Annotated in this window: 44 protein-coding genes, 1 tRNA gene and 1 pseudogene; 40 read left to right on the top strand and 6 right to left on the bottom strand. The window is 54.3% G+C overall.

Going from position 1 to position 51,075, the window contains the following annotated elements; genetic code table 11:
- From HYT79_10185 to glgC, 3 genes are all read left to right on the top strand, one after another.
- Nucleotides 1-212, top strand: a 212-nt coding sequence (locus tag HYT79_10185) for a hypothetical protein (protein ID MBI2070952.1), incomplete at its 5' end; no start/stop codon positions are given.
- A 42-nt stretch (nucleotides 213-254) separates the two neighbouring features.
- Nucleotides 255-328: transfer RNA gene (locus HYT79_10180), tRNA-Met, on the top strand.
- A gap of 77 nt (nucleotides 329-405) precedes the next feature.
- Nucleotides 406-1,620 carry a glucose-1-phosphate adenylyltransferase gene (gene glgC, locus HYT79_10175; GenBank protein MBI2070951.1) on the top strand — a complete coding sequence of 405 codons (1,215 nt, stop codon included), beginning with the start codon at nucleotides 406-408 and terminating at the stop codon, nucleotides 1,618-1,620.
- Between the two features lie 16 nt (nucleotides 1,621-1,636).
- Here glgC and HYT79_10170 read toward each other — a convergent pair whose 3' ends face one another.
- Together HYT79_10170 and galT are read right to left on the bottom strand one after the other, a co-directional pair.
- Nucleotides 1,637-3,148 (bottom strand): glycogen synthase, encoded by a 1,512-nt coding sequence (locus tag HYT79_10170; protein ID MBI2070950.1) that lies wholly within the window; start codon nucleotides 3,146-3,148, stop codon nucleotides 1,637-1,639.
- Nucleotides 3,084-4,115, bottom strand: coding sequence for a galactose-1-phosphate uridylyltransferase (gene galT, locus HYT79_10165; GenBank protein ID MBI2070949.1), 1,032 nt, complete (start codon nucleotides 4,113-4,115; stop codon nucleotides 3,084-3,086). The genes HYT79_10170 and galT overlap by 65 nt, the downstream gene beginning before the upstream one ends.
- Nucleotides 4,116-4,173: 58 nt before the next feature.
- Between galT and HYT79_10160 the strand changes: the two genes are divergently transcribed.
- Genes HYT79_10160 through HYT79_10130 form a run of 7 tightly spaced genes read left to right on the top strand, consistent with a single transcriptional unit; the run spans nucleotide 4,174 to nucleotide 10,524 of the window.
- Nucleotides 4,174-4,725 carry a sigma-70 family RNA polymerase sigma factor gene (locus tag HYT79_10160; GenBank protein MBI2070948.1) on the top strand — a complete coding sequence of 184 codons (552 nt, stop codon included), beginning with the start codon at nucleotides 4,174-4,176 and terminating at the stop codon, nucleotides 4,723-4,725.
- 33 nt (nucleotides 4,726-4,758) lie between these two features.
- Nucleotides 4,759-5,235: a zf-HC2 domain-containing protein gene (locus HYT79_10155; GenBank protein MBI2070947.1), complete on the top strand. Its 477-nt coding sequence runs from the start codon at nucleotides 4,759-4,761 to the stop codon at nucleotides 5,233-5,235.
- Between the two features lie 21 nt (nucleotides 5,236-5,256).
- A complete protein-coding gene (locus HYT79_10150; protein MBI2070946.1) occupies nucleotides 5,257-5,751 on the top strand; it encodes a periplasmic heavy metal sensor in 495 nt (164 codons plus the stop codon).
- An 11-nt stretch (nucleotides 5,752-5,762) separates the two neighbouring features.
- The gene (locus HYT79_10145) at nucleotides 5,763-7,007 is read left to right on the top strand and encodes a TolC family protein (protein MBI2070945.1); all 1,245 of its coding nucleotides are present in this window, start codon (nucleotides 5,763-5,765) and stop codon (nucleotides 7,005-7,007) included.
- 1 nt (nucleotide 7,008) lies between these two features.
- Nucleotides 7,009-8,013 (top strand): HlyD family efflux transporter periplasmic adaptor subunit, encoded by a 1,005-nt coding sequence (locus tag HYT79_10140; GenBank protein MBI2070944.1) that lies wholly within the window; start codon nucleotides 7,009-7,011, stop codon nucleotides 8,011-8,013.
- The gene (locus tag HYT79_10135; protein MBI2070943.1) at nucleotides 8,010-9,965 is read left to right on the top strand and encodes an ABC transporter permease; all 1,956 of its coding nucleotides are present in this window, start codon (nucleotides 8,010-8,012) and stop codon (nucleotides 9,963-9,965) included. The genes HYT79_10140 and HYT79_10135 overlap by 4 nt, the downstream gene beginning before the upstream one ends.
- Before the next feature lie 22 nt (nucleotides 9,966-9,987).
- Nucleotides 9,988-10,524, top strand: a complete 537-nt coding sequence (locus HYT79_10130; protein MBI2070942.1) for a rhodanese-like domain-containing protein — start codon at nucleotides 9,988-9,990, stop codon at nucleotides 10,522-10,524.
- 10 nt (nucleotides 10,525-10,534) lie between these two features.
- On the opposite strand, the gene HYT79_10125 is transcribed toward HYT79_10130, so the two are convergent.
- Nucleotides 10,535-11,797: an alanine racemase gene (locus HYT79_10125; protein MBI2070941.1), complete on the bottom strand. Its 1,263-nt coding sequence runs from the start codon at nucleotides 11,795-11,797 to the stop codon at nucleotides 10,535-10,537.
- Entirely contained in the window at nucleotides 11,730-11,921 is a 192-nt protein-coding gene (locus HYT79_10120) for a hypothetical protein (GenBank protein ID MBI2070940.1), read from the bottom strand. The genes HYT79_10125 and HYT79_10120 overlap by 68 nt, the downstream gene beginning before the upstream one ends.
- A gap of 29 nt (nucleotides 11,922-11,950) precedes the next feature.
- Between HYT79_10120 and HYT79_10115 the strand changes: the two genes are divergently transcribed.
- The 17 genes and pseudogenes from HYT79_10115 to HYT79_10035 all read left to right on the top strand — a co-directional run bounded on the left by HYT79_10115 (nucleotide 11,951) and on the right by HYT79_10035 (nucleotide 32,236).
- The gene (locus HYT79_10115) at nucleotides 11,951-13,267 is read left to right on the top strand and encodes a cation:proton antiporter (protein ID MBI2070939.1); all 1,317 of its coding nucleotides are present in this window, start codon (nucleotides 11,951-11,953) and stop codon (nucleotides 13,265-13,267) included.
- Complete coding sequence (locus HYT79_10110) at nucleotides 13,264-14,334, top strand: DUF1646 family protein (GenBank protein ID MBI2070938.1); 1,071 nt, start codon at nucleotides 13,264-13,266, stop codon at nucleotides 14,332-14,334. Before HYT79_10115 ends, HYT79_10110 begins: the two co-directional genes overlap by 4 nt.
- Nucleotides 14,335-14,419: 85 nt before the next feature.
- The gene (locus HYT79_10105; GenBank protein ID MBI2070937.1) at nucleotides 14,420-14,968 is read left to right on the top strand and encodes a peptidylprolyl isomerase; all 549 of its coding nucleotides are present in this window, start codon (nucleotides 14,420-14,422) and stop codon (nucleotides 14,966-14,968) included.
- Nucleotides 14,969-14,982: 14 nt separating this feature from the next.
- Nucleotides 14,983-15,408, top strand: a pseudogene (locus HYT79_10100) (putative molybdenum carrier protein).
- A gap of 1,151 nt (nucleotides 15,409-16,559) precedes the next feature.
- Complete coding sequence (tilS, locus tag HYT79_10095) at nucleotides 16,560-17,351, top strand: tRNA lysidine(34) synthetase TilS (protein MBI2070936.1); 792 nt, start codon at nucleotides 16,560-16,562, stop codon at nucleotides 17,349-17,351.
- A gap of 50 nt (nucleotides 17,352-17,401) precedes the next feature.
- Nucleotides 17,402-17,944, top strand: coding sequence for a hypoxanthine phosphoribosyltransferase (gene hpt, locus HYT79_10090; GenBank protein MBI2070935.1), 543 nt, complete (start codon nucleotides 17,402-17,404; stop codon nucleotides 17,942-17,944).
- A gap of 9 nt (nucleotides 17,945-17,953) precedes the next feature.
- A complete protein-coding gene (locus HYT79_10085; GenBank protein ID MBI2070934.1) occupies nucleotides 17,954-19,783 on the top strand; it encodes an ATP-dependent metallopeptidase FtsH/Yme1/Tma family protein in 1,830 nt (609 codons plus the stop codon).
- 6 nt (nucleotides 19,784-19,789) lie between these two features.
- Nucleotides 19,790-20,668, top strand: coding sequence for a dihydropteroate synthase (gene folP / locus HYT79_10080; protein MBI2070933.1), 879 nt, complete (start codon nucleotides 19,790-19,792; stop codon nucleotides 20,666-20,668).
- Complete coding sequence (locus HYT79_10075; GenBank protein MBI2070932.1) at nucleotides 20,668-21,483, top strand: TIGR00159 family protein; 816 nt, start codon at nucleotides 20,668-20,670, stop codon at nucleotides 21,481-21,483. Before folP ends, HYT79_10075 begins: the two co-directional genes overlap by 1 nt.
- Before the next feature lie 3 nt (nucleotides 21,484-21,486).
- Complete coding sequence (gene glmM, locus HYT79_10070; protein MBI2070931.1) at nucleotides 21,487-22,896, top strand: phosphoglucosamine mutase; 1,410 nt, start codon at nucleotides 21,487-21,489, stop codon at nucleotides 22,894-22,896.
- A gap of 46 nt (nucleotides 22,897-22,942) precedes the next feature.
- Complete coding sequence (locus tag HYT79_10065) at nucleotides 22,943-23,695, top strand: pyridoxine 5'-phosphate synthase (protein MBI2070930.1); 753 nt, start codon at nucleotides 22,943-22,945, stop codon at nucleotides 23,693-23,695.
- 7 nt (nucleotides 23,696-23,702) lie between these two features.
- A complete protein-coding gene (gene glmS / locus HYT79_10060; protein MBI2070929.1) occupies nucleotides 23,703-27,089 on the top strand; it encodes a glutamine--fructose-6-phosphate transaminase (isomerizing) in 3,387 nt (1,128 codons plus the stop codon).
- Nucleotides 27,086-27,442, top strand: coding sequence for a holo-ACP synthase (gene acpS, locus HYT79_10055; GenBank protein ID MBI2070928.1), 357 nt, complete (start codon nucleotides 27,086-27,088; stop codon nucleotides 27,440-27,442). Before glmS ends, acpS begins: the two co-directional genes overlap by 4 nt.
- Nucleotides 27,439-28,326 carry an NAD(P)H-hydrate dehydratase gene (locus HYT79_10050; GenBank protein MBI2070927.1) on the top strand — a complete coding sequence of 296 codons (888 nt, stop codon included), beginning with the start codon at nucleotides 27,439-27,441 and terminating at the stop codon, nucleotides 28,324-28,326. The genes acpS and HYT79_10050 overlap by 4 nt, the downstream gene beginning before the upstream one ends.
- Nucleotides 28,326-29,336 (top strand): thiamine-phosphate kinase, encoded by a 1,011-nt coding sequence (gene thiL, locus HYT79_10045; protein MBI2070926.1) that lies wholly within the window; start codon nucleotides 28,326-28,328, stop codon nucleotides 29,334-29,336. The genes HYT79_10050 and thiL overlap by 1 nt, the downstream gene beginning before the upstream one ends.
- Nucleotides 29,337-30,212 (top strand): alpha/beta fold hydrolase, encoded by an 876-nt coding sequence (locus tag HYT79_10040; GenBank protein MBI2070925.1) that lies wholly within the window; start codon nucleotides 29,337-29,339, stop codon nucleotides 30,210-30,212.
- Nucleotides 30,209-32,236, top strand: a complete 2,028-nt coding sequence (locus HYT79_10035; GenBank protein MBI2070924.1) for an SDR family oxidoreductase — start codon at nucleotides 30,209-30,211, stop codon at nucleotides 32,234-32,236. The genes HYT79_10040 and HYT79_10035 overlap by 4 nt, the downstream gene beginning before the upstream one ends.
- Here the strand turns inward: HYT79_10035 and HYT79_10030 are convergent, their stop codons facing one another.
- Together HYT79_10030 and HYT79_10025 are read right to left on the bottom strand one after the other, a co-directional pair.
- Nucleotides 32,237-32,566, bottom strand: coding sequence for a hypothetical protein (locus tag HYT79_10030; protein ID MBI2070923.1), 330 nt, complete (start codon nucleotides 32,564-32,566; stop codon nucleotides 32,237-32,239). It lies immediately after the preceding gene.
- Nucleotides 32,563-32,907, bottom strand: a complete 345-nt coding sequence (locus tag HYT79_10025; protein ID MBI2070922.1) for a hypothetical protein — start codon at nucleotides 32,905-32,907, stop codon at nucleotides 32,563-32,565. Before HYT79_10025 ends, HYT79_10030 begins: the two co-directional genes overlap by 4 nt.
- Before the next feature lie 184 nt (nucleotides 32,908-33,091).
- Between HYT79_10025 and metH the strand changes: the two genes are divergently transcribed.
- From metH to HYT79_09960, 13 genes are all read left to right on the top strand, one after another.
- On the top strand, nucleotides 33,092-36,613 hold the full coding sequence (metH, locus tag HYT79_10020) for a methionine synthase (protein ID MBI2070921.1): 3,522 nt from the start codon (nucleotides 33,092-33,094) through the stop codon (nucleotides 36,611-36,613).
- Nucleotides 36,614-36,694: 81 nt separating this feature from the next.
- A complete protein-coding gene (locus HYT79_10015; protein MBI2070920.1) occupies nucleotides 36,695-37,861 on the top strand; it encodes an ATP-binding protein in 1,167 nt (388 codons plus the stop codon).
- Nucleotides 37,862-37,955: 94 nt separating this feature from the next.
- A complete protein-coding gene (gene carA / locus HYT79_10010; protein ID MBI2070919.1) occupies nucleotides 37,956-39,086 on the top strand; it encodes a glutamine-hydrolyzing carbamoyl-phosphate synthase small subunit in 1,131 nt (376 codons plus the stop codon).
- A 4-nt stretch (nucleotides 39,087-39,090) separates the two neighbouring features.
- A complete protein-coding gene (carB, locus tag HYT79_10005; GenBank protein MBI2070918.1) occupies nucleotides 39,091-42,327 on the top strand; it encodes a carbamoyl-phosphate synthase (glutamine-hydrolyzing) large subunit in 3,237 nt (1,078 codons plus the stop codon).
- Between the two features lie 198 nt (nucleotides 42,328-42,525).
- Nucleotides 42,526-43,863, top strand: a complete 1,338-nt coding sequence (locus tag HYT79_10000) for a nucleotide sugar dehydrogenase (GenBank protein ID MBI2070917.1) — start codon at nucleotides 42,526-42,528, stop codon at nucleotides 43,861-43,863.
- A 228-nt stretch (nucleotides 43,864-44,091) separates the two neighbouring features.
- Nucleotides 44,092-44,601: a methyltransferase gene (locus HYT79_09995; protein ID MBI2070916.1), complete on the top strand. Its 510-nt coding sequence runs from the start codon at nucleotides 44,092-44,094 to the stop codon at nucleotides 44,599-44,601.
- Between the two features lie 10 nt (nucleotides 44,602-44,611).
- Nucleotides 44,612-45,448 carry a DUF3473 domain-containing protein gene (locus HYT79_09990; GenBank protein MBI2070915.1) on the top strand — a complete coding sequence of 279 codons (837 nt, stop codon included), beginning with the start codon at nucleotides 44,612-44,614 and terminating at the stop codon, nucleotides 45,446-45,448.
- Between the two features lie 41 nt (nucleotides 45,449-45,489).
- Nucleotides 45,490-47,274: a carbamoyltransferase gene (locus HYT79_09985; protein ID MBI2070914.1), complete on the top strand. Its 1,785-nt coding sequence runs from the start codon at nucleotides 45,490-45,492 to the stop codon at nucleotides 47,272-47,274.
- On the top strand, nucleotides 47,271-48,167 hold the full coding sequence (locus tag HYT79_09980) for an NAD-dependent epimerase/dehydratase family protein (protein ID MBI2070913.1): 897 nt from the start codon (nucleotides 47,271-47,273) through the stop codon (nucleotides 48,165-48,167). The genes HYT79_09985 and HYT79_09980 overlap by 4 nt, the downstream gene beginning before the upstream one ends.
- Nucleotides 48,164-48,853 carry a YfcE family phosphodiesterase gene (locus tag HYT79_09975; GenBank protein ID MBI2070912.1) on the top strand — a complete coding sequence of 230 codons (690 nt, stop codon included), beginning with the start codon at nucleotides 48,164-48,166 and terminating at the stop codon, nucleotides 48,851-48,853. Before HYT79_09980 ends, HYT79_09975 begins: the two co-directional genes overlap by 4 nt.
- Nucleotides 48,854-48,960: 107 nt before the next feature.
- A complete protein-coding gene (locus HYT79_09970; protein ID MBI2070911.1) occupies nucleotides 48,961-49,884 on the top strand; it encodes an ATP-grasp domain-containing protein in 924 nt (307 codons plus the stop codon).
- Nucleotides 49,885-49,905: 21 nt separating this feature from the next.
- The gene (gene pseG, locus HYT79_09965) at nucleotides 49,906-50,937 is read left to right on the top strand and encodes a UDP-2,4-diacetamido-2,4,6-trideoxy-beta-L-altropyranose hydrolase (protein MBI2070910.1); all 1,032 of its coding nucleotides are present in this window, start codon (nucleotides 49,906-49,908) and stop codon (nucleotides 50,935-50,937) included.
- Nucleotides 50,934-51,075, top strand: a 142-nt coding sequence (locus HYT79_09960; GenBank protein ID MBI2070909.1) for an N-acetylneuraminate synthase, incomplete at its 3' end; no start/stop codon positions are given. The genes pseG and HYT79_09960, both read left to right, overlap by 4 nt.

The raw sequence follows: 51,075 nt of genomic DNA, 5'->3' as shown, positions 1-51,075 counted from the left end.
GCCGCTTGGCGGCCAGGGCCGTGCTGAGCTTGGCGCTGATCGCCATCGGTCTCGCCATTTGTTTGATCGGCGGCCTATTGACCATTTCCATCATCGGCGCGGCCGTCGGCATCCCGCTGATTATTTTCGGCGCGGCCGTCGTGCTTCTGGCCGTCTATCTATTGTTCGGCGGCGGAAAAATAAAAATCATCGATCTCCGCCGGTTCTATTGAGGATTGGACCGGTTCTCCGAGAGGGATTTGCTAAAATAACTTCGCGGGGTAGAGCAGCCTGGTAGCTCGCGAGGCTCATAACCTCGAGGTCGTTGGTTCAAATCCAACCCCCGCAATTTTTTTGAATGACCGGCATTTCCGCCGGTCATTTTTTTTCGGGCCTCCCTTAAGCTAACATGATTTAGGTGCTTCAATGATTTCTCTTCAACCTTCCGTATTGGCGATTGTGATGGCCGGGGGCAAGGGCGAGCGGCTGTATCCTCTGACCAAGGAGCGCTCCAAGCCCGCGGTGCCTTTTGCCGGCAAATACCGCATCGTTGATTTTGCCCTGAGCAATCTGATGAATTCCAAAATCACGGCGTGTTATGTGTTGGTTCAATACCGCTCTCAATCGTTGATCGAACATTTGAGGGTAGGCTGGCCGACGCGGGGATTGACCAGCCGGGAATTTTTGACGGTGGTGCCGCCTCAAATGATGGAAGGGGAAACCTGGTACCGGGGCACGGCCGATGCCGTGGCCCAAAACATCAATTTGGTCAAGGACTTTCGCTGCGACTTGGTGGCCGTGTTCAGCGCGGATCATGTGTACCGGATGGACGTGCGCCAGATGATCGCCTTCCATATGGAGAAAGCGGCTGATGTGACCATCGCCGGGATCCCCGTGACGTTGGAGCAGGCTAAACGTTTGGGCGTCATGGAGGTGGATGGGCAAGGCCGGGCCGTCGGTTTTGAGGAAAAATCCAGTGAACCCAAGGCCATGCCGGGCCAGCCGGATCAGGCCCTGGCTTCCATGGGCAATTATCTTTTCAACCGGGATGTCTTGATTTCCATTTTGGAAGAGGGCCAGCGCCGCCAGGGCGGCCATGATTTCGGCAAAACGATTTTTCCGGAGCTGATCGCCGACCGAAAAGTCTATGTTTATGATTTTAAAATCAACAGAATCCCCGGCGCTCAGGCGCATGAGGCGCCTTGGTACTGGCGCGACGTGGGCGCGCTCGAGGATTATTGGCAGGCGCATATGGATATTTTGGGACGCAAACCGGTTCTTGATCTCGCCAATCCTCAGTGGCCGATTTTAGGTTCCCATTTCGAAGGCCCGGCCAGTCATTTTTTTAGCGGAAGCGTGGAGGATACGTTGATGGCCGACGGCTGCCAAATCGATGGAGCCCGCATTGTCCGCAGCGTGTTGGGCCGCGGCGTGCGCGTGAGGGCCGGGGCCCAAATCGAGGAATCCGTGATCATGGATCATGTCACCATCGGAAAAAATGTCCGCCTCAGAAAAGCGATCGTGGACCGTTTTAACGTGGTGCCCGACGGATCGGAAATCGGGTTCGATCCCAAAAAAGACGGAGAACGCTATTTTATCGGCGCCAACGGCCTGGTGGTTTTGCCTCGGGCGCGGCGTTAGGGTCTGTCGCAGACCCTTAGCTTGCCGCGACCTTTGTTTGCGCCAGCCGGTAAAGCTCAAGATAGCGCTTGATGGACGCGGCCCAGCTGAAATCAGTTTGCGCGGCCTGTTTGACCATTATTTTCCATCGGCTCGGGTCCTTTTGATAACAATCGAGCGCTTGAACGATGGCGCGGCTTAAGCCCGCGGCCGTTGAATCATCCATGAGAAAACCTTTATCCGGGGTTACCGTGTCCGCCAAGCCTCCGGTTTGAGCGACAATGGGCAGAGCGCCGTAGCGCATGGCGATCATTTGACCCAGGCCGCAGGGTTCAAAGCGCGACGGCATCAAAAAGCCGTCGCTCGCCGCATAAATTTGATGGGCCAGGGGATCGTTGAATTCGAAAACCGCCTTGAAGCTTTTGCCGTGACGCCGGGATAATTCCTTCGCGGCTTTTTCATAGGCGGGATCGCCCGTGCCTAAAATGACGGCTTGAACCGCGCCCTCGCCTAAGAAGCGGGGCAAAACTTCAATCGCCCAATCAATGCCTTTCTGGGGGTCCAGGCGGCTGACCATGCCCAAGAAAAAAACCTTGGGGTCAGGTTTAAGGCCCAAGGTTTTTTGAAGCTTGGTTTTATTCTGCGTTTTTATCGTTAAGCCGCCGCCGATATTCTTAACAGGATCGTAATTGGCGGACAAATAGGGATCGGTTTGTGGGTTCCAGATATTGGTGTCGATGCCGTTTAAAATGCCGGTTAAAACATCACGGCGCGCCAGAAGGACGCCTTCCAACCCGGCTCCCTTATCTTTTGAGTTTTTAATTTCGCGGGCATAGTTCTGACTGACGGTTGAAATGTAATCCGCATAAACCAAGCCCGCTTTAAGAAAGTTCATTTGGCCGTAAAATTCCAGTTTATGCATATGAAAATCCTCGGGCGGAAGGCCCGTGTCGCGCAGCGTTTCTTGGGGAAAAACGCCTTGATAGGCGATATTGTGAATGGTGATCAGGCTGCCGGTGCGGTGAAAAAAAGCGTCCTGGGCGTAGAGCGTTTTCAAATAAGCCGGAATAAGCCCGGTTTGCCAGTCATGGCCGTGGATGATATCGGGTTTGAATCCGATCGATTTGGCCCCTTCCAGGACCGCGCGGGAAAACAAGGTGAAGCGGCGCGCATTGTCGGGATGATCGCGCCCGCCGATTCCATAGAGCCCTTCACGGTCAAACAGGGGATGATCGACTAAAAAGACGGAAGCATTTTTAAAAAGCCTGACCCGTTCTTTTTGTCCGGCGAGAGGAACGACGAAATCGTCGTCAAGCGCGGCGAATGTGTCGTTTTGCCGCAAGGCTTTGTACCTGGGCAGAAACACGGCTAAATCGACATGAGGCGGCAGGTACGCGGCCAGAGCGCCGACCACGTCGGCCAGCCCTCCGGTCTTGCAATAGGGGACCATCTCACTGGCCGCGAGAAGGACTTTCAAGCGCGTTTTAACGGGAGCCATGTCCGGTCGACGCGCCGGAGTCCACGGCCCGGCGCAGGTAATCGGCGGCATTCTCCGGCGGTGTGGGGTTGATATAGCAGCCCGTGCCCCATTCAAAGCCGGCCACTTGGGTGAGTTTGGGGATGATTTCGATATGCCAGTGGAACGAGGCCATGGATTCTTCCCGGAGCGGAGCCGAATGAATGATGTAGTTAAACGGCGCGTTTTTTAAGACCACGTCCATTCTTTTAAGGGTGGATCGCAGGATGCCCGAGCATTGGACGAGGATATTTTTTGGGCTGTTCTCATAGTGGCTTTCGTGGCGCTTGGGAACAATCCAGCATTCGAAGGGGAAGCGGCCGGCGAACGGCGCAAAGGACACGAAGCCCTCGTTTTCTTCGATCAGGCGCGTTTTGACGTTGATCTCCTGGCTGATGAGATCGCAAAAAAGGCAGCGTTTGCAGAATTCATAATACTGACGGCCGCCGCTGAGTTCCTGTTTGACCAGAACCGGAACCATGGGCAGCGCGATCAATTGCGCATGAGGATGACTTAGGCTCGCGCCCGCAGCTTTGCCGTGGTTTTTGAAAATCAAAATGTACTGCATCCGCGGGTCTTTTTTTAAATCCAGTATGCGTTCGCGGTAGGACCACAGCACATCCTCGGCCTTGGCGGCTTCGAGTTCATGAAATTGATGGGTGTGCGCCGGGCCTTCGATGATGACTTCGTGGGCGCCGACGCCGTCCATCCAGTCATAAACCCCTTCGCCCCGGTGGTTTAAGTCGCCTTCGGTTTGAAGCGCCGGAAATTTATTGGGCACCACGCGGACCCACCAGCCGGGTCCGTCCTTGGCGCCGCCCGATGGACGATAGGCCATGATTTCCGGCGGCGTTTTGCCTTCATGGCCTTCGCAGAACGGGCAATCGGACTCATTGGCCGGGGGATCGTCTTCGCGCGGGAATTCCATGGGCCGCTTGGCGCGTTCCGTGGCGATAATCACCCATCGCCCGTAAATAGGGTCGCGTCTGAGCTCGGGCATGATTTGATCTTGCCTAAAATTCAAGGTTTATAGAATAGAGGGCTTGCTGGGGGAGGGAATGATCGAAGATTTCGAGATTATCCGGCGCGTCCGTTCGGGGCAACAAGAGCTGTTTGCCCTGCTGATCAAAAAGCATCAGGGGGATGTGTTCGGCCTGTGTTGTTCCTTATTGTCCGATCAAACCGAAGCCCAGGACGCGGCTCAAGAAATTTTTCTTAAAGCCTATCGCGCGTTTGGGTCTTTTCGCGAGGATTCTTCCTTTGCCACATGGCTGTATCGCATCGGCGTTAATCATTGCCGGGATTTGCTCAGAGCCAAGAGCCGGAGAAAAACCGAGTCCTTGGATCATTTGATGGAGCGCCATGCGCAAAAAATAGAACGGCTGTTGTCCGATTCGGTGGCCAACGCCCGTTCGGCCGAGGATGCCGAGTTGATCGAGCGTCTGTTATCAGCGTTGCCGGAAGATTATCGGATTATCCTAACGCTCAGGGAGGCTCAGGGGTTAAGTTATCAAGAAATCGCCGAAACTTTGGATTGTTCGCTTGACGCGGTGAAAGCGCGCCTGCGCCGCGCCCGCCAAGCGCTGCTGAAAGCCCGCGACACTTTTTGACCGTTCCCGGCGTCTAAAGAATTGGAGGCGCAAATGAGCCGTTCGGATCACGATACCTTAAACAAGCTTCTTTACGACTATTACGACGGGGAAATCGATCCTTCCCAAAAAATCGCCGTGGAGGCTCATTTGACCGTTTGCCGTGAATGCGCCCGGGAGCTCGATTCATGGCGTCGAACGGCCGGAGTTTTATTCGCCAAGCGCAACATCGAAGCGCCGGGTGATTTTGCCGAAGGCGTGATGCGCCGCATCGAAAAAAAACAGGAGGACGGTTGGTGGGCGCGTCTTTGTCGGCGGCCGCGACTGGCGCTGGCCGGGGCCGCGGCTTTGGCGTTTGCGTTTTATTTTGCGCAACCTGAGCCTAAACCGCCTGTTTCCGAGGAAACCCTGGCCGGCGCCGAGATTGAGCCGGGAGCGGATTTGGATTTTGAGGAATGGGTGGCGGGCGAAGCATCTGGGGAGGATGACGATCGTTCGATCGGCACCGCCATCGAAGAGTATTTTTTATAGGGAGCCTGAGAAGGAGGAACCATGAGCAAAAGAATCGTTTCCATCGCGTTCGCGGGGTTGTGCGCCGCGCTTCTATCAGGGCCGTTGTCGGCTGAGGACGGCCATGGCGGGCGTAACAACAAAGAACATTGGAGAGGCAGATTTGATCGCATGAAAAAAGAATTGAATCTGACCGATGAGCAGGATAAAAAACTAAAGGAGCATCGGAAAACGCATCGGAAAAAAGCCGAAGCGCTTCATGAAGAGCGTCGCATGAAAAAGGAAGCCTTGAGGGGGGAGCTTGAAAAATCCGAGATGGATAAGGGCAAAATCCAATCCATTCACGGCGAGCTAAAAAGCATCGACGGCAAACTGGCGGATCATCGTTTGGAGGGAATTTTAGCGGTGAGCGAGATTTTAACCCCGGAGCAGCGCAAAAAATTTCACGAAAAAATGCGCGCCAAAAAAGGCAAAAAACGCGGGCACGATAAAGAAGGCCGTGAAAAAAAGAGGGAGCGTCCGAAGGACGCGGATTAGCCGCGGCAGCGATGCACCGTTTTTTGATCTTTTTCACATTGGCGCTGGCTGCGCCTGCCGCCGGAGAGCCTTTAAGCTGGGACGCTTGCCTTGCCGAGGCCGCGGCCGGCAACCCTGATCTTGAGGCGGCGCGGGCGGCGTTGGCTAAGGCGCGCATCGATCGCCAGGCGGCCTTGAGTCCTTTTCTGCCGCAGCTTTCCGGGGGGGCCGATACATCCGAGAACCGCACTTTGGGACTGGGCGTTTCAAGCCGGGAATATGGATGGAGTTTATCCGCCAGGCAGAATTTATTTTCAGGATTCCGTGATTACGCCGGTCGATCCCGTACGTCGGCTGCCCTGGATTCGGCGCAAGCCGGCTATGAAGACGCCGCGGCCCGGGTGACTCTGGAATTACGTCGAGCCTTCACCGCTCTTTTATACGCTCAGGAACAGACGGTGTTGACTTTGGAGATCGCGGCGCGCCGCCGGGAGAACGCGCGCCTGGTGGAACTTCGCTACGAGGCCGGGCGCGAGCACCGGGGCTCTTATCTGCGCAGCAATGCCTCGTGGAAACAGGCGGAATTTGAAGTGGCCCAAGCCAAACGCGCCCTGCGCGTGGCGCAGCGCGAGCTTTTAAGCGTGTTGGGCCGCGGTCCCTTCGAGGTCGTGGCCGCAACCGGCAGCTTGTGGGCCGTGGAGGCGCCTCAAGGCAATCCTGATTTTATGGAGCTTGTGCGGCGCACGCCGGTTTACCGCATCGCCGAGGCCCAGGTCCGTTCGGCGCAAGCGGGCGTGACCGCGGCGGACGGCCGGTTTTATCCTGATTTGGATGCGTCGGTTTCCCTGTCGCGCTCCGGGGAACAATGGCCGCCGGAGCAACCCAGGCGATTGTCCGCCGGACTTTCGTTGAGCTTTCCGTTTTTTCCGGGCGGCGGCAATTTTTTCGGGGCCGCTTCATCCCGGGCCGAGCGCCGCCGCGCCCAAGCCGATTTTTTAAGCGCGCAATACAGCTCGGCCCTTGATCTGGAAAACGCGTTCGCTTTTTATCAGGATGCGGCCGAGCGCACCGCGGTGCAGGAACAGTTTTTGGAGGCGGCGCGCGTGCGCGCCCAAATCGCGCGCAGCCAATACACCAGCGGCTTGATTTCTTTTCAAGAATGGGACTTGATCGAAAATGATTTGATTGCGAGCCAGAAGTCCTGGTTGTCCGCTCTAAGGGACGCGGCCAACGCCCAAGCCGCCTGGGACCGGGTTCAGGGCAAAGGGAGTCTGTAATATGCTGAAAAATAAAAAATTGTGGATGGCGGCCGCCGCGCTTGCGGTTTTTGGGGCCGTCGCCGGTTTAAGATGGAAAAAAGCCGCCGATGATAAACCGCGTTTCCGCGAAGTGGCGGTTGAGCGCGGGGATTTACGCGTGACGATTCTGGCCACGGGCGTGGCCCAGCCGCAAAATCGCGTGGAGATCAAGCCGCCGATCGCTGGGCGGGCCGAGGAAATCCGCGTCCGCGAAGGGGAAGCGGTCAGGAAAGGCCAGGTGTTGGCTTTGATGAGTTCCACAGAGCGCGCCGCGCTGTTGGACGCGGCGCGCGCCAAAGGCGATGAAGAGTTGGCTCATTGGGAAAATTTGTACAAACCCACCCCGCTGGTTGCGCCGTTATCCGGCATCGTCATTGCCCGCGCCGTGGAACCGGGTCAAACCGTGACCAGCCAAGACGCGGTGCTGGTCATGTCCAATCGTTTGATCATCAAGGCCCAGGTGGATGAAACGGATATCGGGTCCATTCGCGTCGGCCAGGAGGCCAAGGTGCAGCTGGACGCTTACCCGCAGCAGGAAATTCCCGCGCGCGTGGATCATATCGCCTATGAAGCGAAAACCGTCAATAACGTGACCGTTTATGAGGTTGAAGTGGCGCCGGCGCGGGTGCCGGATTTCATGAGAAGCGGCATGACCGCCAACGTCACGTTCATCATCGCCGTTAAAGAGAATATTTTGCTGTTGCCCGCGGAAGCGCTGCAAAACGAAAAAGGTCACACCCGGGTGTTTTTGCCTTCAGCTTCAAAAAAGCGGCTCGACACCCGGGACATTAAAACGGGGGTTTCCGACGGCAAGCGCGTGGAGGTGGTTTCCGGCATGAACGAAGGCGAGAAAGTGCTGGTGCGCCAAGTCGCGTTTCCGCGCGCCGGCGCCGCTAAAGGCGGGAATAATCCGTTTTCTCCGTTCGGCGGCCGCCGAGGCGGCGGCTCAGGCGGTCAAAAAAGAGGAGGTAAAAACGGTTCGTGATTAAGATTTCCGGCGTCAAGAAAATTTACCGGATGGGCGACGTGGACGTGGCCGCGCTGCGCGGCGTTTCTCTGACCGTCGACGCCGGGGATTTTGTGGCCATTATGGGGCCTTCGGGATCGGGCAAATCCACGCTCATGCATATTTTAGGTTTGCTCGATGTTCCCGATTCCGGCTCTTATCAGTTGGTGGGCCGTGAGATTTCCAAGCTCAACGAAGAAGAACTCGCGTCCCTGCGGGGGAAAACCATCGGGTTCGTATTCCAGCAGTTCAATCTGTTGGCCCGCACCACGGCCTTGGACAATGTCCGGCTTCCTTTGCTGTACACCCCAAACGGCAAGGATCCGATGCTGGCGGCGCGGCTTTTGGAAAAAGTGGGGCTGGGCGCCAGGACTTTTCATAAGCCCAACGAGCTTTCCGGCGGCCAGCAGCAGCGGGTGGCCATTGCGCGGGCTTTGGTCAATGAGCCCGCCATTATTTTGGCGGATGAGCCCACCGGCAATCTCGACTCGCAAAGCGAGAAAGAAATCATGGGCATCCTTCAAGGCTTAAACGATGCCGGCATCACCGTGATTTTGGTGACTCATGAAGAGGACATCGCCCGCCACGCTAAACGCGTCATCCGCATGAGGGACGGTATGATTCAATCCGATGAACGCATCGCCAAAACCTCGGTCAAAGTCCCGGCGCCCAAACCCTTGCGCATCGAGCACACCAACGGGCATATCCGGCCCACGGAAGTCCTCGAGCATTTTCGCCAAGCCCTGCGCGCGCTTCAAGCCAACAAGGTGCGCACTGCTCTTTCCATGTTGGGCATTTTGATCGGCGTGGCTGCGGTGATCGCCATGTTGGCTTTGGGCCAGGGCGCTCAAAAATCCATCGAGCAGCGCTTGGCGTCCATGGGCTCGAATTTGTTGTCCCTGCGCGCCGGGTCGCGCCGTTCCGGCGGCGTGTCCATGGAAGCGGGATCCGTGACCCGCTTCACCCTTCAAGACGCTCAGGAAATCAGGGAGAGCATCGCTGACGTGCGCAAGGTTTCGCCGTCGATATCCGGCCGGGCCCAACTGGTTTACGGCAATAAAAATTGGAATACGCAGATTCAAGGCACCACCCCGGATTACGCGCCCATGCGCGCTTCGATTCCGCAAATCGGCCGGTTTTTCACCGAAGAAGAGAATCAAAAAAGAGCCCGGGTCGTGGTGTTGGGTTTGACGCCCGCGCGCGAGCTCTTCGGCGAAGGCGTCAACCCGATCGGCGAGTTCATGAAAATCAACCGCATCAATTTTCAGGTCATCGGCATCCTTCCTGAAAAAGGGGCCACCTCCTGGCGCGATCAAGACGATACCGCAATCATTCCCGTCCTCACCGCCATGCGCCGCGTGCTCGGCAAAAATTTTGTGGATACCATCGATATCGAAGCCGCCTCCGCCGAAAGTCTGGAAAGCGTCCAGGATAACGTCAAGAGCCTGGTGATATCGCGCCATCGTCTCGGCGAATCCCAGGAGGAATCGTTTGAAATCCGCAATATGGCGGAAATCCAGGAAGCGCTTTCGGAAACCAGCCGCACCATGTCGCTGCTGCTCGCTTCCATCGCCGCGATTTCGCTGCTGGTTGGGGGCATCGGCATCATGAACATCATGCTGGTTTCGGTCACGGAGAGGACCAGGGAAATCGGTTTAAGAAAGGCGGTGGGCGCTAGAAGAAGCGATATTTTGGCCCAATTTTTGATTGAGGCCGTGGTGGTCAGCGCGGCCGGGGGGACGATCGGGATTTGTTTGGGCTGGCTGATCACCTTGGCCATGGCTTATTTTGCCGGCTGGACGGTGATGGTGTCGGTTTCCGCCGTGCTGCTGGCGTTTTTGTTTTCCGCAGGGGTGGGCATTGTGTTCGGACTGTGGCCCGCGCGTCAAGCCTCAAGACTCAACCCTATCGAAGCCTTGCGCTACGAATAGCGCCGGGTGGTATAATTTACCAATGAAAATAACCCTTGCCGTTGCTTCGGTTTCCGTGGGCGCCGTGCGCGAGGCCCTGGGCGGGCCCGATACCCAAGTCATCGATGTGCGCGAAAGTCCTGAATACGCATACGAGTTCATCGAAGGAACGGCCAATGTCCCTAGCAGCCTTTTAAATCAAGCGATAGGGACTTTGCCGAAAAACAAACAGGTTTTCGTTCTTTGCCAGGCCGGGATTTCTTCGGTGGACGCAGCCCGGACGCTTAAGGAAGCCGGCTTTGAGCGCGTGTCCCATGTTGAGGGCGGCCTTGAGGCTTGGAAGCGCGCGGGTTTCCCCGTCCGCCGCGGACGCGGAACCATCCCCATTATGCGTCAAGTTCAAATCGTGGCCGGTGGTCTGGCTTTGCTGGGTGGACTTATTCCCGGTTTGTGGTGGGTGGCTGCCGTTGCCGGCGCTGGGCTGCTGTTCGCTGGTTTATCCGGCACCTGCATGATGGCCGGGCTCTTGGCCAGGATGCCCTGGAATAAAAGTTCGGACGCCCCCCGGTCTTGTTGTTAAGCCGGTTGGTTTAGAAAAAACACCAACCCAGGCCGCGATAAGTTTTAGCCCGGCCTGAAATCACGCCGCCGGATACAAGAATATATTCCTGGAACCGTTCAGCCAATTCACCGGCTTTAGCATGGCGGAAAATAACGGGATCACCCAAGGCGATGTTTTCTCCGGGGCCGAGTTTGACCGGGGTTTGCACCTCGCCCGCGCCTTCGAGGGCGGTGAGCGTTGATCCTGAAGGCAGATAAGGCTGAGGCCATCGATCGCGGCCGCCTGCACCTGAAGCGATATAACCCCCTCCCTGGCAAGTGACCATGCCTGGTTTAGGCGACCGGCAAGCCTGCAGCGCGAAAAAACAGGCCGGCTCAGGACGGATATTCGAATAGAAATCGTTGAGTCTAGGCCCCATCAGCCCCGATCCTGCGCTTAATTCCGTCAACCACGGTTCATGAGCGGCAAAGGATAAACTTCCTGTGCCGCCTCCGTTGAATAATTCCATGGAGCGGGCAAGCCGTTGGTAAGCTTCGGCTAATTCGCGCCGCTTGCGGGCGACTTGGCGCGCGGTCCAGGTTTTAGCCCGGCGCAAAGCAAACCGTGGAAGATATCCATCCGGGCTGTTGTCCATCATGGCCGCGATATGGGATTCATAGGCCATCAAGCCGATTAATTGCAAGCCGGGACGGCGCGCGATTATTTCATCGAAGGCCATCAGGTCCTCCGGGGTTCGAACCGGGCTTCGCCGCGCTCCCAAGTGAACATCGCCGGGAAAACGCGCGGACACGTCGACTTCAATGACGATGCGCAGCAGCCCCGCTCCTTGGGCCGCCGCTTGCGCGAGGGCCTCGATGCCCTGCGCGCTGTCGACAACCAGGCTCACGTGTTTGTTCAGGCGTTTGAGTTCGACCAGGCAAGCCAAGTCGCGGTGGCGAAGCGTGGGATAAGCGATCAGCAGATCGTCGAAGCCGAAATTCCCCAGGCAAAGGGCTTCTTCCGCCGAGTAGCACATGAAGCCCTGATAAGCGGATTTCAGCGAAAGCGCCCGGGCTAAAAGCTGGGGAACGCGGATGGATTTTGTGGCCAGGCGAAGGCGTTTTCCGGCGGCGAGCCGGGCGAGCAGAAGCGCGTTTCGATCAAAGGCGTCGAGATCGACGACGGCCGCAGGCAGTCGCTCCTCCCGCAGGAGGCGGCGCCACTCGTCGTAGGTCAAATGTTGATTAAGCCAGAAAATCGTGGCGGCGGACGGTTTTGCGGCCGTTGGCTTTGGCGCGTTTGGCCGCCGCATCCACCAGCCAGTAAACCCATCCGTTTAATCCCTCGAGCGCGTCGCCCGCGGTATTGCATTTCGCTTTTTTGAGCAGCGCCTTGACTTTGCTGCCGACGATCAACATTTCTTTGCCTTTGGCCATAGAAGAGAACCTCCTTTCATGCTATGCGGATGGAACAAATTATCATTTTGTGCGTTCTTTATTACTTTGACATAATCCGCTCCATGGCTATCGTCATCATCTCGATCGGCCTTTTGGTTTTCCTGGCGCATTTATTCACAGCCTTGTTCGATCGCACCCGGATTCCAGATGTTCTGCCCCTGGTGTTTTTAGGTCTTTTAATCGGACCGGTGTTCGGCTTGGTGACGCCCGAGGCGTTCGGCCGCGTGGGCGGCGTTTTCACCATGATCGCGTTGGTGATTATTCTTTTTCAAAGCGGCTTGGAATTAAACGCGGCCACGCTCAAGGAATCCATGGGCGCCGGGGTTCGCTTGATGGTGGTCAATTTTACAGTCACGGTGATCATCGTCGCCCCGGCGGTCTATCTGCTGCTGGGCCTCGCCTCGCTGGATTCGCTCATGTTGGGAGCCATTTTGGGCGGCACCTCCTCGGCCATCGTGATTCCTATGGTCGGCCGTTTATCCCTGGCTGAACGCTCGAAAACGGCGCTGGTTTTGGAATCCACGTTCAGCGACGTGTTGTGCATCGTGGTCACCTTGGGCCTGTTGCAGGCGGTCAAGTTTAACGAGGTCCGCCCGGGATTGATGCTGGGGCAGATCATCGCGTCTTTTTTATTGTCTACGGTCATCGGGGGCATCGGTGCCATTTTCTGGTCGGTGATCTTGGAGCGAGTCCGCCAATTGGAAAACAATATTTTCACCACCGCCGCCTTTATTTTCGTTCTCTTCGGGATCGCCGAGATTTTGGGCTACAGCGGGGCCATCACGGCCTTGGCCTTCGGCGTGATTTTGGGCAACGCCAAAAATATCCGCCTGCCCTTGACCGGGCGATTCGCCAATTTGAAGACCATGCACCTCAACGACATTGAAAAAGCCGTTTTCGCGGAGGCGGTATTTTTGATCAAGACTTTCTTTTTCGTTTACATCGGCCTTTCCATTCGTCTCAATGATTTCGTCCTGGTCCTGGCCGGCCTGGTTTTCACCGTGATCATTTTCGCCTTGAGAATCCCGGTTGTGCGCCTGTCGTTGGGAAAAGCGATCAGCCGCTTCGATGTGTCCATTGCCGCGGTCATGGCGCCCAAGGGTTTGGCCGCGGCCGTGCTGGCTTCCTTGCCGTTGCAAGAAGGTCTCGAATCGGGCGTCATCATCCAGGACGTGGTTTATGCCGTGATTTTGTTCAGCATTATCGCGGCCGCGAGCCTGAGTTTTGCCGTCGAGAAGGATCATTTGCCGGGTTTTTTTCGCAAGGTATTCGCCCGTTATCCCGACAACGGGCCGGCTGATCGCGAAGCGCAACCTGCGCCATGATCGGACAAATCAATGAGCTTTTAACCATCGTCGGCCTGGGTACGATTTTGGGCCTGGTGCTGCTGCTGCCTTTTTCGGTGCGCTGGGTCGAAGAAGAGCTGGAGGCGTTTCTGTTGGTCATGGGCTCGCTCGCGGTGACCGTGAGCGGCTTATGGAGCCGGCATTTGATCGCCGAGGCTCTTCTTGAGCCGGTCAAGATTTCGTTCGCGGTTTTGGTCTTCGGTTTCGTCTTTCGCGCGATTCGGGACGCGATCCGCAAAAATGTCGCCAGGTTCGCTGAAAAAATCGGGCTTAAGACCTTTCTTTTTTTGCTGGTGGCGGGCCTGGGTTTTTTTTCGAGCGTCATCACCGCCATTATCGCGGCTCTGGTTTTAGCCGAGGTCATCACCGGATTGAGCATCGATCGCGATAATGAGCGCAAGGTGGTGATCATCGCCTGCTACGCCATCGGCTTAGGCGCGGTGCTGACGCCCATCGGCGAGCCGTTGGCCACCATTGCCACGGCTAAATTGGCGGGTCCCCCTTACCACGCCGATTTTTTGTTCCTGGCGCGCCTTCTTTGGCCGTGGGTGGCGGCCGGCGTTTTAGGGTTGGGGCTGTTAGCCGGCGTCTATATCGGGCGCAAGGTCAGCCCCGCGCAAAGTTTGGTTGAGGATAAGCCGGAAAACATCAAAGATATCATCGTGCGCGCGGGCAAAGTTTACGCGTTCGTCGCGGCCCTGGTTTTGTTGGGCCAGGGGTTTGGCCCCTTGGTGGACCGCTATTTGATTCATTGGCCGGCCGCGGCTCTTTATTGGGTTAATATCTTATCCGCGGTTTTGGATAACGCCACCTTGGCCGCGGCCGAGATTTCGCCGAAAATGGACTTGGCGAAAATCGAGTTTCTTTTGCTGGGGTTGTTGATTTCAGGAGGCATGTTGATTCCCGGCAATATCCCCAATATCATTGCCGCGAGCAAATTGGGCATTAAAAGCCGCGACTGGGCCAAATTCGCCGTTCCGTTGGGATTTGCGCTTCTTTTTGTTTATTTTGGCATTCTTCAAACCGTCGCCGGCTCAGCTGAATAGCCCCGTCATTCGGCGGCTTGACGCTTGGGCGTAAATATGGGATTGTTGGGTGGCATCATCCTTAATAAAAAGGAGTTCCAATTTGATGATTCGATGGGCAGGGTTTAACCGTTTCCTTCCATGGCGAGCGTCTCGTTGGCCGGCGATTCTTTGCTGTTCGGCGGTCTTAGCCGCTGCCGGCTGCCAAAAATTTAATCTGGGAGGTTCCGCCGTAATTAAAAAAGGTTCCAACGTTAAAATGCACTATACCCTGACCGTCGACGGCCAGGTTATGGATTCTTCCACGGGGCGCGAACCGTTGGCCTTTGTTCAGGGTTCGGGTCAAATCATCCCGGGTCTGGAAGCGGCCTTGGAAGGCTTGAAAACCGGCGAGAAAAAGCAAGTGACCGTCGCTCCCGAACAAGGATACGGCGTGCGCGATGACCGCGCCATTCAAAAGGTGCCAAAAACGGCGTTTGATAACGCCGCCGGCCTTAAAGTCGGCTCTGTCGTTTCCGGCCAAGCCGGAAACCGGCCGTTTCAGGCCGTGGTCACGGCCATCAGCGCCAAGGAAATTACGCTTGATTTGAATCATCCGTTGGCCGGCAAAACCTTGAATTTCGCCATCGAAATCGTGGAGGTCAAAGGAAGCTGACGCTTCCGGCGCGCCTGATCAAGATTATTTCCGGAGGCCAATCCGGCGTGGATCGGGCCGCTCTGGATGCGGCCATTGAGATGAGCTTGCCACACGGTGGGTATGTACCGAGGGGGCGATTGGCTGAAGACGGACCCCTGCCCAGGAAATATCAAATGACGGAAACCGCTTCGCCGGAGTATGCGGTGCGCACCGAGATGAACGTGTTGGCCGCGGACGCGACCCTGATTCTTCATCGCGGGCCGTTGACCGGCGGAACAAAATACACGGCGGCTCTTTGCCATCGTCATAAAAAACCCAATTGCGTCATTAATTTGGAATATGCGCTCGCGCAAGCCGCCGTCGCCGAAGCAGGAGGTTTTATCGCGCTTGTTAAGCCCAAAGTGCTTAATGTGGCCGGGCCCAGGGAATCCGTGTGCCGCGGCATCTATCAGGAGGCCAAAATGATTTTGATGCGGGTTTTTGAATTGATCAAAAAAAATAGCTTGAAGGCCGCCGTGACGCTTGTTCTGCTGTCCGCGTTCATGCCCTCCGTAGTTGAGGCCGGCTCATCTTGTTTCGATTCTCCGGCGAATGATGCCGGGGCTTTTTTAGATTTGCCTCCGGGCTATCGTTACTCAGTTTTGCTGGAATCCGGGCAACGCATGGCGGACGGCCGCTCCTTCCCTTTCCGCCCGGATTTAAACGTCTATGTGCCTTTGCCAGGAAACCGCGGGTTGTTGATCGTCAGCCACGAACTGGCCGCTGATTTTAGGAAAGAATGGGGCCCCGGCGCGTTGACCAAGCATTATTTGATCGACGGCAACATTAAGGAGTCCCGTCTGCTGGCTGAGGGAATGAGAAACAATTGCAGCGGCTCGCTGACGCCGTGGGGCACAGTGTTGACCAATGAGGAATTTCCGCGCGAGCCTTATGAAAATTATCCGGATGAAGGCTATGTCTGGGAAGTTGATTATGTGACCGGTGAAAAATGGCGCCGGGACGGCTTGGGCCGGTTTTCTCACGAGAGCTCCGTGGTGGCGCCGGATGGTTTCGTTTATATGACCGAGGATTTTTCCGAAGGGTTGCTTTATCGCTTCGTCCCCAAGAACAAGGGCGATCTCAGCGCCGGGCGGCTGGAGGTTTACCGGCGGGATCAAAAGAATTGGGTTGCGGTGGACGATGTTTATCATGCCAGGGCCGAGGGCGCGGTGCGCGGGGGGACGCCGTTTAACCGCCTGGAGGGGCTGGCTTTATCGCCCGGCGGGCGTTTCCTCTATATTTCCGAAACCGGCGAGAAAGATCCGAAAAAAAAGGATCCTTACGGCCGCATTTACAAAATGAGCCTCAAGGATTTTTCGTTGAGCGTTTTTTTCGAAGGCAGCGGTTCGACCATGAGCAATCCCGACAATATTGTGTTCGATCAAAGGGGAAGCCTCTGGACGCTGGAAGATCAATTTTCGGCCAATATTAAAAAGCACGGCGGCAATGAAGTTTGGGTGATCCGTCCCAACGGGCAGCCGTGCTTGTTCGGGCGCTTCCGGGATGATTCCTGCGAAGCCACGGGCCCGGAGTTCACGCCGGACGGAAAATCGTTGTTTCTAAACATTCAATGCGACAATCAACCGGACAAAACAATCAAAATCACCGGATTCTAGCCGAAGCATCGCCGGCGTCAAAATTACCCCGGGAATTCTGGGGCGTTACCTGGAAAAAATTCCGCGCGGCGGCCGTGCGCCTGATCAAACCCGGCGACCGGGTCTTGGCTTTGGTTTCCGGCGGACCGGACTCAAGCGCCATGGCCTATTGGTTGTCGATGCTGGCTCAACGCCGTCGTTTTGATTTGGCGATCGCTCATTTCGATCATACCTTGCGCCCGGAACAAGCGCCCGGCGAGCGGCGTCTGGTCGAAGGCCTGGCCGGGCGCCTGGGTCTTCCTTTTTATTTCCGGCGGCTTCCCGTGGCCGGCTATGCCAAAACTCGGCGGCTGAGCTTGGAAGACGCGGCCCGGCGCCTTCGTTACCGGGCGGCCGCGTTGATTGCCCGGCGCCATGGATTTACCCGCGTGGCCGCGGCTCATACGCTTGAAGAACAGGCGGAAAGCGTGTTGATCAATATTTTGAGGGGCGGGTCTTTGGCCGGGCTTTGCGGCTGCCGCGAGCAAAGACCGTTGTCTGCATCCGGCCGTATTTTGCTGGTGCGTCCGATGCTGGCCGTTTCCAAGAGAGAAGCCCTGTCTTTCCTTGAATCCCGGGATTTCATTTATGTCCGTGACCCCATGAATCACAACCCGCGTTTTTTGCGAAGCCGGGTCCGGTCCGAGATTTTGCCCAAGCTGGTCGAACTCCATCCCCGGGCCCTTGAACATCTATCTGGTTTAGGCGAAAAATTAGGGGTAGAATAAGCATAACGGACCTAATTATGGCCACAACCACAAAAACCAGAGCCAAAAGAATGCCCGCCCCTCGGGGCGTGAGCGAGGTTTTGTTCACCCCGGAGCAAATCGCCAAGCGCGTTTCCGCATTGGCCAAAAAAATCAGCGCAGATTACCAGGGCAAAAATTTGGTTGTGATCGGCATCCTCAAAGGATGCATTGTTTTTTTGGGGGATCTCGTGCGCCAGATCAAAGTTCCTTTAGAACTCGATTTTTTAAGCGTATCGTCGTATGCCGGGGAAAGCACCACCGGCATGGTCAAACTCAATTTCGACATCAAGGCCGATGTCCGGGATTGCGACGTTTTGCTCATCGATGATATTGTGGACACCGGTTTTTCGCTCGCCTTCGCCAGAAAGCATCTTTTAAGCAGGGAACCAAGGAGCTTGGAAGTGGGCGTTTTGCTCGACAAGCCCCAGCGCCGCAAAGTTTTCGTGCCGGTGCGTTACACGGGCTTTACGGTCCCCGATCGTTTTGTGGTGGGGTACGGTCTTGATTACAACGAGCGGTTTCGCGAACTGCCCTATATCGGCGTTTTAAAAAGCGAGCGGCTGGAGCCTTAAGGAGGTTACATGGACAATAAATCCGGCCGTCAATTGGCCCTCTGGGTCTTGGCTCTGGTTTTTATTTATTTCCTGGTGCACGCGTTCCAAAAATTTTCCACGGAAGAGCCTGTGGCGTATTCGGAATTCAAGCGTCTGCTCAGCGACAAGAGAATCGAAAACGTCGTTGTTCGAAACGACTTAATCCGCGGCTATTACAAGGACAACGAAGGCAAACTCAAGGCGTTTCGCACCATTCCGTTGCCCGATCCCAAGCTGGTGGAAGCCATGCAGGAAGCCGAGGTTAAAAGCTTCGAAGGCGAACCCGAGCGCAGTTGGTTGACCGCGATTTTGATCAATTTCGGTTGGATTATTTTCTTTTTCGGCGTGTGGTGGTTTATTATGACGCGCCAAATGCAAATGGGCGGCCGCCAGGCCTTATCTTTCGGCCGCAGCAAGGCCAAGCTGGCCAACGCCAATAAAAAGCAGAAAATTACGTTTGTCGACGTGGCGGGCTGCGATGAGGCCAAGGAAGAATTGATTGAGATCGTCGAATTTTTAAAAAATCCTCAAAAATTCCAACGCCTGGGCGGAAAAATCCCGAAGGGGGTCATGCTCTATGGGGCGCCGGGCACGGGCAAGACGCTTCTGGCTAAGGCCGTGGCCGGCGAAGCAGGGGTTCCTTTCTACACGTCTTCAGGCAGCGAATTTGTGGAAATGTTCGTAGGCGTAGGCGCGGCGCGCGTGCGCGATCTTTTTGAGCAGGCCAGAAAAACCGCCCCAGCCGTCATTTTTGTCGATGAATTGGACGCCGTCGGACGCTATCGCTTCGCGGGCATCGGGGGCGGCCACGACGAACGAGAGCAGACGTTGAACCAGCTGTTGGTGGAATTGGATGGATTCGATACCAAAGAGGGTCTGGTGTTGATCGCGGCCACGAACAGGCCGGATGTGATCGATCCGGCGCTGCTTCGCCCGGGCCGATTCGACAGGCACGTCAATATCCCGGCCCCGGATTTAAAGGGCAGAGAGGATATCCTTAAGGTTCATGCTAAAACCGTGAAATTTAATGCGGACGTGGATTTTAAAGTCATTGCCCAGAGGTCCCCGGGCTTCGTGGGTTCGGATTTGGCCAATGTCATCAACGAGGCCGCCTTGTTGGCGGCCCGGCGCGATAAGCAGGCCGTGGAGATGACTGAATTGGAAGAGGCGATTGAGCGCGTGCTGGCCGGGCCTCAGCGAAAGTCCCGTTTGATCTCGGATAAAGAAAAGAAAGTCATCGCTTATCATGAGGCCGGACACACTCTGGTGGCCAAAAGTCTTCCCGGCGCCGACCCCGTGCACAAGGTCTCCATTATTCCGCGTGGTCCTGCTTTGGGGTACACGCTTCAATTGCCGTCCGAGGACCGGTATTTGACGACTAAGACGGAGCTGCTCAATCGTTTGGCCGTTCTTTTGGGCGGGCGTTGCGCCGAAGAGTTGATTTTCGGGGAGGTCACCACAGGGGCCCAGGATGATTTGATGAAAGCCACCAGCTTCGCCCAGCGCATGGTGACCGAATTCGGCATGAGCGAGAATTTGGGCCCGGTGACGTATCGCAAACAAAACGAAGAAGTTTTTTTGGGCCGTGATTTGGTTCGTTCGCATCAGTATTCCGATCAAACCGCTGAAAAAATCGACGCGGAGGTCCGCGGACTAATCGAACAAGCCCGCTCCCGTGCCAGGAAAATCCTTGAGCTCGGCCGCGTGGCTTTGGACACCCTGGCTTCAAAACTGATCGAAAAAGAGGCGTTAGACGGCCGCGAAGTCGAGGATTTGATACGTTCCGTCGCACCCCAGCTTCTGCCGCAAACCGCTTAGCCGCGGATGAAAAAAGCTGCTGACGTCCCGTCGATCGATTCGTTGCCTTCGGCCGCCGGCCATCCCCGGTCCCTGCCTAAAATCATGGGGGTTTTAAACGTTACCCCCGATTCTTTTTTCGACGGCGGCCGCTATACGGGGGAATCCGCTTGGGCGCGTTTTGAGGAGATGGTCCGGGAAGGCGCGGATTTAATCGATATCGGCGGCGAATCGTCGCGTCCGGGTTCCGGGCGCGTCGGCCAAGACGAGGAATTGCGCCGCGTGAGCGGGCTGCTCCGGCGGTTTCACGAGCGGCGTTCGACTTTGCCCGCCGGTTTGGCGGTGTCCATTGACACGATGAAAGCCGCAGTCGCTTCCTTGGCGGTGGACAGCGGCGCCGGCGTCATCAACGATATTTCCGCTTTGCGTCACGAACCCGACGGGATGCTGGACGCGCTGCACCGACGCCCCGGCGTCAACATCGTGTTGATGCACATGCGGGGCGACCCCGCGACCATGCAGGCCGATCCCCGTTATGACGATGTCGTCGGCGAGGTCGAGGCGTTTTTCGAAGAGCGCCTGCGTTTTGTTCAGGACAACGGCGTCAGCCTTGATCGCGTCATCTTGGACCCGGGCATTGGCTTCGGCAAAACGCTCGATCATAACCTGCGTTTGTTGCGTCATCTCAGTGAAATGAAGCGGCGCCTAGGCCGGCCGGTGTTAATCGGCGCTTCGCGTAAATCTTTCATCGGGCTGATTTTAAACGGCGCGGGCCCCCAGGACCGTTTGGAAGGCTCATTGGCCGCGGCTTTATGGTGTGCGGATCACAACGTGGATTACCTTCGGGTTCATGATGTGTGCGCCACGCGGCGCGCGCTCGGCGTTTGGGCCGCGATGGCCGGCTGATGAGTCCTCGTTGGGCCGAGATCATCCGCATTTTTATCGATCTTTGCTTGGCCAGTTTTCTCCTTTACCGGGTCATCGTGCTCATTCGCGGGACCAAATCAATGCAAGTGGCGATCGGTTTGCTTGTGCTCATGTTTTTGACCTATATGGTGCGTATGCTCAATCTCACCGTGACCAGCTGGCTGCTCGATCAATTTTGGCTCGCCGGCATTTTGCTGTTGGTGGTGGTTTTCCAACCGGAGATCAGAGATGCTTTGGCTGATTTGGGCAAAAGTCCGCTGGTGGCCAAGGTTTTGTTTTCGGAACAAGTCGATTTCCTGACGCAAATTAAAAAAGCGGTGGACGATTTTTCCGCAAGAAAAATCGGGACCTTGATCGTTCTGGAGCAGGAAATCGGGCTTAAAAACTATATCAATACCGGCATTTCCATCGACAGCCGCATCACCAAAGAGCTGTTGGTCGCCATTTTTCAGCCGCCTTCGCCGCTGCATGACGGCGCGATCATCGTGTCGACGGACGGACGCTTGCTGGCCGCCAAATGTATCTTGCCGGTGACCAGCAGCGCCGAGGTTTCCAAGGCCTATGGCGTCAGGCATCATGCGGCCGTGGGCTTGGCCGAGGTTTCCGATGCCATCGTGATCGTGGTTTCGGAGCAGACCGGGCAAACCGCCGTGGCCAGGAACGGCCGTCTAGATCCAGAGGTTGACGTCAATCAGCTTTTCGATGAACTGCGCATTCTTTATCAGAACAAAGCCAAAAAAAGCCTTTTGCGCGCCATCGAGTCCCAGACCGCCGGCGGCCGCAGAAACACCTAGGTCATGGCCGACACCCTGAGCATTTTCGGCACGGACGGCATCCGCGGCCGTCCCGGCCAATTTCCTTTAATCAACGATGTTTTAGTCCGTTTAGGCCCGGCCTTCAGCGGACTTCTCGACCGGCGGCCGTCGGTTCTCCCGCCGTCAAGGGAGCGCATGCTGGTGATTGCCCGGGATACGCGAGCCAGCGGCCGGGTTCTCAACGGCCTTGTGGCTCGCAGTTTTCAAGAAGCCGGGTTTATCCCCCATGATTTGGGGATTTTGCCGACTCCGGCCATCGCTTATCTTGTGGCCGGATTAAACGCGGCGCTGGGTTGCGTCATTTCCGCCAGTCACAATCCGCCTGAATACAACGGCCTTAAATTTTTCGGCCCCAGAGGCCAGAAAATCCCAGAGGATTGGGAGCGCGATATCGAAAAACAATTGCTCGGCGGCGCCCTTAAACGCCGCGCTTCGCCGGCGCGCAAACGCCGCGCGCCGCCGGGCTCCAGCCTGTTGTCCGGCGCCTTGCGTCCTGATTGGGCCCGGCGCCGCTATATGGATTTTTTAAAGTCCCGCTTGGCCGCGTATCTTGATTTTCGCGGGTTGACCGTGGTCGTGGACGCGGCTCATGGCGCGGCCGCGCAAGTTTTGCCTGATCTTCTTCGGGAATTAGGCGCCGTGGTCCATGTCTTGGGGGTTCAGCCGAACGGCCGCAATATCAATGTTGATTGCGGGGCGTTGCACCCTCAACGATTAGCGAGTATGGTGCTCAAAAAACGGGCGGATATCGGCTTCGCTTTGGACGGAGACGGCGATCGTTTGGTGGTGGTTGATGAGCGGGGCCGGGCGTTGCCCGGCGAGTGGGTGCTGGCGACCGTGGCCCTTGAGCGGCGGCGTTTGAGAGAAAAAGGCTCCGATGCGTTGGTGACGACGCAGGTGTCCAATTTTGCGTTAAGGCATTTTCTTGAAAAAAACGGCGTCGGCGTTATTGAAACAAAGGTCGGGGATCGTTGGGTGTTGGAAGCTCTGCAGGAGGCGGCGCTGGGATTCGGCGGGGAAAATTCCGGGCATTTTATTTGGCCGTTCGTGTTGCCGAGCGCGGACGGCTGTCTGGGCGCCATGATGATCGTTCAAATGCTTCTTGAGTCCGGGCGGCCGGCGTCCAAGTTATTCGCGCGGTTTCCATTGATGCCTCAAGCCGGCCTTCAAGTTCCTTCCCCTGCCGAGAAGCCGCCGCTGGAAAGTTTGCCGGTTTTCCTCAAGGAATTGGGCCTCGTGAGCAAGGCGTTGGATCATAAGGGGCGCGTTTTAGTCCGTTATTCGGGGACAGAGCCTGTCTTGCGCATTTTGTTGGAAGGAGAAATGCGTTTATCCGGCTTAAAAACAATGGCCGAATCTTTAAAGCAGGCGTACTTAAAAGCGATAGAATAGGGTTGTTTCAGTTTTAAGCGTCTAATCGGTATAAAAGGAGCGGATTATGGCTACGGCAAAACTCGGGGTCTGCCTTGATTATTTCGCCCAATTAAGGGAAGCGGGGGGAGAAGACACTCCTGAATTGTCCGACGTGGCCAATGAGCTGTCCAAGGCCGGCGTCCATGTTTTGTTGGCTCATTTGCGGCCGGAGAAAAAACCGCTGACGGAAAAAGACATCGCGGATTTAAAGCGCCAAACCAAGCTTTCTTTGCAGCTTCATTTGGCTCCTGATCCGGGTTTGGTTCCGGCCGCGGCCAGATTGTCTCCGGCTGTCGTTGTTTTTTCACCGGAAAAATCCGGCGAAGAGACCAGAGGCTTTGAGATTCAGAAAAATGAGGTGCAAAAAGAGGTGGGCAAGGCGATCGAAAGCGTCAAGAAAAAAGGCGTTAAAGTCGGCCTTCTCCTTGAGTCCAATGCCGTGGATATCCGTCTAGGCAAACGCCTGGGCGCTGATTTGATCGAACTCAACGCCCGGACCTATATCAAAGCCTCCTCCAAAGCCCGCCGCCAGTCGGCTCTTGAGGACCTGCATATCGCGGGACGTTTGGTGCGCGAATTGGAACTCGGTCTTCATGTCGGCCATGGCTTGGACTGCGATCATGTGGCTGAAGTCGCTCAGGTTTATGAGGTGCAGCAAATCAACGTAGGGTTTGCTTTGGTGGCCAGGAGCTTGTTTGTGGGCTTGCCCACGGCCGTGGAAGACATCTTGGAAGCCATCCGCACCGGCTCTGAGAATCCTCTGACATTGGAGGCCTGACGGCCGCATGTGCGGCATTGTCGGTTATTTAGGCAAACGTCAAGCCGGCCCGATTCTTCTGGAGGGTCTTAAGCGTCTTGAGTACCGGGGCTATGATTCAGCGGGCATCTGCGTTTTTTCTCCCAACGGCAAACTAGATATTGTCCGCGTCGTCGGCAAGATTTCCGGCCTTGAGCAGCGCTTGAGCGAGCGCCCGGTGGCCGGCTCATGCGCCCTGGGGCACTGTTTAAGCGCGGATACATTGATTCAATTGGCGGACGGGCGGTCCGTCAGAGCCGATTCATTGGGCGACGTTTGTACTGTTTTGGCTCTTGATCCCCAAAGCCTTAGAATCGTTCCGCATCAGGCTAAAGTTTGGTCGCATCCGGCGCCGGAAGAATTAATCGAAATTCGCATTCCTTTCGGCAAATTAGTTTGCACGCCCGAGCATCGTTTGTTTTTTACCGACAGCGAAGGAAATTTGACGGCCAAACGCGCCGAGGAGATTGAACCCGGGGACATTTTGCTCCATGCCAGGTCATGGGATTGCGAGGGAGCGCCGATTAAGTTTCAGCCGGTTCCTCTTTCCCGATATTACCGTCTCGGTCCTCTGTCGCGAGGCATCATCAAGGAGGCTTTGTTGCATCATGGAGGAGGCAGGCGGGTGGCGGAGATGGCCGGCGTCAGCACATCCATGATGGAACATATCAGGGATGAATCCAGAAATGTGGCCGAGCCTTTGTTGAACCAATTAAAGGAATCCCTCGGATTGAATTTGCCTGATGCCGAACCGGTGGATAGCCGCCACGGCAGTTTCGTTCATCTGCCTCAATCATCGGAACCGGGCGTGATGCAATTCATCGGTTACTTGATGGGCGATGGGCATATCGGCCGGCGCGGGTTGCGTTTTAAAGACCCTGACGGCGATACTTTGGAAGTTTATCGCAATCTGGCTCAAAAACATTTCAATGTGCGGGGCAGGATAGCCTCGATTCCGCAAGTCAAAGCCTATCTTTTGGAGATGAACAGTTTCGGCCTGGCCCAATGGATGCGCGTCAATGTCGCGCAGCGCCGGAGCGAACTCATGGAGAAAGCGGGCGGCCTGCCCGGCGATCACCTTGCAGGTTTGCTGCGCGGTTTATTCGATGCCGAAGGCTACGTAGCCCGGTCTGCCGGTCAAATCGGGTTGACCATGATTAATTTGGAATTGGTGCGGCAAATTCAGGGTTGGTTGTTGCGTTTCGGCATTTTGACCTCGTTAAGAGAATCTCAGCCGGACAGGTCCCATCGTCGCCCCAGCACATCAATGACTTTGTTGATTTCACGCCGGGATTCCTTTGTCGCATTTCGAGATGCGATCGGATTTTCGTCTTATCGTAAATGCCGTCAGTTGGATCATGCGCTTAAAGGAAAGCGCAACGGTTTTTATCTTTCTTCTTGGGCTGTTCCGATTAAAAAACCGATTATTAAAACCAAGATGCTGGACGCCGGAATCAAAAAATCAGCGTTGAGGCCTTTTGACGGAGAGGGACGCCTGAGCGATGGCCAGGTTGAAAAATTCATTGAAGCGTTCAAAAATGAGCCGCAGGCGCGGGAAACGATCGGCCGGATGAGGCGTTTCTTAGCGGCTGACGTGCGCCACCAAGAGGTGGTGTCCGTTCGAAGAATTTCTTCAAACGGAAAACCGGTTTACGACCTTGAAGTCGAAGAATTTGAAAATTTTTTTGCCAACGGAATCCTGTCGCACAACTCCCGCTGGGCGACGCATGGCCGCCCTTCAGAAGAAAACGCTCATCCGCACACGGATTGCTCGGGTGAAACGGTTCTGGTTCATAACGGCATCATCGAGAATTACCTGGAGCTTAAAGAAGAGTTGTTGAAACGCAAACATGCGTTTCGTTCGGAAACGGACACCGAGGTGCTGGCCCATCTTTTTGAGGAAGAGATGCCTAAAAAAGAAGGGGTCAACGTTTCCGACCGGGATGTCTTGAAAGCCGTGGGCCGGGTTTTGAAAAAATTGCGCGGCGCTTATGCGCTGGTGGTGATGTCCAAATCATGGGGGCGCCGCATCGTGGGCATCCGCAAAGATTGCCCCTTGGTCGTGGGCGTTGGCCAAGGCCGTGATGAGTCGTTCTTAGCTAGCGACATCCCCGCGCTTCTTCCGTTCACCAAAAAAGTCGTTTTTGTCGAGGACAATGAAGTCGTTTTGCTGGCGGAACATCAGCCGCCTAAGATTTTTTCCGCTTCCGGCGCGCCGGTGCGCCGCGCGCCTCAGGATGTGCCCTGGGACCCGTTGATGGCGGAAAAGGGCGGGTTCAAGCATTTCATGCTCAAGGAAATTCATGAGGGCCCGCGCTCGTTCGAGGATACGCTGCGCGCCCGCGCCTATGATGAAAATTTGGATTCCCTGCTTCAGGAGGTCAGCCTCACTAAAGCCCGGGTCCGTTCCCTGCGCCGGGTTCAGTTTTTGGCTTGCGGCACGGCCTTTCATGCGGGGTTGATCGGGGAGTATCTGTTCGAAAAATGGGCGGGCCTGCCCGCGCGTGCGGAAATCGCGAGCGAATTCCGCTATGCCTCCCGAAACGTTGAGCCCGGCACATTGGCCGTGGCCATCAGCCAATCCGGGGAAACGGCGGACACCATCGCGGCGTTGCGTTTGGCCGCGCAAACAAAGGGCGTCGCCACCACGGGCATCATCAATCAAATCGGCTCCACATTGACCCGTCAGGTCAAGGGAACGCTTTACACGCGTTGCGGACCGGAAATCGGCGTGGCTTCGACCAAAGCTTTCATGGCGCAATTAGCGTCCTTATATTTATTGGCGCTGGGGTTCGGACGGGTCAGGGGAACATTAAGCGCCAAAGCATTCCGCGCATTGACGCATGATCTTCTTGAGCTGCCCAATAAATTAAGGTCCGCGATCAGCCATCTTGATCCGGCCGTCGCCGAATTAGCCCGGGAATTCCAGGAAGCCAAGGGGTTTTTGTATTTAGGCCGGCACATGATGTACCCCATCGCCTTGGAAGGCGCTTTGAAATTAAAAGAAATCTCCTACATTCACGCCGAGGGTTACGCGGCCGGGGAAATGAAGCACGGCCCCATCGCCTTAATCGACAAGGATATGCCCGTGTTTTCTTTCTGTCCCAAGAATTCTTCGGTGTATGAAAAAACCCGTTCTAATTTAGAGGAGGCCAAGGCTCGCGGCGCCCGGATTTTAGCGGTGATCACCCAAGGCGATCATGGTCTCGATAAATTGAGCCATCGGAATTTGGCGGTGGCCGGCGCCGGGCATGAGTTTTTCGAGCCTGTGTTGGCCGTGGCCGCGGCGCAGTTGTTCGCTTATCATGTGGCGAATTTGAAGGGATTGGACGTGGATCAGCCGAGGAATTTGGCCAAAAGCGTCACGGTTGAATGACAATTATCGGCACCGGCGTTGATATCATCGAGATCGAACGCATCAAAAAAGCCGGCAAAAACCCCCGCTTCCTGAGCCGCGTTTTCAGCAAAGAGGAATTGGCTTATGCCGTGAAAAGCCGGAAAAAATGGGAGCGTTTGGCTGTGCGTTTCGCGGCCAAAGAAGCCGTATGGAAGGCTTTAAGCAGCCCCAGCGTCAATTTGAGGGATATCACGGTCCAGCGTTTGGATAACGGCAAGCCGATCCTTGATTTGAGCAAGTTAGGTTTTCCAAAAAAATGGAAAGCCTCGATCACTCTTTCTCACTCCGATCATTACGCGGTCGCCTATTGTTTGGTTTATTCAGAATCATGAAGCCTGTTACCGCCGCCATTGTCCGCAAAGCCCTGCCTAAGCGCCGGACCGAGACTCAGAAATGGGATTATGGGCATTGCCTGGTCGTGGCCGGGTCCCGCCGCCTGTTGGGCGCGGCAGTGCTGACCACTAAGGCGGCTTTGCGCGGCGGCGCGGGCCTGGTGACTTTGGCCACGCCGAGGAGTCTTCAGGCTTTGGTTTATTCCCAGATTCTCGAAGCCCTGACTCTGCCGTTGGAGGAAACCGTGGACGGCACCGTTGATTGGGGAGCTGTAGGCACGATTAAAACCTATGCCAAGGAGCGCGGGGTTACTTCGATTGTCGTGGGCCCGGGTTTGACCCGCCAGGAACAAACCACTCAATTTATCCGGACCTTGGTCAAGGAAGTGGAAATCCCCATGGTTTTAGACGCGGATGCTTTGAATGTGAAGCCTCCGTTGGACGGCCAAGCGTTTCGTTGTTTAACCCCGCATCGAAAAGAATTCAGCCGTTTGATGAGCATTCCTGAAGATGAAGTGATCAAAAAGGGCCCGGCTTTGGGCCGGGCCTTCGCCAAAAATCATCCCAACGCGGCGTTGGTTCTCAAGGGTTTTAAAAGCAAGGTTTTTTTCCGTTCCCAAGCCTGGCAAAATCCGACCGGCAATCCGGGTATGGCCAAGGGCGGATCAGGCGATGTGTTGGCCGGATTAATGGGCGCTTTTGTGGCGCAACTGGCCGCCCGTAAAGTACCCATTGGGGATTATCTGCAGGGGGTTTTGGCCGCTGTTTATCTTCACGGTTTGTCCGGTGATTTGGCTTGCCGGGCGTTAAGCGAAGTGTCCATGAACGCGGAAGACATCGTGGCCCATCTCCCAGAGGCCATGAAAAAGACATTGAACCGTTAATGGCCGCTAAACTTAGTGATATCGGTGAATTCCGTTTGATTCATCAGCGCATTTTGCCGTCCTTGGGACGCCAGGCTAAATTAGGCGATGATTGCGGCTGGTTTGATTTAGGCGACGGCAAGGTGCTGTTAGCCAGCACGGATTCTTTGGTCGAAGATTCTCATTTCCGGAAGTTGTGGATGTCGCCCGGGGAATTGGCGGTTAAATCCCTGCGCACGGCTTTAAGCGATGTGGCGGCCATGGGCGGGGGGGAGCATTGTTCGGCTCTGGTGGCCATGGGCTTGGGACGCCGGGCGCCAGCCTCGGAATTCGACGATTTTCTGGCGGCTTTGCGCCGGGAAGCCGGAAAATGGCGGGTTAAAATTTTAGGAGGGGATTTGACCGAAATTCCCCAGAACTCCAATGGGCATCAACACGGGGGCGGGTTTGTCACGGTCACTGTTTTAGCGGTGTCCGAACGGGCCCGTCTTCTTTTGCGGTCCCAGGCCAGGCCGGGGGAAACGCTGTGGATATCAGGCCCGATCGGGCTCGCCAAAGCCGGGCTGGAATACTTGGATTCAGGGCAGAAGCCCGCGTTGTTCGCGTCGTTAGCCCAGGCCCATAAGCGTCCTCCTCTTCGCTTGGTCGAGGGCGCGCGTTTATCCGTGCGCAACATCTCCCGGGCGGCCATGGATTTATCCGATTCATTAGCCTGCGCGCTATTATGGATGGCCAAGCTTTCCCGCGTTGATTTTGAGGTCAATTTGAGGCAAATCCCGATCCCAAAAATTCTTGGCCAGTGGTCGGCTATGCGCCGGAAACCGTTGGTTGATTATTTTTTATACGGGGGCGAGGATTATGAATTGTTGTTTACCTCGACTTCCTCCGCGCGCATGGTTAATCGTTTTTTGCCCGAGGCCTATCCCATAGGACGGGTGATGAAGGGTTCGGGCGCGGTGCGGGTTTCGGACTTGGACGGACGGGAAATTTTTGTCGATGAGAACACCGTCGGCTATCAGGCGTTCAAATAAATGTTGATCGAATTGACGGAAAAACTCGGACGCCGCTGGCTGAACAACCGGGGCATTCAAAGCCGCTGGGCTCAAACGTCAGGCGGCCGCATCCATTTTTTTGACGCGCCGGGCCACGGCGAATTGCCTCCCGTCGTTTTATTTCACGGGATCAGCACGACGGCCACGTCATTCGGGTTTTTAATGGAAGCCTTGCGCCGGGATTTCAGCCGCGTTTTGGCTTTTGATACGCCGGGCCATGGATTAAGCGAGGTGCCCCGCTTTGCGACGCTCGACACTCTTTATGAACATTTGACTCAGGCGCTCAAGCCGGAATTGGGGACCGGGGCGGCGGTCATTTTCGGCAATTCTTTGGGCGGAGCGTTTGCCGTTAAATGGGCTCTTGAACATCCCGGCTTAACCCGCGGCCTGATTCTTGTTTCCCCCGCCGGCGCGCCCATGAGCCCATCGGAAATGGCCAATTTTTTCAAGATTTTTCCGCGCCATTCCCCGGCCCAGGCCAGGGAATTTTTACGCCGTCTGTATCATCGAGCGCCCTGGTATACGCCTTTGATCGCGCCGGGTGTTCACCGGCTGTTCGCCCGCCCCTTAATTACGGATATTTTGGAATCAGCCAAGCCCGACCGTCATTTCACGCCCGAGGAGCTGGGGTCTTTTACCATGCCCGTCATGTTGATTTGGGGCCGCTCGGATAGGGTGATGCCGCCCAATCATGCCGGCTATTTCAAGCGGCATTTACCCGAAGGTTCTGTGATCGAAGAGCCCGAAGGTTTCGGGCATTGTCCTCATTTGGACAATCCGCTGCGGCTCGCTCGTTTGATCACCATTTTTGCCCGTGAGCGTGCGTTGAACGCAACACAGGGGAATCGTTCATGAAATTTCTGTGGAATGATCGAAAGGCCGGAACCGACCCTATCAGCCAGCTCATTCATCTCTCTCGCTTAATCGGCGCTGATTCGACGTTGACCCAACCCGGCGGCGGCAATACCTCGATCAAGGTTAAAGAAAAGGACCGTTTGGGCCGCGAGCAGGATATTCTCGTCGTCAAAGGCAGCGGTTCGGACTTGGCCTCGGTTGATAAAAAGGATTTTGCTCATCTGGCTATTCGTTCTCTTGATGATTTGAAGCATTACGATGATTGCTCCGATGAATCCATGATGGACTTGATGAGCAAGGCAGCCGTGGCTCCGGGCCCGGCTCCTTCGGTTGAAACACCGTTACATGCGTTTTTGCCGTATCGCGTGATCGCGCATACCCATGATTTTGCCACCCAGGCTTTAACCAATACGCCCAATGCCGGAATGTGGATGCAGGAAGTTTTCGGCGAGCGCCTTGTTTTTTTACCCTATCAACGCCCGGGTTTTCCCTTAGCCAAAAGCCTGGCCCGCATTACTCGTATTGATAAAGCTCAAGGCATGGTTTTGGAGCACCATGGTTTGGTGGTTTGGGCGGATACGCCAAGGGAATGTTACACGCGGCTTCATGCCTTCATTAATCGCGCTGAACGCTTTATTAAAATTCGTTCCCGCCGCGCTCAATCCCTCGGTTCCGCGCGTTTTGCTCCGGCCTCCCATCAACCCAAAGCATTAAGTTCGTTGTTTCCTTTTTTGCGCGGACTTTCAAAGGGCGCTTTATTGCATTGGGACGCGTCTGCCGAGGCTTTGCGCTTTATTCATTCGCAAAAAGCCGCGGCCTTGGCCCGCGCCGGTTACGCCACCTTGGAGCATATCCTGCGCTGCGGCCGGCAGCCGCTGTATATTCCTTTTGATTTTTCCCGGGCGCCGCTTGAAAAAGCCAAAACTGTTTTGAAAAAGGCCTTTGTTTCCTATGAAAACGAGTACCGGCGTTATTTCAACCGCCATCAAAACGGCCAGGGAATGCTTGAACCCCGGCCCAAAATTCTTCTGCTGCCTGGGGTGGGCCTTGTGGCTGCGGCTGATACCAAAGCTCGCGCGCGTTTGGCAGCCACCTGCTATCGACATAGTATGCGTGTGATCGAAGCAGCCTGCGGCCTTGACCGTTTTTCCTTTATATCCGAACAAGAGCTTTTTGATGTGGACTATTGGTCCCTTGAGTTGGCCAAGGTCAAAGGCCCAAAGCCGGAGTTTCACCGTAAAGTCGTTTTTGTTACCGGCGCCGGTTCCGGCATTGGCAGGGCTGTGGCCGGGGCTTTTGCCAAGCGCGGAGCGCATGTGATCGCTGCGGATCTCAACGCTGCCTTAGCCATTGAAACAGCTCAAGAGATCGGCCGCGACACCAAAGACGCCGACCGGGCCTCTGCCGTGGCCGTGGATGTCAGCCGGGAATCAAGCGTCGCCCGGGCTTTTGAGCAAGCCGCGCGCGTTTTCGGCGGAGTCGATATTATCGTCGCCAATGCGGGTTATTGCGAACCGGCTCCTTTGGCTGGCGTTAAAACAGATATTTGGGACCGGCATTTCGCAGTTAATGCCCGCGGCGTTTTGCTTTCGGCTCAAATCGGCAGCCGCTTGATGAAAGAACAGGGCGCCGGCGGCACGATTTTAGTCAATGTGTCCAAGGCAGCGATGGTTCCGGCCAAGGAAAACGCGGCGTATACTGCGTCCAAAGCCGCGGCTTTGATGCTCGCTAAAAATCTGGCCTTAGAATTGGGGCCTTTAGGCATTCGTGTCAACGCCGTTAATGCGGATTTCGTCAACACGCCGTTATTCATGAAATTGGCCGGCCACCGAGCCAAGAAAAATGGCGCTTCGTTGGAGCAAACGTTGGCTTCTTACCGTTCCCGCAATCTTTTGGGCGTGGGTCCTTTGGAGCCCGAAGCTGTGGCCGAGGCTTTTGTGTATTTGGCTTCGGACAAGGCCAAATACACCACCGGCGGGCTCTTGACCGTGGACGGCGGCCTCCCCGAAGCCATGCCCCGATAGCTAAGTTTTTAAGCGCGCGGCCATCGCAAACTCAAAAAAATAGCGGTTTAAATCTTCTAGCTTGGAACCATATTCCGGGCCGCCCAGCCAGGCATCGCAGAGAAATTCTCTGGCGCGAACCAGTTCTTTAAGGCGTCCATGCCAGCGAGGGTCCGCGATGGTGAGATCAAGCAGTTCCAAAGCCCGGGTCATGGCGCCGTCAAAGAGAGGAGGATCTTTTTCCTTCCAACGAATAGCGCGGCTGAGTTCGCTGCCCACGTTCCCAAGCTGGTTGAACAGCGAAAGAGCATGCCATCGTCCGGCCGCCAATTCAGGATGATTCGTGCTCATGGATTGCGGATGAGTTTTTCAGCGATTTCTTCGATTTTGGCCCGTAAACCTGCGTCATCAACGCCTCTTGAGCGGTTGCTCTGGGATGGCCGCACATTGATCATGGAATCGAATTCAATCCATTCTTTTTTAGATTTGCGCGGATAGATGTTAATGCCCCACAAATTGTTTTGTTGCGATCCATTTTCTAAAAGAATCGTTTCTTCATCGGCGTGAAGCTCGCCGCCGATCGCCATCATGGACTGTTCCACGTCCACAACCGCTTTGACAAAATCGCCGAATTGGGTTTCGGCCATTTTGGCGAGTTCTGCCATAGAAATCGGTTCACGGATAATGCGGATTGTCATGGATTAGCCCTATATTATCAGTTTCCGCCAGACACCATCCTTGCCCCCCGTTTTTTCTCCTGTTATGCTTTAATTGTCGAGCGGGACTTTAATTCCAACTTGGCCCCGGCTATAACGGGGGCCTAAAGCGGAAGAAGGGAAAAACCTGTGTCCCGCCGGGCACAGGGTTTTTAGTTTTATGAGCAATATTGGGGTAACGTATAAAAACCGGGGCCGCGAAGAGGAGTTGCGGCATTTGCTCCATGGGCGCATTTTGGTCGTTGACGGCGCCATGGGCACCATGATTCAAGCCCGGGATTTAAAAGCCGAGGATTTCGGCGGACCGGCCTTGGAAGGCTGCAATGAAAATTTAAACATCACGCGCCCGGATGTGATCCGGGAAATTCATGAAGCGTATCTTGAAGCGGGTGCGGATATTGTTGAAACGAATTCCTTCGGCTCAACCCGCACCGTGTTGGCCGAGTATGCTTTGGCTGACCGGGCTTTAGAGATCAGCCGGGCCGCGGCGCAAATTGCCCGGCAAGCCGCAGACAAATATTCCACCAAGGATAAACCCCGTTTTGCGGCCGGTTCCATGGGCCCCACTACCAAAACCATTTTAGTGACCGGCGGCGTGACGTTCCAGCAGCTGGAAGCCGCTTATGCCGAACAAGCGTTGGGGCTTTTGGAAGGCGGAGCGGACATTTTGCTTTTGGAAACCGCCCAGGATACCTTGAATTTGAAAGCCGGATTAAACGGCATCGATCAGGCTTTTCAAAAGTTTGATCGCTCGGTCCCGGTCATGATTTCCGCCACCATCGAGGTGATGGGCACCATGCTGGCCGGGCAAACCGCCGAGGCCCTGTACATATCGCTGGAACACCGCAATTTATTTTCCATCGGCTTAAACTGCGCCACCGGCCCGGATTTTATGACGGATCATATCCGCACGCTTTCCGAGTTGTCTCGTTTCGGCGTCTCGGCGATCCCCAATGCCGGTCTTCCCGATGAAAACGGCCGCTACAATGAAACCCCGGAAATTTTTGTCAAGAAGCTGGAGCGCTTCATTTCGGAAGGCTGGATTAATATCGTGGGCGGTTGCTGCGGCACTACGCCCGAGCATATCCGCCGCGTATCCCGATTGGTCCAAGGCAAAATCCCCAGGCTGTTGGTCAGAAGACATCGTTGCCATGTTTCGGGTCTTGAACCCTTCGAAATGACCGATGAAAAGCGTCCGATCTTGGTGGGGGAAAGAACCAATGTGATCGGAAGCCGCCTCTTCAAAGATTTAGTCGTGGGCGCCAAATGGGAGGAAGCGGCGGAAGTCGGCCGCCGCCAGGTCAGAAACGGCGCTCATGTCATCGACGTTTGTTTGGCCAATCCGGATCGAAACGAGCTGGAGGATATCGGGATTTTTCTCGATTATTTGGTTAAAAAAGTCAAAGCCCCCATTATGATCGATTCCACGGACGCCCAAGTCATCAACGCCGCGCTCAAGAAAATTCCGGGCAAAGCCATTATCAACTCCATCAACCTTGAAGACGGCGAGGAGCGCTTTGAGACCGTGGTTCCTCTCATTCATCAATACGGCGCCGCCGTGGTTGTGGGCACCATTGACGAGGACAAAGCCCAGGGTATGGCCGTCACCGCCGAGCGAAAATTAGCCATTGCCCGACGGAGTTTTAAGCTTTTGACGGAAAAGTACGGACTCAGGCCCGAGGATTTGATTTTTGATCCCTTGGTTTTTCCCTGCGCCACCGGGGACAAAAATTATTTCGGCTCGGCCGCTCTAACCATCGAAGGCGTCAAAAAAATCAAAGAAGCCTTGCCTCATTGCAAAACCATTTTGGGCATTTCCAACGTTTCTTTCGGACTGCCCCATGCCGGGCGCGAGGTGTTAAACGCCGTATTTCTTCATCATTGCGTGCAAGCCGGGCTGGATCTGGCCATTGTCAATACCGAAAAGCTTGCCCGGTATTCGAGTTTGCCTGAAGAGGATAAGCGTTTGGCCGAGCAGCTTTTGTTTTGGAGCGGCCCCGGTGATCCTGCCTATCCGCCCGGCACTGATTTAATCGCCGTGTTTACGGCCCATTTTCGGGATAAAGTCGCCGAGAAAAAGAAAGACACCCGCAAGGATTTGCCTGTTGAGGAACGCCTGCCCAAAAACGTGGTCGAAGGCTCAAAAGAAGGCTTGATCGAAGATTTGGATACGCTTTTAAAGCACACAAAACCCCTTGCCATCATCAATGGCCCTTTAATGAAAGGCATGGATGAGGTGGGGCGCCTATTCGCCAATAACGAAATGATCGTGGCCGAAGTGCTTCAGTCTGCCGAGGTTATGAAAGCGGCTGTGGCGCATTTGGAGCCTTTCATGGACAAAGTGGATGTGGGCACCAAGGGGAAAATTGTTTTGGCCACGGTCAAAGGCGATGTTCATGATATCGGCAAAAACCTGGTCCATATTATTTTGAAGAACAACGGCTATAACGTCGTGGACTTAGGCATTAAAGTCGCCCCGGAGCAATTAATCGAGGCCGTTAAAAAAGAAGCGCCCAGGCTGGTCGGACTTTCCGGTCTTTTGGTCAAATCCGCCCATCAAATGGTGGTGACAGCCGAGGATTTAGAGGCCGCCGGAATCGATGTCCCCGTCCTAGTCGGCGGCGCCGCGCTTTCCGCCAAATTCACCGCGTCCAGAATCGCGCCGCGCTATGACAGCGTTGTTGTTTACTGTAAAGACGCCATGTCGGGTCTCGAAGCCGCTAATTCTTTGGTGGATTCCGGCCGCTGCGAGGCTTTCGTGGCCAAAAATAAAGAAATTCAGGAGTATCTCTCTTGTCAAACCGCGAACGGCTCTCATCCCGTTAAATCGGAAGCAGTTTCCGCAGCAGCCATTATCAAACATGATGGCCTATCGCCCGCGCCCCCTGATTTAAAGCTTCATATCGAAAATAACTTTGATATCGAGGCGATTTTCCGCTACATCAACCCCATTATGTTGTACGGTAAGCATTTGGGCCTGAAAGGCTCTCCTGAAAATTTGATTAAAGAAGGCAACCCTAAAGCCGTGGAGCTTCATCGAAGCATTGAGGAGTTAAAAGGGGAAATCCTAGCCAAAAATTTGATCAAAGCCCGCGCCGTGTACCGGTTTTACCCCTGTTGCTCCGAGGGGGACTCAATCCACATTCTTTCAGCCCCATCTTCTGACATCATCGAAACTTTTGCTTTCCCCCGCCAACCCTCCGCCGAACGCCTTTGCATATCCGATTTCATCCGTCCCAAGAACTTAAGCCCCGATTACCTCTGCCTCTTCGTGGTCACCTGCGGCGACGGCATCCGCGAAGAATCAACCCGCTTGCGCGAAGCCGGCGAATACTTAAAAAGCCATGCCCTCCAAGCCATCGCCATTGAAGCAGCCGAAGGTTTCGCCGAGCTTTTGCATGAAAAAATCCGCGCCATGTGGGGCATCCCCGATCCCGCGGGCATGCCCATCCGCGAGAAATTTCAGGCCAAATACCGGGGTCTTCGGGTGTCCTTCGGCTACCCGGCCTGCCCAAATTTAGAGGACCAAGCAAAACTCTTTAAACTCCTCGAACCCGACAAACACATCGGCGTCCAATTAACCGAAGGCTTTATGATGGAACCCGAAGCCTCGGTCTCTGCCCTGGTCTTTCACCATCCCCAGGCCCGTTATTTCTCCGTAGGAAGCGCGGTAGCCGCTTAAACGGAATCATCAATTTCTATATTAAGCAAAATTTTACATATTAATTTTGCTTTTAAGCAAAACTTAACATATACTTAAGTTATGCTTAAAGACCGGTATCTAAGCTCACCCGTCGCCGTCGATCTTGAAGAGAAGATGGTATTTATCAGCGGTCCCCGGCAGGTGGGGAAAACCACGCTGGCCCAATCATTGCTGGCCGGAAGGTTTAAGAAGGCGGCTTATTTTAACTGGGATAAAAAACAAGGACGCGACGCCATTATCGCCGCTGACTGGCCGCAGAATGCCGATCTCATTATTCTTGATGAAATCCATAAATACAAGCGTTGGAAGCGCTTCGTTAAAGGCGAATACGACAGCCTTAAGCATCAATATAAATTTCTTATCACCGGCAGCGCCCGCCTGGATGTCTACCGTAAAGGCGGCGACTCGCTTTTAGGCCGCTATCGTCATTATCGTCTTCATCCGTTTTCCCTGGCTGAGTTAAATAATAGGAAAAACCCTCTCAAACCCTTTGAAAACATTCCCGTGGGGGCGCCGGCCAAAGGTTTGGAAATTCTGGAACAATTCGGCGGCTTTCCCGAACCCATGCTCGCTCAGGATGAGCGAAAACTGCGGCTCTGGCACAACGAGCTGCATGAACGGCTCCTGCGCGAAGACATTCGTGACGTGGAAACCATCCGCGATTTAAGCGCTATGCAGGTCCTCACCGGGATGTTGCCCTCAAAGGTGGGATCATTGTTGTCGATCAATGCGATCAGGGAGGATATGGAAGTCAGTCACCGGGCTGTTTCCAACTGGCTCAATATTCTCGAGGCCTTTTATTATCAATTTAGGATTTATCCTTTTTCACGCGGACCGTTTAGGTCGCTCAAGAAAGAGCCCAAGCTGTATCTTTGGGACTGGTCGGAGGTGACGGGAGCGGCGGCCCGCTTCGAGAACATGGTGGCCTCACATTTACTTAAGCTTGCCCATTGGCTTCATGACCGGGAGGGCTACCGGACCGGACTTTATTTTTTGCGCGACAGCAGCAAAAGGGAAGTCGATTTTTTGTTCACCGTCGGTGAGAAACCCTGGTTTGCCGTCGAAGTCAAAACTCAATATGAGGGATTGGTCCCGAATTTGAATTACTTCAGGGAAAAGTTGCGCATCCCCTTCGCCTACCAGGTGATCAACAGGCCGGGGATCGATCAGTTAAGCGGCGGCATCCGCGTCATCTCCGCCGACAAATTTTTGTCGGCTTTAATTTGACGCTCAAACCGCGCTTTTTAATTCATTGCGCTTAATCGACAGGTCTAAAGGCCATTTTGCTAGAATCCCTTCGACCCCAGCTAAAACCACAAGCATGTTGGCTAAGACCGGTTTTTCGTCCGTTGAAGCAGCTCGCGTTCAACAAAGCGAACCTTCTTCCGTTTTAGAGACGAAACTCGTTTTAAGCGACGGCACAGAATACATTGGCCGCTTTTTCGGCGCTCAGAAAAACGTTCGCGGAGAGGTGGTTTTTAACACCGGTTTAACAGGTTATGTCGAATCTCTGACCGACCCGTCGTATCGGGGTCAGATTTTAGTCCTCACCTACCCTCTTCAGGGCAATTACGGCGTTCCCCGCGACCGTTTTGAATCCAAAAAAATTCAGGTCCAAGGTTTAATCGTCAGCCGCTACAGCCAAAGCCACAGCCATTACGAGGCCGTGCGCAGCCTTTCCGAATGGCTTCAATCCGAAGGCGTGCCCGCGCTTGAAGGTATCGATACCAGGCAGCTAACCAAACGTTTGAGAGAACACGGCACTTTAGAAGGCGCGCTGCGGGCCGGCGATCATGAGCCTGTGGAAGGCGTTGATATGAGCCAGGCAGCCAAAGACGCGGCTTGGCCGGAAATGATTCGCTATGAAGGCAAAGGCCCCGTTATTTTGGTGATCGATGCCGGGATCAAAGAAAGCATTATTCGATCTTTAACGCGCCGGGGCGCCTCTGTTCTGCGCGTTCCTTTTTATCGTCCTTGGGAATCCATACTTCAGGATGTCCAGGGCATTGTGATCGGCAACGGACCCGGGGACCCTTCTGATTTAAAAGACTTGGCCGATCGTCTGCGCTTGGCTTTCGAGCGCAAGATTCCGGTTTTCGGCATTTGCTTGGGCCATCAATTGCTTTCTTTGGCTGCCGGAGCCAAAACCTATAAGCTCAAATACGGGCATCGCTCCCAAAATCAGCCGGTCAAAGATTTGACCACCGGTCGTTGCTACATCACCAGCCAAAATCACGGGTACGCCGTTGATCCCGCTTCCTTATCTCAAGATTGGGAACCATGGTTTGTCAATCTTAATGACAGGACCAATGAGGGTATTCGCCACCGCTCGTTTCCTTTTTATTCGGTTCAGTTTCATCCGGAAGCAGCGCCCGGTCCAAGGGACACCGCTTTTTTATTTGACGCCTTTTTAGATACGGTCCGGGAAACCCGGCAGGCCTTGTTGGTGTAGATTCATGCCGGAAGAAAATAGCAATTCAAAACCAAAACGAGTCCTGGTCCTGGGCTCCGGCGCTTTAAAAATCGGCCAAGCCGGGGAATTCGACTATTCCGGCTCCCAGGCCTTAAAAGCGCTAAGAGAAGAAGGCGTCTATACGGTTTTAATCAATCCTAATATCGCCACGGTCCAAACATCGGAAAAAATGGCTGACGCCATTTATTTCCTTCCGGTCGATCCTCATTTTGCCGAGAAAGTCATGGTCAAAGAAAATATCGACGCCCTGCTGCTGAGCTTCGGCGGTCAAACAGCCTTAAATTGCGGCCTTGATTTGGCCCGCGCCGGAATTTTGGAGCGCTTGGGCGTCCGAGTTTTGGGAACTCCTGTCGAAGCCATTCTGGCGACGGAAGATCGTCGAATTTTTGTCGATCGTCTTGCGGCCATCGGCGTATCAACGGCCGCAAGCCGCGCCTGTTCCGGCGTTGACGAGGCATTGGAAGCGGCCAATTCCATCGGTTATCCGGTTATTTTGCGCGCCGGCTACTCTTTGGGCGGACAGGGTTCGGCCATTGTCTACGAAGAAAATCAATGCCGCCAAGCTCTGGAGCGCGCTTTTATCGGCTCGCCCCAGGTTTTGGTGGAAGAATGCCTTTATGGGTGGAAAGAAATCGAATACGAGGTTGTTCGCGACAGCCGGGACAATTGCATTACGGTCTGCAACATGGAAAACGTGGACCCCATGGGCATTCACACCGGCGAATCCATCGTGGTGGCTCCTTCGCAGACTTTAAACGACGAAGAATATCAATCGCTTCGGGACATCGCGATCAAGGTGATCCGTGAGCTGGGCATTATCGGCGAATGTAATATTCAATACGCGCTTGATCCCAAATCAAGCCAATGCCGCGTTATTGAGGTTAATGCGCGCTTGTCCCGCTCTTCGGCGCTCGCTTCAAAAGCCACGGGATATCCCTTGGCCTATATGGCGGCCAAACTAGCTCTTGGTTACAGCTTGGATGAATTGCCTAATCCCATCACGCGAACGACCAAAGCGTTTTTTGAGCCGGCGTTGGATTACATTGTTTGCAAAATCCCCCGTTGGGATTTGCAGAAATTCGACGGCGCCAATACCAGGATCGGCACGGAAATGAAGTCGGTCGGCGAGGTCATGGCCGTCGGCCGTTCATTCCCCGAAGCCCTGCAAAAGGCGCTGCGCATGCTTGAAATCGGCGTTGACGGCCTTGATCCTTATATTTTTAATTTTGACAATTTGCGTTTTGAGCTTAAACATCCTTCGCCTTTGCGCATTTTCGCCGTTGCCAAGGCGTTCGCGGAAGGCGCGTCTTTTGAAGAAATCGCTTCTCTGACTCAAATTGATCGGTTTTTTCTGGCGGAAATCGAGCGCATCGTGGCCCTGGACAAACAATTATCCACAGTTTCTGAGGATCAATTAGACCGGGCGTTTTTGCTTGAAATAAAAAAACAGGGTTTTTCCGATAAAACCATCGCTTCGCGGACAAAAACATCGGCCCAAGGAATCAGATCATTACGCCGGCGTTTGGGCGTGCGGCCCTATTTGGCGCAAATCGACACCTTAGCCGCCGAATATCCCGCTCAAACGAATTATCTTTATTTGACTTACGCGGCGAGCGCAAGCGACGCTGATTCTTCTTCCCGGCGCAAAATTTTAGTTTTGGGCTCAGGCTGCTACCGAATCGGTTCAAGCGTGGAATTTGACTGGTGCTGCGTCAATGCGGCTTGGGCGGCCCAGGAATCAGGCTATGAAACCATTCTTTTAAACTGCAATCCGGAAACCGTGTCCACGGACTATGATGTCTGCGACCGGCTGATTTTTGACGAAATCACTTTAGAAACCGTGCTCGAAATCGTTGATGTCGAAAAACCCGAAGGCGTTTTAGTTTCCATGGGCGGGCAAACCGCCAATAATTTGGCTTTAAAACTTCATCGCCACGGCGTGCGCATTTTAGGAACGCCGCCGGAGTCCATCGACCAGGCCGAAGACCGGGAAAAGTTTTCAGCGTTATTGGATTCCATGGGCATGGAGCAGCCCAAGTGGCTTTCTGCCACCCGTTTGGATGATCTGGATAAAGCGGTGGAAACTTTAGGGGGGTATCCGGTCTTGGTGCGTCCTTCTTACGTTCTTTCCGGCGCTGCCATGCGCGTGGCCCACAACGAAGCCCAATTGCGCCATTATTTAACTAAAGCCGCGAACGTTTCTCCGGAGCATCCGGTTGTTATTTCGCAATTTGAGCGCCATTCCCGTGAAATTGAAATTGACGCAGTCGCGGACCGGGGCCGTTTGATTTTATGGGCTATTTCCGAGCATATCGAGGACGCCGGCGTTCATTCCGGCGACGCCACTTTGGTTTTGCCTCCGCAAAAGCTTTATGTTGAAACCGTTCGCCAAGTCAAACGCCTGGCCCAGCAAATCGCCGGAAAACTCAATATTACCGGGCCTTTTAATGTGCAGCTTTTGGCGCGCCACAATGTGGTCAAGGTCATCGAGTGCAATTTGCGCGCTTCCAGAAGCTTCCCTTTCGTTTCCAAAGTGATGGGGGTTAATTTTATTCGTGAGGCGACCAGAGCCATGTTGGGCGTGCCTGCCAAGGAACACATTCTCAAAAATCCTCTTGAGCTGGATTATGTGGCTGTCAAGGCTCCCCAGTTTTCTTTCCGCCGGTTGACCGGGGCCGATCCCATCTTGGGGGTGGAGATGGCTTCAACGGGCGAGGTCGCTTGTTTCGGCCAAACCCGTGACGAGGCCCTATTAAAATCGTTGCTGGCCACCGGTTTTCGCTACCCGAAGCGCGGCGTTCTTCTTTCCTTGGGAAAAATGGAAGAAAAATACCGCTTTGCGGATGAAGCCAAGATGTTGGCCAAATATGGCCTGCCCATTTATGCCACCCCCGGCACTGCTGAAATGCTGGTTGAGGAAGGGATTGAATGCGTTATTGTGGATAAAGGCGACGGCAAAAGTTCATACCTCAGCGCTCTTGATTGCCTTAAAAACGGCACAATTGATTTAGTTATTAATGTGACGAGAGAATACGACGATCAAGGCCGCCCGGATGGTTTTTTCATACGCCGATGGGCCATTGATTACGACGTTCCCTTGATTACCGACCTGTGGCTGGCCCGCTGCTTGACCCAGGCTATTTGCCGGGTTTCAAGCAATGATCTTGAAATTGATGAATGGTCCGCTTATTTGGAACCCAAGATGCTCACGCTGACTTAAATTTTGTTTAATTTAAACCATCCTGCCCTTCGGGACCTATCGCTTTTGTTATACTCTTTACCCTAATTCCTTATTGAGAATTTAAATCGTTTATAAGAATTTTTTTATTAGTTGGGGGTGTTAAACGTGGGATTACAACCTGGTTCTTCAGTAACACAACAAGCCGCGCCGTCTGGCAATCAAACGACGACTATAGATATAGCATCGGGCGATCGGCATCAATCTTCGCAGCTTCTCGAAAAAATCAAATCCCGCGAGGCCGTTGTCGGGATTATCGGTTTGGGTTACGTGGGGCTGCCTTTGGCGATCCGCTGCGCAGATATGGGTTTTCCTGTTCTTGGGTTTGATATTGATGAGCACAAGGTCAAGCGGCTCAACAGCGGTCAAAGCTATATCAATCATATTGGGTCCGATTTAATAGCCAAGCTGGTTCAACAAGAGCGTCTTCTGGCGACCGCAGATTTTGGGCGTCTCGGCGAGGCGGACTGTATTCTGGTCTGCGTCCCTACTCCGTTGACGCCGTATCGGGAACCGGATCTCTCCTACATCGTTAATACGATGGCTGCGATCAAAGCAACGTTGAGGCCGGGCCAGTTTATTTCCCTGGAAAGCACAACCTACCCGGGCACAACTTCCGAAGTACTGTTGACGCAGTTCGAGAAAACCGGGCTTAAAGCCGGGAAAGATTTTTATTTGGTTTTTTCTCCTGAACGGGAAAATCCGGGCAACGGCAAATTCGCCTTGGCGCAGATTCCGAAAGTTGTGGGCGGCGTGACCAGCGAATGCCAACGGGTGGGGCGAACGTTTTACGAACAAATCGTGGAAAGAGTCGTGCTGGTCGCCTCTCCTGAAGCCGCGGAAATGACCAAGCTTCTTGAAAATATTTTCCGGTGCGTTAACATCGCCTTGGTCAACGAATTGAAAATTCTTTGCGACCGGATGGGGATCGATATTTGGGACGTTATCAGCGCGGCTTCCACGAAACCGTTCGGTTTTATGCCTTTTTATCCCGGTCCGGGCTTGGGGGGCCATTGCATTCCCGTCGACCCGTTTTATTTGACCTGGAAGGCCCGGGAATATGACATGGTGACGCGTTTCGTTGAGCTGGCCGGCGAGATCAATTCAGGCATGCCGCAATACGTCGTGGCTAAAACCGTTGAAGCGCTCAATAAGCGGGGCCGCAGCATCAAGGACGCCAAAGTTTTGGTTTTGGGTGTTTCTTACAAAAAAGACGTCGGAGATATTCGTGAATCACCTGCGCTGAAAGTTATTGAGCTTCTCATGAGATACGAAGCCCGTGTTGCTTACAGCGACCCACATATTCCCTCGTTCGGCAATTTGCGGCATTATCAATTGACCATGGAATCTTTGCCGTTAAGCGAGAGCTTATTAAGAGAGATGGACGTGGTGATGATTATCACCGATCACGGCTGTTTCGATTATGAGCAGATCGTGGAATGTTCGCAGCTGATCATCGACACGCGCAACGCCACCAGCCACGTAAAAGCCGGCCGGGAGAAAATCATCAAAGCTTAGGCGATCTCCGCAGATCAATGGCGATTAATGACGCAAACCTTAGATTCTGATCTTAGGCTCCTTAAACAGAGGGCGCATGCCAAGCGCTATGCCGGCCTTAATAAATCCCGTTTGAAGGGATGGTTTCATCGGCTGTTTTTCAAAAATAAATTCATACCGAGAATTTTTGGAATACAGGTGCCCCCGATCCAGTATCAAGCGAAAGGATATGTCCTTACTTATGGAGATGTGACCACTCTGTTGCTCGGCCGCAGGCTGAAACATTTGGCTGCGCGGCATTCTTGGCGGCGCGTTCATGAGATCGGCGTCGGCGGGTACGGTATTTTGGGCATTTACTTAAAAAAGCGTTTTCCAGAATTATCTATTTCCGGCTCCTCTATTTTTGAGGATGAAATTACCAGCTCCCGGAAAGTCGCTTCAATGAATTCCGCGCCGTTGGAATTGTTTCATTCAGATGTTTTAGACCGGGTTGAGGGGCGTTATGATGCGATTTGGTGGAATCTTCCCTACTATGATCGCCGCATCGTATTTTTGTTGGACAAACTTTTCGGGCAAATCGTCGAGAAGTCCTTGCTGAGACCGGGCGGCATGCTCACCCTGGGATTCAACTCAATCCCTTTAGATGCGGAAACGGTGTTGTCCAGTATGAGAAGATACTCTTATTTTCGATTGATCGGTTTTGAGACATTCTGGTGGAACCCGCACGTTGTCATGACCATCGAATGTCACCCAGCCTGAACGTTTCGTTATGCCTAAAAGAAAAGCGTTCTTAACCGTAGACTTTGAAGACTACCGGCGCCAGCAATTGCATGATCATTTGGGAAACTACCCGCCTCCCAATCCCGAAGAGATCGAGCGCCAATTGCTTATGCTTTTAGAGCTTTTCGATACCTGCGGAGCCAGCGCGACTTTTTTTTCCGTTGGCCGGTTGGCCGCCGAGCTTCGATCCTCCGTTTGGAGTTTAATTACCGCCAAGCACCGTGTCGGCTGCCATGGGCATGAGCATATGCGCATTTGGCAACTGGGCCCCCAGCGGTTTCGACTGGATATTACGCGGGCCAAACGCGCGCTTGAAGATGTTACGGGCCGGCCCGTTGTTTCATTCAGGGCGCCGCATTTCAGCAGCGATGGTTGCGACCCCTGGTTTGGCGAAATGTTGTCCGCTTGCGGCTTCAAAGTGGATAGTTCCAGGCGAATCCGTTTAATGCCGGATGGTCAACGAGGCACCGTCGCTGTTACCGGGGCCGGCGGCACGTTGGTGGAAGTGCCTTTGCCTTCCATCGGGTTTGGCCCCAAGAGGCTTACGGTGATCGGGGGAACTTATTTTCGTTTGCTCCCTTTGTTTATTATTCGCCGGTTATTAGCGAGGGCCGAAACGCTCGGATTTATCCCTATGGTGTATCTGCACCCCTATGACATTGACCCTGCCGCTGCCCCCTTGGCGTACCCGATGGGGGTCGGCTATGCCTTGCATCGGGCCGGCGATAAAATGCGCCGCATGGGCCGCAGCAGCGCCGGCGAGAAATTGCTTAAGCTTGCCGAGGATTATGATTTTTGTCCGGTGGAATCCGTTCTATCCAATTAACGGAGATTAAAAGACAGATGTATATTTTGGGGCTCTCGACCATGACTGAGTCGGCGGCTGTTTTAATGGAAGACGGCCGGGTCGTCGCTGCAGCGGAAGAGGAGCGGTTTTCCCGCATTAAGCATGACGGGGGGTTGCCTTATCGCGCCATTGAATTTGTTTTGGGAACGCGCGGATTGACATTGGCCGACATTGATCATGTTGCCGTTTACTGGAACCCTTTTCAATTGGGCCACCGGGCCAAGCTTCTGATTAAAACCCTTCTTTTAGATCCCCGATTTTTCGTTCGGATGGCCCAGCGAGCAGTGACTGTTTTTACGGATGCCCGCGGCGAGGATTCCGGCTGGATGAGCCTCTTTCAGGCAAAAGGGAATTTAACAAAGCGTTTCGGCGCGACTCCGAAAAACGTCCATTTTTTGGACCACCATAGTTGCCACATGGCCAGCTGTTTTTACGCTTCTTCATTCCAAGACAGCGCGATTTTGATTATGGACGGAGCCGGTGAAGCGGCTTGCACGACCTGGGCGGTCGGGCGTGGATCCTCAATGGAAAAAATCGATGAGCATTTATTGCCGCATTCGCTTGGGCACTACTATTCTTCGGTGACGGGTTATCTTGGGTTTAAAATGCTCGATGGCGAATACAAGATGATGGGTTTAAGCCCCTATGGCGATCCCTCGGGCTCTAAATGGATACGAGAGAATTTTTTGGTCTCTTCACCGGGCGGCCGCTATCGCCTCAATACGTCGGCGTTGAACTATATCCTTGCCCTAAAAGGAGATTTCCAAGGCTCTTTTACAAGGCATTTCGGCCCGCCCAGGGAACTCAGTGAAACGGTTGAATTCAATGATCGTCATCGGGATATCGCCGCTTCCGCTCAGCAGGCTTTTGAGGACGTCGTCTTAGGCATGTCCAAGGAGCTGCGCCAAAGGACCGGCATGAGCAGACTTTCCATTGCGGGCGGCTGCGGGCTTAACTGCAAGGCCAATGGGAAAATTTTGAGCGAGGGCATTTTTGAGGAAATTTATGTGCCGCCCGTGCCCCACGATGCGGGCGGGGCGCTCGGAGCCGCGATGTTGCTTTATCAGCGGTTGACGGGAAAACGCCCCGAACCGCTCACGCACGCTCAATATGGGCCGGAGTTTCAGGATTCTGATATTGCTCAAGCCTCGTCCGGCTATAGCGGTTTTACCGTTGAAAAAATGGAAACCGACGCGCTCATTGCCCGCACGGCCAAATTGCTTTCTGAAGGGGGGGTCGTCGCCTGGTTCCAGGGAAAAATGGAATACGGCCCACGCGCTTTGGGCAACCGTTCTTTCCTGGCCGATCCCCGGTCCGATTCAATCCGCGACGTGATCAACGAAAAGATCAAGAAAAGGGAACTGTTCAGGCCGTTCGCGCCTTCCGTGAAGGAAGAAAAAGCCTCTGAGTATTTTGAAATTCAGCAGCAGGCTCCCTTCATGACCATCGCCGTTGCCGTGCGCCGGGAAAAGCGCGATATGATCCCGGCCGTCACCCATGTCGATAACACGGCCAGGCCGCAAACGGTTAATTCATCGAGCAATCCCAAGTATTGGAAGCTTTTGGATCACTTTGAAAAATTAACCGGAGTTCCCGTGCTTTTAAATACCTCTTTTAATATCCAAGAACCTGTCGTCTGCACTCCCCGGGAAGCGATTAAGACCTTCTCCTCCTGCGGTGTCGACGCTCTAGTGATAGAAAATTATTGGGTTTCTCGGAAATCCTCGAAGCGTTTAAACGATGTGGACCGAGACGCCGCCGGGCGCAAATTAGCCAAAGTGGAGAGGCCTGTCGGCATATCATGAGCCGGACCTTGGAAATTATTATTACGGGCGCTTCGGGTTTTCTGGGACGGGAGTTAGTAAAAACTTGCGGAAAATTATATCCGGATGCCGTTATCATTCCCATTAAGTCTCCCCGTGCCGGCGGTTTGGATTTGGGAGCCGGCGGCGCTGATGAGAAATTGCGCAAGACGATTAATCTATCCAATCCTGGAAACGCGGTTTTAATTCACGCGGCCGCATGGGTTGATTGGAATACTCCCGATGGATTCTTTATTAACGCGGCCATGGCCGTTAACGCCGCTCAATGGGCGCGGGCGGCTAACGTTGGTTTTTGCGTGTTGGCGGGCGGAGTTAATGTGTATATGCTGGGCCCGGAAGTTGATTTGGAAACGCCTCCTCAGCCGGGTTCTTTTTATGGCTTGGGTAAATTAGCCGCCGAGCATGCTTGGCGGCTTTTATTGGAACCTGAAAAAACCGCCATGATCCGTCTGGCCGGCATTTTTGGCTGGCAAGAGAAGCCCACGTTGTTTTGGAACAGGTTATTATTACTGGCTTTAAACGGCCCGCAGGCAGGCGGCAAAACCACGGCGCGCCGCGATAGCAAAAGAAATTATATTTCAGCCTATGACGCGAGCCGTTGCCTTCTGGAGACGGGCGTTCATGCGATGTCCGGATTGTTTATGGGAGCTTCTTTCGAAACGGTCGATATGGCCGCGTTCGTGCGAACCTTGAAAATGTTGCCCGGCTCACGGCTTGAAGTGGAGTGGAGCGATGACGCCGCAACGGAGGACAAGATCGTGTATTCGCCCAGTTCCCAATTAAGTCCATGGGTAAGATCGTTTTCCGACAATATGTCCCATCTATGGTCGGATATCCCCGATTGGGCTAAGCAAGGGGTTGTTAGCTTATCATGAAGCTGGGACTGATCGCCGATATTCACGGCAATCATTTGGCCTTTAAGCGCGTGTTGAATGTTTTGCTTAACGAAGTTGACCGGATTTTATTTCTTGGCGATTTATGCGGGCATTATCCTTTCGTGGAAGAATGCGTATCATTATGGGATAAAAGAATCGTCGGCGTCCGGGGCAACCATGATCAGATTTTTCTTGATTGCGCGTCTCAAGCATCGGTGCCGCCGCAATCTTACCGGGATAAGTATGGTTCGGCATTAAGCCGGAGTTTATCGCGCGCGTCCGAGGAGACGCTAGCTCTCGTGAAGTCGTGGCCGGTATCACAAAATTTGGAATTAGGCGCGGGCGTGGCCTGTTTTCATGGCGCGCCGTGGGATCCTTTGGGAGGCCGCGTTTATCCGGACTTTAAGGGATGGGACCGCTTCAACGAGGTTTCTTCCGGCGTTATCGCGATGGGACAGACGCATTATCCTTTTATCAAGCGGCACGGGGATAAATTAATCATTAATCCCGGATCGGTGGGACAACCAAGGGATATCGGCAATTCGGCATCCTATGCGACGGTGGATGTTGAGTCTGATAAAGCGGAAATTTTCAGAGTGCCCTTTGACCCCGCCGAATTAATTGAGGACGCGCGTCAACATAATGCGGCTATTCCGTATCTTTGTGATATTTTTTCCAGGACATGAATAAATCGATCTCAGTTTTAATAACCGCGGTTGGCGCTGATTTAGGGCAGGCGGTCGCAAAGGCTTTAAGATTGGCCTCTCCAGCTATGGAGCTTTATGGATGCGATATGAGCGAAAGCCATGCGGGGCGCGCTTTCGTCGACCGGTTCTATAAGGTTCCCGCCGCCGGCGATGAGAACTATATTCAAATTCTCAATGATTTATCCGTGGCCGCCGGCGTTGACGCGGTGATCCCCGCAAGCGAACCGGAGATTTTCGCGCTTTCCGGCCTCAATCCGGCGGGGCCGCCGATATTGCCTTCGAAAATTCCCGTTATCGCCCAAAATGGAGATTTCGTCAAAATCCATGGGGATAAATTAGAGTGTTTTAGAAATTTGGCGCGGCATGTTGACGTAGCTCCCTTTGCCGACGGGGCCGACCCGCGTCAGCTTAATGATTTTATCGTCCGTTATGGCTTTCCTCTCGTCATCAAGGAACGCCGCTCCAGCGGATCCCGCCGGGTCAGCGTCATCGAAAACCGCTCCGCCTTGGATCAGCAGATCGCTCAATTCCAAGCTCCCGTGGTACAGGCTTACGTCGACGACAAAGAGGGAGAATTTTCAGTCGGGGTTTTCAGCTCTCCTGAATTTATTCAGGCCGTCGCGTTCCGCCGTTCATTGGGTCCCGGAGGAAATTCTTGGTACGCCGAACTTAGTGATGATGAGGATGTTTTAGCTTATGCCCTCAATATCGCTAAGTCGATAAAAATCAGCGGCAGTGTCAATATACAGGTGCGCAAGGGGGCCATGGGAGTTAAATTGCTGGAAATTAACCCGCGTTTTTCCAGCCTCGCCGCGGCCCGGGCGGCTTGCGGTTTTAAAGATGTTGAGTGGTCGTTGATGCTGGCGCTGGGATGTTTATCGGTGAGGGAACCGCAGCCTGTACGCTTAGGACGGTTCTGCCGGTTTCAGGGCGAGTTGATGGATTTTGGCGAAGGGTTTAGCGCCGTTAAGGAATGGGAACCGTATTTTAAGATCGGCGCGTGCTGCTGAATAATTATCGCGAATAGTCTAATGAGCAGGGAAATTCCAAATTTCGTTTTTTTTGTCGCGGCATCGGCGGAGGTCGGGTCCGGGCACGTCAGCCGGTGCCGGGCCTTGGCGCAAGCCATCGGCGGCCGGGCCGATGTTGTTTTTGCGTTAAGCGGCGACCAGGGCCATTGGAAAGAGGTCCTAACCCAAAGCGGAGTTAAAGTAATCGCTCCTGAAGCCGTGGGCGGGTCGCACTGGTCCGCCGTGATTATGGATGGCTATGATTTTAGCGTCCCGCAGTATCGCCTTTTACGCGGCGCGACTTCTTGTTTTATGGTGATGGACGATCAGGCGTTGGGCAATGAGATGGCCGATATTATTTTGAATCAAAACGCGGGCTATACGGATGCGGAGTATCGCGGCAAAATTTCCGATCGCGCCCATCTGCTGCTTGGACCGTCGTACACGCTTTTGCGCGAGGAGTTCCGGCTATTGCGGGATGCGGGTGTTCATAGGGATTGCTCCCGGGCAACGCGCGTTTTGGTGAGTTTGGGCGGTTCAGATACAAGAAATTTGACGACGATTATCGTCCAGGCGTTAGAGCGGCTCGATCATGCGGGTCCGCTGGATGTGACGCTTGTGCTCGGGCCCCATAATCGCCATGCCGCTCAAATTACCGAAGCCTGCCGTTCTGCGAAACATCGTTACCGGATCGAAAAAAATGTGCAGCGGATGGAACAATTTATCTTGGAAGCCGATTGGGCCGTGGGACTCATCGGCGTTTCCATGTGGGAAAGGATGTGTCTTGGTTTGCCCACGCTTCTTTTGGCGCTTGATGAACACCAAGACAGAATCGGCCGGTTTGTCCACGGCGAGAAGGCGGCATTTTATGCCGGCCGGTACGATCGTTTATTCCAAGAGGAAATTGTTTCTTCAATGGCTAAATTCATCGCCGATAAGGACATGAGGGCCACGTTGTCCATCAACGGCCTAAATCTTGTCGACGGCACCGGCGCCGGACGGGTGGCGAAAGTTTTAATGGATCGCAGTTTAAATTCTCGAGGTGTCAAATGACGTTTCAAAACATTGTTAGGATAAAAAATAAAACCATAGGCGCCGGACAGCCCGCTTTTATCATCGCCGAATTGGGAGTTAATCACGGCGGCGACGCGGACGTAGCCGCTAAAATGATCGAGGCCGCCGCCGCCGCGG

The sequence above is a fragment of the Elusimicrobiota bacterium genome (assembly GCA_016180815.1).
Classification (GTDB): domain Bacteria; phylum Elusimicrobiota; class Elusimicrobia; order JACQPE01; family JACQPE01; genus JACPAN01.
The sequence above is the reverse complement of the archived record's forward strand: the minus strand, read 5'-3'. Positions and strand labels throughout refer to the sequence as shown.

Excerpts from the sequence above, each read along its gene's own strand:
- glgC (MBI2070951.1), top strand. The coding sequence starts at position 406 with ATGATTTCTCTTCAACCTTCCGTATTGGCGATTGTGATGGCCGGGGGC.
- HYT79_10170 (MBI2070950.1), bottom strand. The coding sequence starts at position 3,148 with ATGCCGCCGATTACCTGCGCCGGGCCGTGGACTCCGGCGCGTCGACCG.
- galT (MBI2070949.1), bottom strand. The coding sequence starts at position 4,115 with ATGCCCGAGCTCAGACGCGACCCTATTTACGGGCGATGGGTGATTATC.
- HYT79_10160 (MBI2070948.1), top strand. The coding sequence starts at position 4,174 with ATGATCGAAGATTTCGAGATTATCCGGCGCGTCCGTTCGGGGCAACAA.
- HYT79_10155 (MBI2070947.1), top strand. The coding sequence starts at position 4,759 with ATGAGCCGTTCGGATCACGATACCTTAAACAAGCTTCTTTACGACTAT.
- HYT79_10150 (MBI2070946.1), top strand. The coding sequence starts at position 5,257 with ATGAGCAAAAGAATCGTTTCCATCGCGTTCGCGGGGTTGTGCGCCGCG.
- HYT79_10145 (MBI2070945.1), top strand. The coding sequence starts at position 5,763 with ATGCACCGTTTTTTGATCTTTTTCACATTGGCGCTGGCTGCGCCTGCC.
- HYT79_10140 (MBI2070944.1), top strand. The coding sequence starts at position 7,009 with ATGCTGAAAAATAAAAAATTGTGGATGGCGGCCGCCGCGCTTGCGGTT.
- HYT79_10130 (MBI2070942.1), top strand. The coding sequence starts at position 9,988 with ATGAAAATAACCCTTGCCGTTGCTTCGGTTTCCGTGGGCGCCGTGCGC.
- HYT79_10125 (MBI2070941.1), bottom strand. The coding sequence starts at position 11,797 with ATGCGGCGGCCAAACGCGCCAAAGCCAACGGCCGCAAAACCGTCCGCC.
- HYT79_10120 (MBI2070940.1), bottom strand. The coding sequence starts at position 11,921 with ATGGCCAAAGGCAAAGAAATGTTGATCGTCGGCAGCAAAGTCAAGGCG.
- HYT79_10115 (MBI2070939.1), top strand. The coding sequence starts at position 11,951 with ATGGAACAAATTATCATTTTGTGCGTTCTTTATTACTTTGACATAATC.
- HYT79_10110 (MBI2070938.1), top strand. The coding sequence starts at position 13,264 with ATGATCGGACAAATCAATGAGCTTTTAACCATCGTCGGCCTGGGTACG.
- HYT79_10105 (MBI2070937.1), top strand. The coding sequence starts at position 14,420 with ATGATTCGATGGGCAGGGTTTAACCGTTTCCTTCCATGGCGAGCGTCT.
- tilS (MBI2070936.1), top strand. The coding sequence starts at position 16,560 with ATGCGACAATCAACCGGACAAAACAATCAAAATCACCGGATTCTAGCC.
- hpt (MBI2070935.1), top strand. The coding sequence starts at position 17,402 with ATGCCCGCCCCTCGGGGCGTGAGCGAGGTTTTGTTCACCCCGGAGCAA.
- HYT79_10085 (MBI2070934.1), top strand. The coding sequence starts at position 17,954 with ATGGACAATAAATCCGGCCGTCAATTGGCCCTCTGGGTCTTGGCTCTG.
- folP (MBI2070933.1), top strand. The coding sequence starts at position 19,790 with ATGAAAAAAGCTGCTGACGTCCCGTCGATCGATTCGTTGCCTTCGGCC.
- HYT79_10075 (MBI2070932.1), top strand. The coding sequence starts at position 20,668 with ATGAGTCCTCGTTGGGCCGAGATCATCCGCATTTTTATCGATCTTTGC.
- glmM (MBI2070931.1), top strand. The coding sequence starts at position 21,487 with ATGGCCGACACCCTGAGCATTTTCGGCACGGACGGCATCCGCGGCCGT.
- HYT79_10065 (MBI2070930.1), top strand. The coding sequence starts at position 22,943 with ATGGCTACGGCAAAACTCGGGGTCTGCCTTGATTATTTCGCCCAATTA.
- glmS (MBI2070929.1), top strand. The coding sequence starts at position 23,703 with ATGTGCGGCATTGTCGGTTATTTAGGCAAACGTCAAGCCGGCCCGATT.
- acpS (MBI2070928.1), top strand. The coding sequence starts at position 27,086 with ATGACAATTATCGGCACCGGCGTTGATATCATCGAGATCGAACGCATC.
- HYT79_10050 (MBI2070927.1), top strand. The coding sequence starts at position 27,439 with ATGAAGCCTGTTACCGCCGCCATTGTCCGCAAAGCCCTGCCTAAGCGC.
- thiL (MBI2070926.1), top strand. The coding sequence starts at position 28,326 with ATGGCCGCTAAACTTAGTGATATCGGTGAATTCCGTTTGATTCATCAG.
- HYT79_10040 (MBI2070925.1), top strand. The coding sequence starts at position 29,337 with ATGTTGATCGAATTGACGGAAAAACTCGGACGCCGCTGGCTGAACAAC.
- HYT79_10035 (MBI2070924.1), top strand. The coding sequence starts at position 30,209 with ATGAAATTTCTGTGGAATGATCGAAAGGCCGGAACCGACCCTATCAGC.
- HYT79_10030 (MBI2070923.1), bottom strand. The coding sequence starts at position 32,566 with ATGAGCACGAATCATCCTGAATTGGCGGCCGGACGATGGCATGCTCTT.
- metH (MBI2070921.1), top strand. The coding sequence starts at position 33,092 with ATGAGCAATATTGGGGTAACGTATAAAAACCGGGGCCGCGAAGAGGAG.
- HYT79_10015 (MBI2070920.1), top strand. The coding sequence starts at position 36,695 with ATGCTTAAAGACCGGTATCTAAGCTCACCCGTCGCCGTCGATCTTGAA.
- carA (MBI2070919.1), top strand. The coding sequence starts at position 37,956 with ATGTTGGCTAAGACCGGTTTTTCGTCCGTTGAAGCAGCTCGCGTTCAA.
- carB (MBI2070918.1), top strand. The coding sequence starts at position 39,091 with ATGCCGGAAGAAAATAGCAATTCAAAACCAAAACGAGTCCTGGTCCTG.
- HYT79_09990 (MBI2070915.1), top strand. The coding sequence starts at position 44,612 with ATGCCTAAAAGAAAAGCGTTCTTAACCGTAGACTTTGAAGACTACCGG.
- HYT79_09985 (MBI2070914.1), top strand. The coding sequence starts at position 45,490 with ATGACTGAGTCGGCGGCTGTTTTAATGGAAGACGGCCGGGTCGTCGCT.
- HYT79_09980 (MBI2070913.1), top strand. The coding sequence starts at position 47,271 with ATGAGCCGGACCTTGGAAATTATTATTACGGGCGCTTCGGGTTTTCTG.
- HYT79_09975 (MBI2070912.1), top strand. The coding sequence starts at position 48,164 with ATGAAGCTGGGACTGATCGCCGATATTCACGGCAATCATTTGGCCTTT.
- HYT79_09970 (MBI2070911.1), top strand. The coding sequence starts at position 48,961 with ATGAGCGAAAGCCATGCGGGGCGCGCTTTCGTCGACCGGTTCTATAAG.
- pseG (MBI2070910.1), top strand. The coding sequence starts at position 49,906 with ATGAGCAGGGAAATTCCAAATTTCGTTTTTTTTGTCGCGGCATCGGCG.